At 66.8% G+C, this 56,004-nt stretch carries 57 protein-coding genes and 2 tRNA genes (2 of these 59 running past the window's edge); 18 read left to right on the top strand and 41 right to left on the bottom strand.

The window, feature by feature from the left end; translation table 11 throughout:
• Positions 1-663: the 5' portion of a MexX/AxyX family multidrug efflux RND transporter periplasmic adaptor subunit gene (locus tag B7P44_RS08385; RefSeq protein WP_084902760.1), read on the bottom strand. 558 nt of this gene lie to the left of the window's left edge; the window shows 663 of its 1,221 coding nt (coding positions 1-663); the start codon lies at positions 661-663; the stop codon falls past the left edge of the window.
• A gap of 149 nt (positions 664-812) precedes the next feature.
• On the opposite strand from B7P44_RS08385, the gene B7P44_RS08380 reads away from it, so the two are divergent.
• Positions 813-1,460 carry a TetR family transcriptional regulator gene (locus B7P44_RS08380; RefSeq protein ID WP_084902757.1) on the top strand — a complete coding sequence of 216 codons (648 nt, stop codon included), beginning with the start codon at positions 813-815 and terminating at the stop codon, positions 1,458-1,460.
• A 325-nt stretch (positions 1,461-1,785) separates the two neighbouring features.
• The gene (locus B7P44_RS08375; protein ID WP_084902755.1) at positions 1,786-3,030 is read left to right on the top strand and encodes a M23 family metallopeptidase; all 1,245 of its coding nucleotides are present in this window, start codon (positions 1,786-1,788) and stop codon (positions 3,028-3,030) included.
• Positions 3,031-3,055: 25 nt separating this feature from the next.
• Here B7P44_RS08375 and B7P44_RS08370 read toward each other — a convergent pair whose 3' ends face one another.
• From B7P44_RS08370 to B7P44_RS08265, 21 genes are all read right to left on the bottom strand, one after another.
• Positions 3,056-3,793, bottom strand: a complete 738-nt coding sequence (locus B7P44_RS08370) for an amino acid ABC transporter permease (protein WP_084902752.1) — start codon at positions 3,791-3,793, stop codon at positions 3,056-3,058.
• 16 nt (positions 3,794-3,809) lie between these two features.
• A complete protein-coding gene (locus B7P44_RS08365; protein WP_084902749.1) occupies positions 3,810-4,532 on the bottom strand; it encodes an amino acid ABC transporter permease in 723 nt (240 codons plus the stop codon).
• 124 nt (positions 4,533-4,656) lie between these two features.
• Positions 4,657-5,472, bottom strand: coding sequence for an ABC transporter substrate-binding protein (locus tag B7P44_RS08360; RefSeq protein ID WP_084906526.1), 816 nt, complete (start codon positions 5,470-5,472; stop codon positions 4,657-4,659).
• A 174-nt stretch (positions 5,473-5,646) separates the two neighbouring features.
• Positions 5,647-6,339 carry an alpha/beta hydrolase gene (locus tag B7P44_RS08355; RefSeq protein ID WP_084902747.1) on the bottom strand — a complete coding sequence of 231 codons (693 nt, stop codon included), beginning with the start codon at positions 6,337-6,339 and terminating at the stop codon, positions 5,647-5,649.
• A 318-nt stretch (positions 6,340-6,657) separates the two neighbouring features.
• Positions 6,658-8,136, bottom strand: a complete 1,479-nt coding sequence (locus tag B7P44_RS08350; RefSeq protein WP_084902744.1) for an agmatine deiminase family protein — start codon at positions 8,134-8,136, stop codon at positions 6,658-6,660.
• A gap of 171 nt (positions 8,137-8,307) precedes the next feature.
• Positions 8,308-9,417, bottom strand: a complete 1,110-nt coding sequence (locus B7P44_RS08345; protein ID WP_084902741.1) for an agmatine deiminase family protein — start codon at positions 9,415-9,417, stop codon at positions 8,308-8,310.
• A 294-nt stretch (positions 9,418-9,711) separates the two neighbouring features.
• Positions 9,712-11,016, bottom strand: a complete 1,305-nt coding sequence (locus B7P44_RS08340) for an MFS family transporter (RefSeq protein WP_084902738.1) — start codon at positions 11,014-11,016, stop codon at positions 9,712-9,714.
• A gap of 250 nt (positions 11,017-11,266) precedes the next feature.
• The gene (locus B7P44_RS08335) at positions 11,267-12,946 is read right to left on the bottom strand and encodes a SpoVR family protein (protein ID WP_084902736.1); all 1,680 of its coding nucleotides are present in this window, start codon (positions 12,944-12,946) and stop codon (positions 11,267-11,269) included.
• Positions 12,943-14,211, bottom strand: a complete 1,269-nt coding sequence (locus tag B7P44_RS08330; RefSeq protein ID WP_010092451.1) for a YeaH/YhbH family protein — start codon at positions 14,209-14,211, stop codon at positions 12,943-12,945. The genes B7P44_RS08335 and B7P44_RS08330 overlap by 4 nt, the downstream gene beginning before the upstream one ends.
• Positions 14,212-14,336: 125 nt before the next feature.
• Positions 14,337-16,259 (bottom strand): PrkA family serine protein kinase, encoded by a 1,923-nt coding sequence (locus B7P44_RS08325; protein ID WP_010092452.1) that lies wholly within the window; start codon positions 16,257-16,259, stop codon positions 14,337-14,339.
• A 489-nt stretch (positions 16,260-16,748) separates the two neighbouring features.
• The gene (locus tag B7P44_RS08315) at positions 16,749-18,488 is read right to left on the bottom strand and encodes a methyl-accepting chemotaxis protein (protein ID WP_084902733.1); all 1,740 of its coding nucleotides are present in this window, start codon (positions 18,486-18,488) and stop codon (positions 16,749-16,751) included.
• Positions 18,489-18,681: 193 nt separating this feature from the next.
• Complete coding sequence (rbsK, locus tag B7P44_RS08310; RefSeq protein ID WP_084902731.1) at positions 18,682-19,623, bottom strand: ribokinase; 942 nt, start codon at positions 19,621-19,623, stop codon at positions 18,682-18,684.
• Positions 19,620-20,651, bottom strand: a complete 1,032-nt coding sequence (locus B7P44_RS08305) for a LacI family DNA-binding transcriptional regulator (RefSeq protein WP_084902728.1) — start codon at positions 20,649-20,651, stop codon at positions 19,620-19,622. The genes rbsK and B7P44_RS08305 overlap by 4 nt, the downstream gene beginning before the upstream one ends.
• A 50-nt stretch (positions 20,652-20,701) precedes the next feature.
• On the bottom strand, positions 20,702-21,721 hold the full coding sequence (locus B7P44_RS08300) for an ABC transporter permease (RefSeq protein ID WP_084902725.1): 1,020 nt from the start codon (positions 21,719-21,721) through the stop codon (positions 20,702-20,704).
• A complete protein-coding gene (locus tag B7P44_RS08295) occupies positions 21,718-23,322 on the bottom strand; it encodes a sugar ABC transporter ATP-binding protein (protein ID WP_084906524.1) in 1,605 nt (534 codons plus the stop codon). Before B7P44_RS08295 ends, B7P44_RS08300 begins: the two co-directional genes overlap by 4 nt.
• Positions 23,323-23,466: 144 nt before the next feature.
• On the bottom strand, positions 23,467-24,417 hold the full coding sequence (locus tag B7P44_RS08290; RefSeq protein WP_084902724.1) for a sugar ABC transporter substrate-binding protein: 951 nt from the start codon (positions 24,415-24,417) through the stop codon (positions 23,467-23,469).
• A 339-nt stretch (positions 24,418-24,756) separates the two neighbouring features.
• Positions 24,757-25,683, bottom strand: coding sequence for a CysB family HTH-type transcriptional regulator (locus B7P44_RS08285; RefSeq protein WP_084902721.1), 927 nt, complete (start codon positions 25,681-25,683; stop codon positions 24,757-24,759).
• 83 nt (positions 25,684-25,766) lie between these two features.
• Positions 25,767-26,825: a sulfate/molybdate ABC transporter ATP-binding protein gene (locus B7P44_RS08280; protein WP_084902719.1), complete on the bottom strand. Its 1,059-nt coding sequence runs from the start codon at positions 26,823-26,825 to the stop codon at positions 25,767-25,769.
• Positions 26,826-26,838: 13 nt separating this feature from the next.
• Positions 26,839-27,786, bottom strand: coding sequence for a sulfate ABC transporter permease subunit CysW (gene cysW, locus B7P44_RS08275; protein WP_084902716.1), 948 nt, complete (start codon positions 27,784-27,786; stop codon positions 26,839-26,841).
• On the bottom strand, positions 27,783-28,670 hold the full coding sequence (gene cysT / locus B7P44_RS08270; protein WP_084902713.1) for a sulfate ABC transporter permease subunit CysT: 888 nt from the start codon (positions 28,668-28,670) through the stop codon (positions 27,783-27,785). Before cysT ends, cysW begins: the two co-directional genes overlap by 4 nt.
• Positions 28,671-28,760: 90 nt before the next feature.
• Positions 28,761-29,798, bottom strand: a complete 1,038-nt coding sequence (locus tag B7P44_RS08265) for a sulfate ABC transporter substrate-binding protein (protein ID WP_084906522.1) — start codon at positions 29,796-29,798, stop codon at positions 28,761-28,763.
• A 277-nt stretch (positions 29,799-30,075) separates the two neighbouring features.
• On the opposite strand from B7P44_RS08265, the gene lexA reads away from it, so the two are divergent.
• Genes lexA through B7P44_RS08245 form a run of 3 tightly spaced genes read left to right on the top strand, consistent with a single transcriptional unit; the run spans position 30,076 to position 31,789 of the window.
• The gene (gene lexA / locus B7P44_RS08255) at positions 30,076-30,723 is read left to right on the top strand and encodes a transcriptional repressor LexA (RefSeq protein ID WP_010092466.1); all 648 of its coding nucleotides are present in this window, start codon (positions 30,076-30,078) and stop codon (positions 30,721-30,723) included.
• A gap of 26 nt (positions 30,724-30,749) precedes the next feature.
• Positions 30,750-31,085 (top strand): hypothetical protein, encoded by a 336-nt coding sequence (locus B7P44_RS08250; RefSeq protein WP_084902711.1) that lies wholly within the window; start codon positions 30,750-30,752, stop codon positions 31,083-31,085.
• A 29-nt stretch (positions 31,086-31,114) separates the two neighbouring features.
• On the top strand, positions 31,115-31,789 hold the full coding sequence (locus B7P44_RS08245; protein ID WP_231716672.1) for a DUF2939 domain-containing protein: 675 nt from the start codon (positions 31,115-31,117) through the stop codon (positions 31,787-31,789).
• A gap of 82 nt (positions 31,790-31,871) precedes the next feature.
• Here the strand turns inward: B7P44_RS08245 and B7P44_RS08240 are convergent, their stop codons facing one another.
• A complete protein-coding gene (locus tag B7P44_RS08240) occupies positions 31,872-32,369 on the bottom strand; it encodes a universal stress protein (RefSeq protein ID WP_084902705.1) in 498 nt (165 codons plus the stop codon).
• 355 nt (positions 32,370-32,724) lie between these two features.
• On the opposite strand from B7P44_RS08240, the gene nodI reads away from it, so the two are divergent.
• Positions 32,725-33,639 carry a nodulation factor ABC transporter ATP-binding protein NodI gene (gene nodI / locus B7P44_RS08235; RefSeq protein WP_084902702.1) on the top strand — a complete coding sequence of 305 codons (915 nt, stop codon included), beginning with the start codon at positions 32,725-32,727 and terminating at the stop codon, positions 33,637-33,639.
• A gap of 6 nt (positions 33,640-33,645) precedes the next feature.
• The gene (locus B7P44_RS08230) at positions 33,646-34,479 is read left to right on the top strand and encodes an ABC transporter permease (RefSeq protein ID WP_084902700.1); all 834 of its coding nucleotides are present in this window, start codon (positions 33,646-33,648) and stop codon (positions 34,477-34,479) included.
• A gap of 81 nt (positions 34,480-34,560) precedes the next feature.
• On the opposite strand, the gene B7P44_RS08225 is transcribed toward B7P44_RS08230, so the two are convergent.
• The 4 genes from B7P44_RS08225 to B7P44_RS08210 form a co-directional block, all read right to left on the bottom strand.
• Positions 34,561-34,983, bottom strand: a complete 423-nt coding sequence (locus B7P44_RS08225; protein WP_084902698.1) for a hypothetical protein — start codon at positions 34,981-34,983, stop codon at positions 34,561-34,563.
• 163 nt (positions 34,984-35,146) lie between these two features.
• The gene (locus B7P44_RS08220; RefSeq protein WP_084902694.1) at positions 35,147-36,205 is read right to left on the bottom strand and encodes a permease; all 1,059 of its coding nucleotides are present in this window, start codon (positions 36,203-36,205) and stop codon (positions 35,147-35,149) included.
• A gap of 14 nt (positions 36,206-36,219) precedes the next feature.
• Positions 36,220-37,311 (bottom strand): tRNA 2-selenouridine(34) synthase MnmH, encoded by a 1,092-nt coding sequence (mnmH, locus tag B7P44_RS08215; protein WP_084902691.1) that lies wholly within the window; start codon positions 37,309-37,311, stop codon positions 36,220-36,222.
• A gap of 66 nt (positions 37,312-37,377) precedes the next feature.
• Complete coding sequence (locus B7P44_RS08210) at positions 37,378-38,331, bottom strand: LysR family transcriptional regulator (RefSeq protein WP_084902689.1); 954 nt, start codon at positions 38,329-38,331, stop codon at positions 37,378-37,380.
• 175 nt (positions 38,332-38,506) lie between these two features.
• Between B7P44_RS08210 and B7P44_RS08205 the strand changes: the two genes are divergently transcribed.
• Both B7P44_RS08205 and B7P44_RS08200 read left to right on the top strand, forming a co-directional pair.
• Positions 38,507-39,928: a M20 family metallopeptidase gene (locus B7P44_RS08205; RefSeq protein ID WP_084902686.1), complete on the top strand. Its 1,422-nt coding sequence runs from the start codon at positions 38,507-38,509 to the stop codon at positions 39,926-39,928.
• 67 nt (positions 39,929-39,995) lie between these two features.
• On the top strand, positions 39,996-41,282 hold the full coding sequence (locus tag B7P44_RS08200; protein ID WP_084902684.1) for an MFS transporter: 1,287 nt from the start codon (positions 39,996-39,998) through the stop codon (positions 41,280-41,282).
• A gap of 64 nt (positions 41,283-41,346) precedes the next feature.
• On the opposite strand, the gene B7P44_RS08195 is transcribed toward B7P44_RS08200, so the two are convergent.
• Together B7P44_RS08195 and B7P44_RS08190 are read right to left on the bottom strand one after the other, a co-directional pair.
• Positions 41,347-42,399 carry an NADP(H)-dependent aldo-keto reductase gene (locus B7P44_RS08195; RefSeq protein WP_084902682.1) on the bottom strand — a complete coding sequence of 351 codons (1,053 nt, stop codon included), beginning with the start codon at positions 42,397-42,399 and terminating at the stop codon, positions 41,347-41,349.
• A 130-nt stretch (positions 42,400-42,529) separates the two neighbouring features.
• Positions 42,530-42,964: a PaaI family thioesterase gene (locus B7P44_RS08190; RefSeq protein WP_084902680.1), complete on the bottom strand. Its 435-nt coding sequence runs from the start codon at positions 42,962-42,964 to the stop codon at positions 42,530-42,532.
• A 169-nt stretch (positions 42,965-43,133) separates the two neighbouring features.
• Between B7P44_RS08190 and B7P44_RS08185 the strand changes: the two genes are divergently transcribed.
• Positions 43,134-43,619 carry a winged helix-turn-helix transcriptional regulator gene (locus tag B7P44_RS08185; protein ID WP_084902679.1) on the top strand — a complete coding sequence of 162 codons (486 nt, stop codon included), beginning with the start codon at positions 43,134-43,136 and terminating at the stop codon, positions 43,617-43,619.
• 311 nt (positions 43,620-43,930) lie between these two features.
• A complete protein-coding gene (locus B7P44_RS08180) occupies positions 43,931-44,554 on the top strand; it encodes a phospholipase D family nuclease (RefSeq protein WP_321970435.1) in 624 nt (207 codons plus the stop codon).
• 138 nt (positions 44,555-44,692) lie between these two features.
• On the opposite strand, the gene B7P44_RS08175 is transcribed toward B7P44_RS08180, so the two are convergent.
• Complete coding sequence (locus B7P44_RS08175) at positions 44,693-44,920, bottom strand: hypothetical protein (RefSeq protein ID WP_084902674.1); 228 nt, start codon at positions 44,918-44,920, stop codon at positions 44,693-44,695.
• A 261-nt stretch (positions 44,921-45,181) separates the two neighbouring features.
• On the opposite strand from B7P44_RS08175, the gene B7P44_RS08170 reads away from it, so the two are divergent.
• Positions 45,182-46,153: a GGDEF domain-containing protein gene (locus tag B7P44_RS08170; protein ID WP_084902671.1), complete on the top strand. Its 972-nt coding sequence runs from the start codon at positions 45,182-45,184 to the stop codon at positions 46,151-46,153.
• A gap of 94 nt (positions 46,154-46,247) precedes the next feature.
• Here B7P44_RS08170 and B7P44_RS08165 read toward each other — a convergent pair whose 3' ends face one another.
• Both B7P44_RS08165 and B7P44_RS08160 read right to left on the bottom strand, forming a co-directional pair.
• A complete protein-coding gene (locus B7P44_RS08165) occupies positions 46,248-46,721 on the bottom strand; it encodes a VOC family protein (protein WP_084902669.1) in 474 nt (157 codons plus the stop codon).
• A gap of 224 nt (positions 46,722-46,945) precedes the next feature.
• Positions 46,946-47,359 (bottom strand): hypothetical protein, encoded by a 414-nt coding sequence (locus B7P44_RS08160; RefSeq protein ID WP_133118112.1) that lies wholly within the window; start codon positions 47,357-47,359, stop codon positions 46,946-46,948.
• Here B7P44_RS08160 and B7P44_RS08155 point away from each other — a divergent pair.
• The 3 genes from B7P44_RS08155 (at position 47,346) to B7P44_RS08145 (ending at position 49,068) form a co-directional block, all read left to right on the top strand.
• The gene (locus B7P44_RS08155) at positions 47,346-47,789 is read left to right on the top strand and encodes an XAC2610-related protein (protein WP_133118111.1); all 444 of its coding nucleotides are present in this window, start codon (positions 47,346-47,348) and stop codon (positions 47,787-47,789) included. The genes B7P44_RS08160 and B7P44_RS08155 overlap by 14 nt on opposite strands.
• A 143-nt stretch (positions 47,790-47,932) precedes the next feature.
• Positions 47,933-48,220 (top strand): DUF1330 domain-containing protein, encoded by a 288-nt coding sequence (locus B7P44_RS08150; RefSeq protein ID WP_084902662.1) that lies wholly within the window; start codon positions 47,933-47,935, stop codon positions 48,218-48,220.
• Between the two features lie 575 nt (positions 48,221-48,795).
• The gene (locus tag B7P44_RS08145) at positions 48,796-49,068 is read left to right on the top strand and encodes a hypothetical protein (protein ID WP_084902660.1); all 273 of its coding nucleotides are present in this window, start codon (positions 48,796-48,798) and stop codon (positions 49,066-49,068) included.
• A 151-nt stretch (positions 49,069-49,219) separates the two neighbouring features.
• On the opposite strand, the gene B7P44_RS08140 is transcribed toward B7P44_RS08145, so the two are convergent.
• Positions 49,220-49,296 (bottom strand) — tRNA-Met (locus B7P44_RS08140).
• A gap of 100 nt (positions 49,297-49,396) precedes the next feature.
• Positions 49,397-49,729, bottom strand: a complete 333-nt coding sequence (locus B7P44_RS08135) for a hypothetical protein (RefSeq protein WP_133118110.1) — start codon at positions 49,727-49,729, stop codon at positions 49,397-49,399.
• A gap of 425 nt (positions 49,730-50,154) precedes the next feature.
• Here B7P44_RS08135 and B7P44_RS08125 point away from each other — a divergent pair, with 425 nt between their 5' ends.
• A complete protein-coding gene (locus tag B7P44_RS08125; protein ID WP_157721051.1) occupies positions 50,155-51,156 on the top strand; it encodes a class I SAM-dependent methyltransferase in 1,002 nt (333 codons plus the stop codon).
• 199 nt (positions 51,157-51,355) lie between these two features.
• On the opposite strand, the gene B7P44_RS36205 is transcribed toward B7P44_RS08125, so the two are convergent.
• Positions 51,356-51,997 (bottom strand): glycosyltransferase, encoded by a 642-nt coding sequence (locus B7P44_RS36205; protein ID WP_133118109.1) that lies wholly within the window; start codon positions 51,995-51,997, stop codon positions 51,356-51,358.
• Between B7P44_RS36205 and B7P44_RS36200 the strand changes: the two genes are divergently transcribed.
• Both B7P44_RS36200 and B7P44_RS08115 read left to right on the top strand, forming a co-directional pair.
• Complete coding sequence (locus B7P44_RS36200) at positions 51,987-52,154, top strand: hypothetical protein (RefSeq protein WP_157721050.1); 168 nt, start codon at positions 51,987-51,989, stop codon at positions 52,152-52,154. The genes B7P44_RS36205 and B7P44_RS36200 overlap by 11 nt on opposite strands.
• 86 nt (positions 52,155-52,240) lie before the next feature.
• The gene (locus B7P44_RS08115) at positions 52,241-52,999 is read left to right on the top strand and encodes a site-specific integrase (RefSeq protein WP_133118108.1); all 759 of its coding nucleotides are present in this window, start codon (positions 52,241-52,243) and stop codon (positions 52,997-52,999) included.
• A gap of 84 nt (positions 53,000-53,083) precedes the next feature.
• Here the strand turns inward: B7P44_RS08115 and B7P44_RS08110 are convergent.
• From B7P44_RS08110 to B7P44_RS08085, 6 genes are all read right to left on the bottom strand, one after another.
• Positions 53,084-53,159, bottom strand: a tRNA-His gene (locus B7P44_RS08110).
• A 74-nt stretch (positions 53,160-53,233) separates the two neighbouring features.
• On the bottom strand, positions 53,234-54,253 hold the full coding sequence (gene dusA, locus B7P44_RS08105; RefSeq protein WP_088511425.1) for a tRNA dihydrouridine(20/20a) synthase DusA: 1,020 nt from the start codon (positions 54,251-54,253) through the stop codon (positions 53,234-53,236).
• A 71-nt stretch (positions 54,254-54,324) separates the two neighbouring features.
• Positions 54,325-54,579, bottom strand: coding sequence for a hypothetical protein (locus tag B7P44_RS08100; protein ID WP_084902648.1), 255 nt, complete (start codon positions 54,577-54,579; stop codon positions 54,325-54,327).
• 39 nt (positions 54,580-54,618) lie between these two features.
• Positions 54,619-54,816 carry a hypothetical protein gene (locus tag B7P44_RS08095; protein ID WP_084902646.1) on the bottom strand — a complete coding sequence of 66 codons (198 nt, stop codon included), beginning with the start codon at positions 54,814-54,816 and terminating at the stop codon, positions 54,619-54,621.
• Positions 54,817-54,955: 139 nt separating this feature from the next.
• Entirely contained in the window at positions 54,956-55,171 is a 216-nt protein-coding gene (locus B7P44_RS08090) for a TOBE domain-containing protein (protein WP_006400187.1), read from the bottom strand.
• 54 nt (positions 55,172-55,225) lie between these two features.
• A protein-coding gene (locus tag B7P44_RS08085; protein WP_084902643.1) for an ATP-binding cassette domain-containing protein crosses the window boundary here: on the bottom strand, positions 55,226-56,004 show its 3' portion. 178 nt of this gene lie beyond the right edge of the window; only the last 779 of its 957 coding nucleotides appear in the window; its start codon lies beyond the right edge, outside the window; the stop codon is at positions 55,226-55,228.

Below are 56,004 nucleotides of genomic sequence, written 5' to 3'. Positions count from 1 at the left end.
GTTCACGTAGATCGGATCGAGCTGCTCGACGGTCGTGAGCGGCGTCGCCTCGTTCTGGCCGACCAGCGCGCCTTCGGTGACGAGCGCGCGCCGCGCGCGGCCCGCGATCGGCGCGGTGACGGTCGCGTAGTCGAGCTGGAGCTGCGCGCGCGCGAGCTCGGCCTTCGCCGACGCGACCTCGGCCTTCGCCTGCGCGTCGGCGGCCACCGCCTCGGTGTGGTCGCGCTCGCTGACCGCGCGGTCGCGCACGAGATCGTCGTAGCGGCGGCGCTTGTCGGTCGCCGCGAGCGACGCGGCCTGCGCCTTCGCGAGCGTGCCCTGCGCCGCATCGCGCGCGGCCTTCAGCGGCGCGGGATCGATGCGGAACAGCACCGCGCCCTGCTTCACTTCCTGTCCTTCCTCGTAGGTGCGCGCGGTGACGATGCCCGCGACCCGCGCGCGCACTTCCGCCTGCCGATAGGCCTCGAGCCGGCCCGGCAGCTCGACGGAGAGCGGCATCGCGGTCGGCCGCACGGTCACCACCGTCGCGCGTTGCGCGGTCTCCGGCGCGGCGTCGCGCTCGCCCTTTCCGCATCCGGCGACGGCCAGCGCGGCCGCCAGCGCGAACGGCGCGAACGACACCAGCTGGCGGCGGCGCGTCAGGGAGCGATTGTTGTTCTTCATATGGACCTCGAATCGTGCGCCGCCAGTAAAATGCGGCGGCTCAGGGTGGCCGATTATAATCAGTCACGACTGATTAAATACACACTGCTTTAAATTTACCGCCACATTGTCTCAATAAAGCGACAGCAAAACGTAAGGAACTTCGCAACATGGCCCGCAAGACCCGGGAAGAATCTCTTGCCATCAAGCACCGGATCCTCGATGCCGCCGAGCTCGTGCTGCTCGAGAAAGGCGTCGCGCAAACCGCGATGGCGGACCTCGCGGAGGCCGCCGGCATGTCGCGGGGCGCCGTCTACGGCCACTACAAGAACAAGATGGAAGTGTGCATCGCGATGTGCGACCGCGCGTTCGCGCGCACGTCCGAAGGCTTCGAGGCCGGCGACGGGCAGCCCGCGCTCGACACGCTGCGGCGCGCGGCGTCGCACTACCTGGAGCAATGCGGCGAGCCGGGCTCGATGCAGCGCGTGCTCGTGATCCTGTATACGAAGTGCGAACAGAGCGACGAGAACGGCGCGCTGCTGCGGCGCCGCCTGCTGCTCGAGCTGCAGATGCTGCGGATCACGAAGGCGCTGCTGCGCCGCGCGGCCGCGGGCGGCGAAGTCGCCGCCGAGCTCGACGTGCATCTCGCGGCCGTCTACCTCGTGTCGCTGCTCGAAGGCGTGTTCGCGTCGATGATCTGGACCAACCGCCTGCGCGGCAATCTGTGGAAGGACGCCGAGGCGATCCTCGACGCCGGCTTCGACGCGTTGCGCACGTCCGCCGCGCTTCGGCGCTGCGCGCAAAAATTGCCGGAATGAGGTCCGGATGCGCAAAAAACACCGGAGTTATCCCAATTTTCCGCTCTGCGAAACAACATTCCCGACCCTGTTTTAAATTTTCTTCAATTTGCGGAACATCGGTAGACTGACGCTGTCATCTTTATTTAGCGTCTTCGTGATATCCGGGTCCTGACCCGGCAATCGCGCCGCCGTTCGAAGCGGGCTGCTCCCGCGCTGTTGGGTCGAACGGAAACGACACAGGCCCCTGACGGGGCCTGTTTTGTTGCACGCCCGCCATCCCCCCTCTGCCGGCGGTCCCAGCCCACACCCTTCCCTCGAACCGTTTTCCTGGATGTGGACACCCTTGGTCAAGTCTGCCGCAATCCCTGATTCTTCCGTGCCGCGACCCGCGCGCGCGTGGCAGCTCGTGCGCGCGATGCTGCCGGCCGCCGTGCTCGGCGCCCTCGCCACGCTCGGCCTCGCCGTCACGCTGCCGGCCGTCTCGCAATTGCCGGGCGACGTCGACACCGGCGCGGCCGCGACGCCGCTGCGCGTACTGTCGGACACCCCGTTTCCCACCGCGCAGCATTTCGTCACGAACGAGCTCGTCCAGACGATCGGCGAGCGCAACGCGCAGCCGGGCCTGTTCGCGCCGCTCAGCGCGCACCGCAACGACATGCTCGGCTATGCGAACCTGTTCACGCTCGCGCCGCCCGAGCCCGAGCACGGCCTGCGCGCCGGCGACATCGAGCTGACGCTGTCCGATACGCTGAACCGTCTCGACCTGCCGCCGGAAGTGCGGATCCAGCTCGGCGACCTCGTCAGCGGCAAGGTGCCGATGCGCGAAGGCGCGCATCGCGGCGACTACTACCGCCTCGCGTTCGACACGAACCAGGGCGCGCCCCGCCTCACCGCGCTCGAGCTGCGCGTCGCGGGCCGCACGTTCGGCGCGCTGTGGTTCAAGCCCCCGGGCGCCGCCAAGGGCGCGTACTACACGCTCGACGGCGCGCCGCTCGAGGCCGCCGCGTTCACGATGCCCGTCAAGTGGACCCGCATCAGCTCGTTCTTCGGCGAGCGCATCCATCCGCTGTCGCAGGCGATGTCGTTCCACACCGGCGTCGATCTCGCCGCACCGAGCGGCACGCGCGTCGAGGCGGCGGCCGACGGCACCGTGTCGTTCGTCGGCACCGATCCGGGCGGCTACGGCCGCTACGTGATCGTCGATCACGCCGACGGCTATTCGACCTATTACGCGCACCTGTCCGCGTTCGCGCACGGGCTGAAGGTCGGCGAGCGGGTCAGGCAGGGCGAGCGCATCGGGTCGGTCGGCATGACCGGCGCGGCGACGGGCCCGCACCTGCACTTCGAGGTGCGGGTCGCCGACCAGCCGGTCGACCCGCTCGTCACGCTTGCCGAAGCGCAGACGGGCCTGTCCGACATGCAGCGCACCGCGTTCCGCCAGGAGGCCGCCGAATGGCGCTTCCGCCTCGCGTCGATCAACACCGCGCCGTTCGCGTTCGCGCAGACCGATGGCCCGCTGTGGAGCGACTTCGCCAGCGACAAATCGACGCTGCGCGCGGTCTTCAACACGCACTACACCGCATCCTGACGCGCACGACGCCTGCTGGTCGGCCTCAACGCGTCGCGCCGCGCGCCGGCTGCGCGCGCTCAACAGTCGTGCCCGCGCTGCGCTCCGCGCGCGGACGACGCGACAGCAGCCAGCGCGCAGCGCCGTCGAGCGACGTGCACAGCACGAGATAGATCGCGGCGACGAACAGGAAGATCGGCGCCGGATACACCATCAGCCGGTTGTTCACCTGCGTCGCGACGAACGACAGCTCCGGCACGCCGACGATATACGCGAGCGACGTGTCCTTCACGAGCGACACCCACTGGTTCACGAACGACGGCGTCATGATCCGGATCGCCTGCGGCAGCAGCACGTAGCGCACCGTCTGCCCGCGCGTGAGGCCGAGCGACAACCCCGCCTGCCACTGCCCCGCGCCGGCCGCGACGATTCCCGCATGCACCGCGTGCGCGAGATACGCGCCGCCGATCAGCGCGAGCGCGCACACGACCGTCGCGAGCCCCGGCACGTCGGTGTGCAGCAGCATCGGCATCAGGAAATACGTCCAGAAGATCAGCATCAGCACCGGAATCGCGCGGAAAAAGCCGATGAACGCGAGCAGCAGCACGCGCGCCCAGCCGCGCGCGAGCGCCATCGCGACGCCGAGCGCGACGCCCAGCACTGCCGACGCGCACGCGGACGCGATCGCGAGCAGCAGCGACAGCGCGGCGCCGCCGAGCGGCCCGTCCGGGAATGCGCCGACCAGCAGGTACGGAAGATTGTTGGCGAACAGCGAGAATTCCATCGTCAATGCCCCGCGCCTAGCCGGCCGCGCCTAGCCGGTCGCGCCATTGCGCGGCCGCATACGCGACCGCCTCGATCGCGGCCGCGGCGGCGACGTACAGCACGGTCGCGACGCCGAACGCGGCGAAGGTCTTGAAGGTTTCGGTCTCGACCTGCCGCGACGCATACGACAGCTCGGCGACGCCGATCGCCATCGCCAGCGACGAGTTCTTCACGAGATTCATGGTCTGCCCGAACAGCGGCGGCAACGCGATGCGCACCGCCTGCGGCAGGATCACGTAGCGCAGCGCCTGCAGCGGCGTGAGCCCGAGCGCCGCGGCCGCGTCGCGCTGCGCGAGCGGCACGCCGCGCAGGCCGGCCTCGCATTCCTCCGCGACGAACGCGGCCGTATACGCGCTCAGCCCGACCCAGCCGGCGACGAACTCGAACGACGGCCACGCGAGCGTGAGCGGGCCCGCATGCCAGGCATGGCCCGCGTTCAGCCACGCGACCCAGGTGTCGGGCAGCAGCGACGCGACGCCGAAGTACCAGAACAGCAATTGCACGAGCAGCGGCGTGTTGCGGAACGTGACGACATAAGCCGCCACCGCGGCGCGCAGCGCCCGGTGACGTGTGTTGCGCAGGATCGACAGCGCAAGACCGCCGACGATCGCGGCGACGGCCGACGCGGCCGACAGGCCGAGCGTCAGCAGGAAGCCCTGCCAGAGCCAGGACAGGTATTTGGGAGCCAACCCGAGCATGCGTGTGGCGCGAACGCGTAGCGCCCGCGATCGGAAGTCAACGAAATGCGCCGCCATGCACGCGCCGGTCGTCCCGGCGGCGCATCGCGGCGCGCGTGTCGCGTCGTGGCGTGTCGCCGCGCGCTCAGGTCTTGTCGCCGATGTGGAAGATGCGCGTGAGCGGCGTCTTCGTCGCCGGCCCGAACCACGCGTCGTAGATCTGCGTCGCGCGTCCGCTCGCCTCGAGCCCCTTCAGCGTGTCGTTGACGAAGCCGAGCAGGCGCGTCTCGCCCTTCGGCACGCCGACGCCCATGTAGTCGTTCGAGATCGTGAACGCCGGGATCTCGTAGTTCTGCTTGTCCGGCACGTTCGCGAGCAGGCCGATCAGCTTCGGCCCGTCCTGCGTGATCGCCTGCACGTTGCCGGCGCGCAGCGCGGCGAACGCGAACGGCGTGTCGTCGTACGCGACGATCGTCGCCTTCGGATACTTGTCGCGCAGCGTGATCTCGTTGGTCGTGCCCTTGTCCGCGCCGACCCGCAGCCCGTTCAGCTGCTCGGCGGACTTCAGCACGCCCTTCTTCGCGAGGAACTGCTGGCCCGACGAGAAATACGGAATGCTGAAATCGACCTGCTTCGCGCGCTCGTCGGTGATCGTGAAGTTCGCGAGCACGAGGTCGACCTTGCCCGACGTCAGGAACGGAATGCGGTTCGCCGGGTTCGTCGGCTGCAGTTGCAGCTTCACGCCGAGCTTGTCGGCGAGCGCCTTCGCGTAGTCGACGTCGAGGCCGACGATGTGGTTGGTCTTCGCGTCGACGTAACCGAACGGCGGGTTGCTGTCGAAGGTTGCAACGCGCAGCACGCCGGCCTTCCTGATGTCGTCGAGACGGTCTGCGTGTGCGGCGGTGCCGGCGGCGACGAGCGCGGCACCGACGAGCCAGCTGGCGAGCGTGTGGAATTTCATGAGCACGACCTGATTGTTATGTGAGCCGCCGCGGATCGCGCGGCGGCCCGGTTCGAGGAAATTCACGGCGGGTGGTGCCGTGAAGCCGCTAACGTATCAGCGTGCTCGCTGCAGCCGAACCAAGAAATGGTGCTTTGCTCTGCGGATTTCGTGATGAAGGCGCCCGCCTGATCATCACGCGGCCAGCGTGCTTGCCGCCTCGTCGATCAACGCGGCCACCTCGACCGGCTTCGACGCGAGCGATGCATGGCTCGCCGCGAGCGTGACTACCTTGCGCGCGTGCATGCGCGCCGCCATCCGCTGCTGGTTCTCCGGCGCGATCATCCGGTCGTCGCTCGAGACCTGATACCACGACGGTTTCGACTTCCACGCGGGCGCGCTGACGGGCTGCGCGAAGGTGCTCGCGAGCGGCGCCTTCTGCGTGACGGCCATCACGAGCGCTTCGTCGGCCGTCAGGTCCTGGCAGAAACTCTCGTGGAACTTGTCGGGCTTGATCCACAGATAGCCGTCGCTGTCCGGCGCGAGATTCGGCGCGGCCGCCGGCAGGTGTTCCTGCGTGATCCCGCCGGGGCTTTCGCCCGCGTCCGGCGCGAACGCGGCGATGAACACGAGCCCCGCGACGTTCGGCAGGTCGCCGGCCTCGCTGATCACCGCGCCGCCGTACGAATGGCCGACCAGCAGCACCGGGCCCGGCTGCTGCGCGACCATCTTGCGGGTGCGTTGCGCATCGTCGGCGAGCGACGTCAGCGGCAGCTCGACCGCGTGCATCGACGCATGCCCGAGGCGCGCGAGTTCGACGATCACCTTCGCCCAGTGCGCGGCGCCGCCCCAGAAGCCGTGCACGAGCACGATCGTGGGTTTGCTCATCGTGGTTCTCCTTGACGTGACGTGCCATCGAATCGACATGCGCACGACGCGCCGACACGTCGAAGCGCGCCGCGCCGGTCAGGTCCGACGAAATTGCTTCGCACGGAACATGCAGGAACCAGCATAGGTCAGCGCGCCGCGCGCCACACAAAAAAACGCCCGCTGAAACCAGCGGGCGCGAATCCCAGTCAAGGAGGTGTCACACGAACTACGGGTTCAGATTAAGGAAAACGCGCGCCACGGGCAACGAAGCGATTTCGATATCGATATGACGCCACGACCGGCCCGCGGGCGGGCCGCGTCGAGCGCGCGACGGCGTCACGCCGGAACTTCCCGGGTCGCGCAGTGAATGCCGCCGCCGCCCGACGCGATGCCGAGAATATCCACCTGGACGATCGCCCGGCTCCCCGCATACGGCCGGATCGCGGCAACCGCGGCCGCATCGGACGCGTCGTGGTTGAACTTCGGCACGATGATCGCGCCGTTGCAGGTGTAGAAATTGACGTACCCGGCCGCGAAATTCGTCATCTGCCGCTCGGTCAGGCTCGTGCCGGCAGACGTGCCGAATTTGGCTGGCGGCACGAGCTCGACGAGCTGCAGCGGCCGGCCGTTCGCGTCGGTCTGCCCGACGAAGCGCTGCCGATGAACCTCCGTCAACGCCTGCTCGCCGGTCGTGTTCGCCGCGTCGTAGCAGTAGGCGACCACGCCCGGCGCGAGAAACCGCGCATAGAAATCGACGTGGCCGTTCGTGATGTCGGTCTCGGCGGCCGGTGTCGCGACGCCGCGCGGATAGGTCGCGGTGCCCGGCAGCCAGATGATCTTGCGCACGCCGAGCGTGCGCTGCAGTTCGGCGAGCACGGTGTCCCGGGCCGTCGGCAGCAGCGTCGCTTCGGCGATCGAGCCGTTCGGGATGTCGAAGAGCTGCGGATTCCGGTTCACGTGCAGCACGGCGGATTCCGTGAGGATTGCCGTCGCGTCGCCGTCGAATTCGATCGCGCCGCCTTCGAGCGTCAACGTGCTCCGGGTCAGGGTCGCGCCATGCGCCTGCGCCATCCGGTCCGCCACCCCGCTGTCGCGGACGAACGGCTGGAAGAACTTTCCCGCCTTCGACCGGTTGCTCGCGGCCGCGACCGCCGGCGGGATCCCCCCCTGGCCGACGCCCACGCCATCGGTGTTCGCGTTGCCCCAGCCGTTGAAATTGAAGCCGACGGCGCCCAGCGCATTGCCGTTCGCCGTGTCCCTGACGAACACGCAGCCCGTGTCGCGCACCCAGAAATCGTCGAAGCCGTCGGCCACCGAAACCAGGTTGATCCCGCCCGTGCCCACGGGGCGCGCCGCATAGCGCGCGTGCAGGTCGGGGTTCGCGGCGCTCGCGGTCGCGAGCAGCGCGCTCGCCGCGTCGAGATCGCCCGGCAGCACCAGCATGTTGACCGGTTCGAACGCGCCGATCGCCTTCGCGACATCCATCAGGTCCGCGCGAACCCGGTCGATGCCGGCATTCGTGCTCTGCGGCGTGACCGGTGTCCAGATGCCTTCCGCGCCGGACGCGAAGGCCATGTAGGTCAATGCATGCGGCGCATCCTCGGCCGGCAGCCGGTACGCGGCCTGCCGCGCCGACGGCTGCGTGCGCGGCGACGCCGCCGGGTCGGACGCCCCCTCTCCGCCGCACGCGGCCAGGCTGCCCAGCAGCGGCATGCCCAGCCAGGCGGCCGAAAGCCGGATGAATCCTCGGCGGCCCGTATCCGGCATGCGCCGGGCGCGCTCGCGCGCACTCGTCTTGCTGTCTTTCATCGTCATTCATTCACTCCATGTCGCGGCCGGTGCGCGTGCGCGCGCGCCGGTATTCGTCCATCGGGACGGATTCCGCGCTATTCATCAGTTGTCCGGATTGATATGCGGCCCGCAGCGCGCGTGCGGCCCGCAGCGCGCGTGCGGGCCGGCCAGGCAAGGGCCGGCCCGCGGCCGCGCTCAGGCCGGTTGCTGCTGGGTCGTGCAGTGGATGCCGCCCCCGCCCGCGGCGATGCCGTCGATGTCGAGCTGGATGACCTCCCGGCCCGGGAACAGGTCGACGAGCGTATCGCGCGTATTCCGGTCCGCCCGGCTGTCGCCGAATGCCGGCGCGATCACCGCGCGATTGCAGACGTAGAAGTTGATGTAGCCGGCCGCGAACTCCGCGTTCTCGTATTTGCGCCGCACGGTTTTCGGCCCCGGCAGCACCACGACCTTCAGCGCCCGCCCCTTCGCGTCGGTCGACTGCCGCAGGATCTCCAGATGCCGCCGTGTGACGGCGTGATCGTAGGACGACGGATCCGGGTCCAGCCCGGCAACCACGACGCCCGGGCTCGTGAAGCGCGCGTAGAAATCGGTATGCCCGTCGGTGATGTCCTTGCCCGCGATGCCCGGTAGCCAGATGATCTTCTTCAGCCCGAGCAGGCGGCTCAGCTCGGCCTCGCACTGCGCCTGGCTGACGCCCGGATTCCGGTTCGGGTTCAGCACGCAGCTGCGCGTGATGATCGCCGTCCCTTCGCCGTCCACCTCGATGCCGCCGCCTTCCAGCACCAGCCGCGTGTCGAGCAGCCGCGCGCCGGCGCGCTCGGTCACGAACGGCGCCACTTCCGCGTCCCGATCGTGTTCCTGCTTGTTGCCCCAGCCGTTGAAATTGAAGCTCACGCCGCCGAGCTGGCCTGACGCATGCTTCACGAACACGGGCCCGGTGTCGCGCATCCACAGATCGTCGACCGGATGCTGAACGAGCTCGACCGATGCACCGCACAGGCGCGACGCGATCGCGTAGTCCTGTTCCCGCACCAGCATCCTGACCGGTTCGTGCGCGGCGATCGCCTTCGCGACGGCCGCCAGGTTCTCGCGGACGACGGGCAGGAGCCGCGCGCCCCAGATGTCCTCGCTCGGACCGAACGCCATCCAGGTCGCCGCGTGCGGCGCGCCCTCGTCCGGCATGTGCCACGTCGCGCCTTGCGCGCGGGCCGCGCCGCTCCATGCGCTGCCCAGCGTGCCGGTAAGCAGCGCGGAGCCCGACGCGACCAGGCCGCGCTTCAGTATCTGACGTCGTGTCGTCATCGTATTGCTCTCCCTTGCATCGATTTCCGCCGGCCTCGCGACAGGCCCGTCATGGCCTCGCCGCCTTGAAGCCGGGATCGACGGCGATTTTGCGGGAGGTCAGGCTTGATTGATATTGATATTTTTTGCGTGAATCAATCAATTTTCCTCATACCTCGACGCAACATATTCCGTCCGTGAAATGGCTGACCGGTTCCGAAGCGGCGGCCCTGAAGCCATCTTGCATGCCCTAAAAAAAACGTCCCGCCAATTGGCGGGACGTCGATCATGATGCCGGAGCCGGTACGCAACCGATCACGGCTCGTGACGCAGGTACCCTTCCTTGCTCGGATCGCGCATCCGGTACGACACGATCAGCGAGATCGCGCACAGCGCGGTCACGTACCAGTAGAACGTCTCCTCGCTGCCGATCGACTTGAACCACAGCGCGACGTATTCGGCCGTGCCGCCGAACAGCGCGTTCGCGACCGCGTACGACAGGCCGACGCCCATCGCGCGCACTTCCGGCGGGAACATCTCGGCCTTGATGAGGCCGCTGATCGACGTGTAGAAGCTGACGATCGCGAGCGCGACCGTGATCAGCACGAACGCCGCGACAGGGCTCTGCACCTCCTTCAGCGCGTGCATCAGCGGCACCGTGGCGATCACCGAGCATGCGCCGAACAGGATCATCGACATGCGGCGGCCGATCCGGTCGGACAGCGCGCCGAACACCGGCTGCAGCAGCATGTAGACGAGCAGCGCGACCGTCATCACGTTGCTGGCGGTCTTCGCGTGCATGCCGGCCGTGTTCACGAGGTACTTCTGCATGTACGTCGTGAACGTGTAGAAGATCAGCGAGCCGCCCGCGGTGAAGCCGACCACCGTCAGGAATGCGCCCTTGTGCTGCCACACGCCGCGGATCGTGCCGGCGTCCTTCTTGTCGCGCGACTCGCTCGTCGACGTCTCGTCGAGCGACTTGCGCAGGTACAGCGAGATCAGCGCGGCGGCCGCGCCGACCACGAACGGGATGCGCCAGCCCCACGCCTTCAGCTCGGCGGCCGACAGCGTCTGCTGCAGGACCACGAGCACGAGCAGCGCGCACAGCTGGCCGCCGATCAGCGTCACGTACTGGAACGACGCGAAGAAGCCGCGCCGCCCCTTCAGCGCGACTTCACTCATGTAGGTCGCGCTCGTGCCGTACTCGCCGCCCACCGACAGCCCCTGGAACAGGCGCGCGACCAGCAGCAGCAGCGGCGCGAACGCGCCGATCTGCGCATAGGTCGGCAGCACCGCGATCACGAGCGAGCCGCCGCACATCATCAGCACCGAGATCATCATCGCGGCGCGGCGGCCGTGCCGGTCGGCGATGCGGCCGAACAGCCAGCCGCCGATCGGACGCATCAGGAAGCCGGCCGCGAACACGCCGGCGGTGTTCAGCAATTGCGTCGTCGTGTTGCCGCTCGGGAAGAACGCCGGCGCGAAGTACAGCGCGCAGAACGAGTAGATGTAGAAGTCGAACCACTCGACGAGGTTGCCCGACGAGGCGCCGACGATGGCGAACACACGCCGCCGGGTGTCGTGCGCGGACGGCACGGCTTGGTCGGTCTGGACGTCCATGGGTTGGTCTGTTCCTTTGTAGTGCTTTTGGGCGTGGCGGCCGCAGGACCGCCGCGTGCGGACACGCGTGGCACCGGTTCCGGTGCGATGCGCCACCGAATTTTAGCGAATTGTAAAGATAGGGACTGTCCGGGTTCGTCCGGATGTAGAAAATTTTTCTCCCGCTTCCCGGCCATCTCCCGCTCATCCAATGAAAACGCCAGCCCGCAGGCTGGCGCCGGATGCAAGGTTGCGGGCCGCCCGGGTGCGCTCAGAGGCGCACTTCGGGCGGCGTGTAGCGGCACTCGTAGCGCTTGCGCACGGTGCCCGCCTCGTCGACGCTTTCGAGGTACACGTCGAACTGCCACAGCCGCGCCATGTGCTTGAGCACCTCGTCGCTGTCGTTCGACAGGTGCCGGTTGTCGGTCATGAAGTGGCGCAGCGTGAGGCTGCGGTCGCCGCGCGTGTTGACCGACCACACCTGGATGTTCGGCTCGCGATGGTGGATGTCATATTGCCGCGACAGCGACTGCCGCACGTACTGGTAGCCGGAGTCATCGTGGATCGCCGACACCTCGAGCGAGTCGCGCATGTCGTCGTCGAGCACCGAGAACAGGCGCATCTCGCGGATCAGGTGCGGCGACAGGTACTGCGCGATGAAGCTCTCGTCCTTGAAGTTGCGCATCGCGTAGTGCATGGCCGGCAGCCACGGGCTGCCCGCAAGCTCGGGGAACCACTTGTAGTCCTCGTCCGTCGGCGATTCGCAGATCCGCCGGATGTCGCTCATCATCGAGAAGCCGAGCGCATACGGGTTGATCCCGCTGTAGTACGGCTTCGTGACGGGCGGCTGGTAGATCACGTTGCTGTGCGAATGCAGGAACTCCATCATGAAGCCGTCTTCCAGCTTGCCCTGGTTGTACAGCGTGTTGAGCAGCGTGTAATGCCAGAACGTCGCCCAGCCTTCGTTCATCACCTGCGTCTGCCGCTGCGGATAGAAGTACTGGCCGATCTTGCGCACGATGCGGATCACTTCCCGCTCCCACGGCTCGAGCAGCGGCGCGTTCTTCTCCGCGAAATACAGCAGGTTCTCCTGCGGCTCCGGCGGATAGCGCTCTTCCAGCTCCTCCGCCAGCTCGGGCTTCCGGTGCGGCAGCGTGCGCCACAGTTCGTTGATCTGTGACTGCAGGTACGCCTCGCGCTCACGGCGCAGCGCCGCCTCCTTCGACAGCGACGGCTTCTGCGGCCGCTTGTAGCGGTCGACGCCGTAGTTCATCAGCGCGTGGCACGAATCGAGCAGCTCCTCGACGCGGTCGAGGCCGTAGCGCTCCTCGCATTCCGCGACGTAGTTCTTCGCGTAGACGAGGTAGTCGATGATTGCGTGCGCATCGGTCCACAACCGGAACAGGTAGTTGCCCTTGAAGAACGAGTTGTGACCGTACGCCGCGTGCGCGATGACGAGCGCCTGCATCGTCATCGTGTTCTCTTCCATCAGGTATGCGATGCACGGATTCGAGTTGATGACGATCTCGTACGCGAGGCCCATCTGGCCGCGTCGGTAACTCTTCTCGGTCGACAGGAAGTGCTTGCCGAACGACCAATGCCGGTAGTTGACCGGCATCCCGACCGACGCGTACGCGTCCATCATCTGCTCGGCGCTGATCAGCTCGAGCTGGATCGGGTAGATGTCGAGCTCATACTGCTCGGCGACCTGCGCGATGTGCGTGTCGTATTCCTCGAGCAGTTCGAAGGTCCAGTCGGACGGGCACGGCAGCGGCTTGCGTTCGGCAACGTTCATACGCGCTTCCTTCTGCCCGGCACCGGGCAAGTCGGCGGACGGCGTCGATGGTTCGGCGTGGCCGCGTTGCTGCGTCGCGGCATGGCCTGCGGTGTCGTCGCCGGATCGACGCGGCTGGTAGCCGCGCGATTCGCTGTGCAGGTGGCGGCTCGTCATGACATTTCCACCTGCTTTTCGAACAATTCGCGAAACACCGGGTAAATATCGGCAGCCGATTCCACTTTTTTCATCGCGAGATGCGGTTGCGACTGCATCAGCTGCGCGTACTCCAGCCACAAGTTCTGCTCTTCCGGCGCGACCTGGATGTACGCGAAGTAACGCGTCTTCGTGAGGATATCCTCTTCCAGGATTTTGCGACACTTCGGTGAATCGTCGGTCCAGTTGTCGCCGTCGGACGCCTGCGCGCCGTAAATGTTCCATTCGGTCGGCGAGTAGCGCTCGTTCATCACCTTGCGCATCAGCTCGAGCGCGCTCGACACGACCGTGCCGCCGCTTTCGGTCGAATGGAAGAACGTATCCTCGTCGACTTCCTCCGCGCGCGTGTGGTGGCGGATGAACACCACCTCGATGCGCTCGTAGTTGCGCTTGAGGAACAGGTACAGCAGGATGAAGAAGCGCTTCGCGAGATCCTTGCGCTGCTCGTCCATCGAGCCGGACACGTCCATCAGGCAGAACATCACGGCCTGGCTCGACGGCTGCGGCTGCTTCACGCGATTGATGTAGCGCAGGTCGAACGGGTCGATGAACGGGATGCGCCAGATGCGGCCCTTCAGATGGTGGATCTGATCTTCCAGCGTCGCGATCTCCGCGCGGCGATCCTCGGTGTCGCGCTTCAGCGCTTCGAGCTGCGCCTCGAGCTCGTGCAGCTCGTTGACGAGCGGCGAGCCGAGCGCGATGCGGCGGCCGAGCGCGCTCCTGAGCGAACGCACGATGTCGATGTTGTTCGGCGTGCCTTCCGCCGCCCAGCCCGCGCGCACGTTCTTCCAGCTCGGCACCGTCAGCAGGTGCGTCTTCACGAGGCGCGGCAGCTCGAGATCGTCGAAGAAGTACTGCATGAACTCGTCGCGCGACAGCTCGAACACGAAGTCGTCCTGCCCCTCGCCCTCGTTGCTGGCCTGGCTGCCGCCGCCGCCCGCGCCGCCTTGCGGACGCGGGATCTTGTCGCCGCGCACGTAGTCCTCGTTGCCCGGATGCACGTACTCGCGGCGCCCGCCCGGACCGTGGCGGAACGTCGGTTCCGCGATGTCCTTGCGCGGAATCGTGATGCTCTGCGTGCTCTGGATGTCCTTGATGCTACGATCGCGCACCGCGTCCGACACGGCGCGACGAATGTAGTTCTTGACGCGACGCAGAAAGCGTTCGCGGTTGGCAATGCTCTTGTTCTTGCCGGCTAGCCTGCGGTCGATGATTTGATGAAGCACGCCCGGTCTCCCGCTCGTAAGTCGATATGCCGGGACGCTCGCCGCACATGCCGTCTCCCGTCACGCGGGCGGCGTCTCTGAAGTTGCCCGTGCGGCCAAGCCGCACGGGCGCTGCGCAACGCAGGTCATGACGACTTGCGCACACGCAGGTACCAGTCGCAAAGCAGCCGCACCTGCTTCGGCGTATAGCCCTTCGCGACCATCCGGTTCACAAAGTCCTCATGCTTGCGCTGCTCTTCCGCCGAGCCCTTCGCGTTGAACGAAATGACCGGCAGCAGCTCTTCCGTATTCGAGAACATCTTCTTCTCGATCACGACGCGCAACTTCTCGTAGCTCGTCCACACCGGGTTCTTGCCGGCGTTCGCGGCCCGCGCGCGCAACACGAAGTTCACGATCTCGTTGCGGAAATCCTTCGGATTGCTGATGCCCGCCGGCTTCTCGATCTTCTCCAGCTCCGCGTTCAGCGCGGCGCGATCGAAGCTCTCGCCGGTGTCGTGATCGCGGAATTCCTGATCCTGGATCCAGAAGTCCGCATACGTGACGTAGCGATCGAAGATGTTCTGCCCGTACTCCGAATACGATTCGAGGTAGGCCGTCTGGATCTCCTTGCCGATGAATTCCGCGTAGCGCGACGCGAGCACGTCCTTCACGAAGGACAGGTACTTCTGCTCGGTTTCCGGCGGGAACTGCTCGCGCTCGATCTGCTGCTCGAGCACGTACATCAGGTGCACCGGGTTCGCCGCCACTTCGCTCGAATCGAAGTTGAACACGCGCGACAGGATCTTGAACGCGAAGCGCGTCGACACGCCGGTCATGCCTTCGTCGACGCCCGCGTAGTCGCGATACTCCTGGTACGACTTCGCCTTCGGATCGGTGTCCTTCAGGTTCTCGCCGTCATACACCTGCATCTTCGAGAACAGGCTCGAGTTTTCCGGCTCGTGCAGGCGCGACAGCACCGAGAACTGCGACATCATTTTCAGCGTGCCCGGCGCGCACACGGCCTCGGCGAGCGACGAGTTGCGGATCAGCTTCTCGTAGATCTTGATCTCTTCCGACACGCGCAGGCAGTACGGCACCTTCACGACGAAGATCCGGTCGAGCAGCGCCTCGTTGTTGCGGTTGTTCTTGAACGCCTTCCACTCCGACTCGTTCGAGTGCGCGAGGATGATGCCGTCGAACGGAATCGCGCCGAACCCCTCGGTGCCCTTGAAGTTGCCTTCCTGCGTCGCGGTCAGCAGCGGGTGCAGCACCTTGATCGGCGCCTTGAACATTTCGACGAACTCGAGCAGGCCCTGGTTCGCGAGGCACAGGCCGCCGGAGTAGCTGTACGCGTCGGCGTCATCCTGTGCGTACTGCTCGAGCTTGCGGATGTCGACCTTGCCGACGAGCGACGAGATGTCCTGGTTGTTCTCGTCACCCGGTTCGGTCTTCGAAATCGCGATCTGCCGCAGGATCGACGGATAGCGGCGCACGACGCGGAACTGGCGGATGTCGCCGTTGTATTCGTGCAGGCGCTTCACCGCCCACGGGCTCAGGATGCTCTTCAGGTAGCGGCGAGGAATGCCGTACTGTTCCTCGAGAATCGGCCCGTCCTCGTCGTAGTCGAACAGCCCGAGCGGCGATTCGTTGACGGGCGAGCCCTTCAGCGAATAGAACGGCACGCGTTCCATCAGCTGCTTGAGACGCTCGGCGATCGACGACTTGCCGCCGCCCACCGGGCCGAGCAGATAGAGGATCTGCTTCTTCTCCTCGAGCCCTTGCGCAGCGTGGCGGAAATACGCGACCACCTGCTCGATCACCTCCTCCATTCCGTAGAACTCACGGAACGCGGGATAGACCTTGATGACCTTGTTCGCAAAGATCCGCGACAGGCGCGGCTCGTTGCGGGTATCGATGTGCTCAGGTTCCCCGATTGCAGCCAGCATGCGTTCGCCGGCCGTAGCATACGCGGATGGATCGTTTTTGCAGAGCGCGAGGTACTCTTCCAGCGAGAACTCTTCCTCTCGCGTTTTTTCGAAGCGGTTCGCGAAGCTGCTGTAAATATCCATGCTACCTCCCTCGCCTTTGTCTGAAGACGTGCCTGCCTTCATGTGACTGCGCAGAAGCAAGCGCGTTCGAATTCATCCTAAACCCTTTCTTATTTTTTTTCACGAACTCGTTGTATGAAGTTCGTCATCGACGACACATGACTTGGACAACGCAATTCGTCGCTCTACAATCGACCTCCCGAGCTGACGAAACTGCATCCGTCGCGTCTTGTCGAGCACCGGAACGTCTTGTGTGTTGGACGTGCCGGGCATCGCGAAATCCACACCGCCTCCCCTTCATCCCTATACGTTCGAGCATGCATTCCGGACGACACGCTCGACGCGCAGTTACAAATTATTTTTTCGCATGACCCTTACGGAGATACCCGTATGACGGTTGCGCACGTGCATGTCGCATCGGCTGCAGATGCAAAAACGCCCGCGCGAGGCGGGCGTTCGGGGGTCACGCAAATGGGGATAGATGCGCGATGCATGCAGTATTCCCGGGAATCAGAAGGTCTCCCAGTCGTCGTTGCCGGCAGCGACCGGCGCAGCTGCTGCGGAAGGCGCTGCAGCTGCGCGGCGGGCCGGCGGCGCGACTGCCGCGCGCGGCGCGGGCGCGTCGTGGCTCTCGCGCGCAACCGTCGCGGGCGCCGGCGTCACGCGACGCACCGCAGCCGGCTCGGCCGCATGACGCTGCGCCCCGCCATGGTCGAGCTGGAACACCGAGACCGTCTCGCGCAGCCTCGCGGCCTGTTCGTCGAGCGACTGCGCGGCAGCCGCCGCTTCCTCGACGAGCGCCGCGTTCTGCTGCGTCACTTCGTCCATCTGCGCGACCGCGCGCGCAACCTGGTCGATGCCGCCGCTCTGCTCCTCCGACGCGGCTGCAATCTCGCCCATGATGTCGGTCACGCGCTGCACCGCGCTGATCACTTCCGTCATCGTCTGCCCCGCTTCGTCGACGAGCGTCGAGCCGGAACGGATGCGCTCGACCGATGCGTCGATCAGCGTCTTGATCTCCTTGGCGGCCCCTGACGAACGCTGCGCGAGGCTGCGCACCTCGCCCGCGACCACCGCGAAACCGCGGCCTTCCTCGCCGGCCCGTGCGGCCTCGACGGCGGCATTCAGCGCAAGAATGTTGGTCTGGAACGCGATCCCTTCGATGATCGCGATGATGTCGGCGATCTTTGCAGAACTCTGGTTGATTTCGCCCATCGTGCCGACCACCTGCCCGACGACGACGTTGCCCTTGTTCGCGATTTCCGACGCGTTCGCGGCAAGCGCGCTCGCCTGGCGCGCATTGTCGGCGTTCTGCTTCACGGTGCCGGTCAGTTGCTCCATGCTCGACGCGGTTTCCTGCAGCGCCGAGGCCTGTTCCTCGGTGCGCGACGACAGGTCGATGTTGCCGGCCGCGATCTGCTTGGCCGCCGTCGCGATCGATTCGCTGCCGCCCCGCACCGTGCTGACGGTCTCGACGAGCCCGCGCTGCATCTTCCCGAGGCCCTCCAGCAACTGGCCCATTTCGTCGCGGCGCTTCACGACGATGCGGCGGCGCAGGTCGCCCGCGGAGATCGCGTCGAAATGCGCGAGTGCATCGGCGAGCGGTTGACCGATCGCGCGGCTCAGCGTCACGTACGACACCAGCGCGGCGATGAGCCCGGCCACGAGCGCGACGACCGACACGATCCGCAGCGTCTCGTAGGTCGATTCCGCCCGGTCGAACGCGCCCTGCGCGTCGGTGAACTGGAAATTGCGCAGCGCCTCGCCCGCTACCGAGAGTTCGTTGTAGCGCACCTGAAGCTGCTTCGCGCCGTCGGCGATCCGGTCATGATCGTTCGCCGCAATGACGCCGGCGAAGCTGTCGCACTCGCGCTGCAGCGCCTGGCGCTTCGCGGCGACGTCCTGCGCGAGCTTATCCTCCTCGGGGCCGCGCGGCAGCGCGAGGTACTTCTGCCACCACGCGTCGGACTGCGCGCGCATCGCGCGGCTGCGTTCGGTCGCCGCCGCCGCCTCCGGTGTGCCGGCGCCGAACGCGGCGCGATCGAGCGCGAGGCGCTCGCGCGCGGCGTATATCTCGGCGATCCCCACGTTGACCGCGCTCGGCATCTGGTTCGTGAAAATGTCGCGGTTCGAGTCGTTCGCGCGCGCCATGCCGAACAACCCCAGCCCGCCGATCAGGCACAGCAGCCCGGCCAGAAACGCGATCGTGAAACCGATACGCGCGCGGATCGTCAGGTCTTTGAACACCATCTTTCTTCCTGTCTTGCGTCGTCATTGACGGGCCGTGCCCGTCACCCAGAAGCGTTTGCTTCCCTCCATGCAATTACGACAACAATTCGCACGACTTGATGGTGTTTACCGTAACTTTCAGAACAATTTGTTGATTAATTTCAAATCAGGAAATAATTACCCGAAAACATCCCGGGATCATAAATCCGGGTAGTCAATCGGTAAGTTCGGCCAGGGTCGGAATCGACGGCTGTGCGCCTGCGCGCGTCACGGAGATTGCCGCCGCGCGTTGCGCGAAGCGGATCGCGGCGTCGACGTCTGCGCCGGCCGCGAGCCGCGCGGCGAAGCCGCCGATGAAAGTGTCGCCGGCGGCGGTCGTGTCGACCGCCTGCACCGCGGGCGCCGGATAGTGGCGCGCCGCGCCGTCCGCCGTCAGCGCGAGCACGCCGCGCGCGCCGAGCGTGACCAGCACGTTGCGCGCGCCGCCCGCCTGCAGCGCGCGCGCGGCGGCTTCGGCGTCGGCCGGGTCGCGGATCGGCAGGCCCGTCAGCGCCGCCGCCTCGACCTCGTTCGGAATCAGGTAATCGACGAGCGGCAGCCAGCCGGCCGGCAGCGGCGCGACCGCGGGCGCCGGGTTGAGCACGACCGTGCGGCCGAGCCCGCGCCCGGCGGAAAGCGCTGCGAAGACCGCGTCCGCCGGCGTCTCGAGCTGGCAGATCAGCACGTCGGCCGCGCCGATCGCCGCGTCGTGGCGCGCGACCGTCGCCGGCGTCACCTCGCCGTTGCCGCCGGCGACGATCACGATCGCGTTCTGGCTCGCGTCGTCGACGACGATCAGCGCGACGCCGGTCGACGCCGTCGCGCTCGTCGCGAGCCCCGCGCAGTCGATCCCCTCGGCTTCGAGGCCGGCGCGCAGCGCGGCGCCGTGCGCATCCGCGCCGACGCAGCCGATCATCGCGACCTGCGCGCCGAGCCGCGCGGCGGCGACCGCCTGGTTGCCGCCCTTGCCGCCCGCGGCCTGCGCGAACGCATGGCCGGCGAGCGTTTCGCCGGGCAGCGGCAGCCGCGGCGCACGCACGACGAGATCCATGTTGAGACTGCCGATGACCGTCACGCGCCCCGCTTGCGGCGCGCCGGAGGTGACGCGCGCCGTCATGCGCGGTTGCCGGCCGGCGCCGGTTCGCGGTAGACGGCGGTCGATTCGCGCAGCACGAGGCGCGGCGACACGACGCGCCGCCGGCTCGGCGCGGCGCTCGCCCCGCCGCTGATCCGTTCGATCAGCGTCTGCGCGGCCATCTCGCCAAGCGCGCGCACCGACTGGCCGACCGTCGACAAGGCCGGATACGTATAGCGGGAGAATTCGATGTCGTCGAAGCCGATGATCGAGCAGTCGTCCGGCACGCGCAGCCCGCGCTCGGCCGCCGCGCGCAGCGCGCCGACGCCCATCAGGTCGTTGCCGGCGAAGATCGCGCTCGGCCGCACCGATTCGAACAGCCGCGACGCCGCGTGATAGCCGCCGAGGCACGAGAAGTCGCTTTCCGCGATCGCGCCCGGCACGATGTCGATGCTGCGCTCGGCCATCGCGCGGATGAAGCCGTGCACGCGCATCGCGCTGACGGCCGTGTCCGTCGGCCCGGTGATGCAGCCGATCTTTGCGTGCCCCAGCTCCAGCAGGTGGCGGGTCGCCAGATACGCGCCGCGTTCGTGGTCGATCTGCACGAGATCCGCGGCGAGCCCCTCGATGTTGCGGTCGACGACCACGAGCGGCGCATGCGCGTCGGCGAGCGACTGCGCGAGCACCGCATCCTCGCCGGCCGATGCGACGATCAGCCCGTCGATGCGCTTTTCCTGCAGTACGCGCAGGTAGTTGCGTTGCTTGATCGGATCGTCGTCCGAGTTGCAGAAGAACACGCAGTAGCCATTGGCGGCGCACTGGTCCTCGATGCCGCGCGCGAGCTCGGCAAAATACGGATTCGTGCTGTTCGGCACGACGAGCCCGATGGTCGCCGTCGCGCGCGCCTTCAGCGAGCGCGCGACCGCCGACGGCACGTAATTCAGCTCGCGGATCGCCCCTTCGACTTTCGCGCGCACGTCCGCGGACACCGGCCGCGAATTGTTTACCACGTGCGACACGGTCGTAAACGATACGCCCGCCATGGCCGCTACATCCTTGATCGTCGCCATTTCCCGTTTCTCTCTGGTCCGTTCTCTGTTGTTCTTGCCGTGCGCGGTTCCTACCGGGCGCGCGCGCGCCGGCTGCGGTAAGTGTCGAGCACGACAGCCACCACGATCACCGCCCCGGTGATGATCCGCTTCGTCGGCTCGTTCGCGCCGATCTGCGCGAGCCCGGCGGCCAGCACGGAGATGATCAATACGCCGAAGAACGTGCTGATCACCGAGCCGCGCCCGCCCATCAGGCTCGTGCCGCCGATCACGACGGCCGCGATCACCTGCAGCTCGAGCCCGCTGCCCGCGTTCGGGTCCGCCGCTTCGAGCCGCGAGATCTGGAACAGCGACGCGAGCCCGGCAAGCGCGCCCATCAGCGCGAATACGAGGATTTTATACGGCCGAGGGTTTACCCCGGCAAGTCGGACCGCCTCCTCGTTCGTGCCGATGCCGACGAGATAGCGGCCGAACACGGTGCGCGTCAGCACGAACTGCGCGACGATCATCACCGCGACGGCAATCAGGAACGCCGGCGAAATGCCGAGCGCGAGCGGGTTCGACAGGAAGTCGAACGCGTCGCCGATGTAAGCGGTGCGCGAATTCGTCAGCTGGTACGCGAGCCCGCGCGCGGCCTCGAGCACGCCGAGCGACACGATGAACGACGGAATCCGCCAGCCGACCGTGACCGCGCCCGTCAGCGTGCCCGTCGCGGTCGCGGCCGCGATGCCGATCAGCGCGGCGGGCAGCGGCCCCCACTGCCACTTGAGCGCGGCGACGCTGACCATCGACGCGGCGAGCGCGAGCACCGAGCCGACCGACAGGTCGATCCCGGCGATGATCAGCACGAAGGTCATGCCGACCGACATCACGACGAGATCGGGAATCTGGTTCGCGATCGTGCTGAACGTATCGTAGGTCAGGAAATGCGAGCTCAGCGTCGAGAACAGCGCGATCATCGCGGCGAGCGCGCCGGCGAGCCCGAGGTAGTTCGACAGGCCGAGCCGGGTGCCGGACAGCATGCGCGCGCGGCGCCCCATGACGGGCTGCTGCGGGTTGGCGTCGGTCGGGGTAACGGGGGGCTGGGTCATTGCGAAGGTCCTGTCGTCGAAGCGCCGGGCGCGGCTCCCTTCGCCGCTCCGGCTGCCGGATGGCGCGCGGCCTCGTCGCGGCCGAAGCCGGCGAACGCCGCGGCCAGCAGCGCATCCTGGGTCCAGTTGCCGCGCTCGAACACGGCGGTCATGCGGCCGGCCGACATCACGCCGATCCGGTCGCAGATGAGCATCAGCTCGCGCAGGTCGCTCGACACGACGACGAGCGCGCGCCCTTCTCGCGCGAGCGCGCCCATCAGCGTGTAGATCTCGAATTTGGCGCCGACGTCGATGCCGCGCGTCGGCTCGTCGAACAGCAGCACGCCCATGTCGCGCGCGAGCCAGCGGCCGATCACGACCTTCTGCTGGTTGCCGCCCGACAATTCGCCGACCGGCTGCGACGCGCCGTGCGTGCGGATGCGCAGCGCGTCGATCTGGCGCTCGGCGAGCGCCGTCTCGCGCGTCGCGTCGACGACGCCCGCGCGCGCGAGCCGGTCGAGCTGGCCGAGCGACACGTTCGCCGTCACCGATTGCGACAGCAGCAGGCCCTCGCCCTTGCGGTCCTCGGTGATCAGCGCGATGCCGTGCCGCACCGCGTCGACCGGCGAGCGGATCTCGGCCGGCTCGAGCGGCTGGCCGACCGCGATCATGCCCGAGTCCGGCGTGTCGGCGCCGTAGATCAGCCGCAGCAGCTCCGTGCGCCCGGCGCCGATCAGGCCCGAGATGCCGAAGATCTCGCCCGCGCGCACCTCGAGCGACACGTCCTGCACGGCCGGCATGCGCGTCATGCCCGACACGACGAGCCGCGGCGCGCCGAAGTGGCGCGCACCGAGGTCGATGTGCTCGCCGACCTCGCGCCCGACCATCAGCGTGACGAGGCGCTCGGTCGTCGTCGCGGCCATGTCGCCGACATGCACGAGCCGTCCGTCGCGCAGCACCGCGACCCGCTCGGCCACCCGCGCCAGCTCCTCGAGCCGGTGCGAGATGTAGACGATCGCGACGCCGCGCGCCTTGAGCCGGTCGATCTGCTCGAACAGCAGCTCGACCTCGCGCGCGGTCAGCATCGCGGTCGGCTCGTCGAGGATCAGCACGCGGCAGTCGCCGATCAGGTTGCGCGCGATCTCGACCATCTGCTGGTGGCCGATCCCGAGCGCGCCGACGGGCGTGTCCGGATCGACGTCGTCGAGCCCGACCTGCGCCATCGCGGCGCGCGCGTCGTCGCGCAGCCGCTGGCGGTCGATGATGCCGAAGCGGCGCGGCAGCCGGTTCAGGAACAGGTTTTCCGCGACCGACAGCGTCGGCAGCAGGTTCAGCTCCTGCATCACCATCCGCACGCCGAGTGTTTCGGCGTCCTTGCGGCTCGCGGGCGCATACGCGCGCCCGTCGAGCTGCAGCGTGCCGGCCGTCGGCGCGACGAGCCCGCCGACGATCTTCGACAGCGTGCTCTTGCCGGCGCCGTTCTCGCCCGTGAGTGCCAGCGCCTCGCCGGACGCAAGCGTCAGCGAGACGTCCGCGAGCACCGGCTCGGCATAGGTCTTGCCAATGCCGGAGACGGCCAGCACGGGGATGGCAGAACGGGAGGGTTGGAAGGTCGATTCCATCGCGATCCTGGTTGCGGCCGCGCGCAGCGGACGGCGCGCGGGATTGACGCTCACAAGTGGCACGCAGTGGCCGTGATCGCGCTCACACCGGATAACGGCCGCCGCGCCGGATTCTTGAGGGCGGCGGCCGTCAGCCGGGCAGCGTCACTTCGTCACGAGATCCACCGGCGTCTCGACCACGCCGGACATGTCGGCCTGCTTGCGATGCTCGGCGATCGCCTTGAGCGCCGTGTCGATGCCGAACACCGCCTGCTTCGCCGCGTACTGGTCGGCGGTCGCGAGCACGCGGCCGTCCTTCAGCATCGGCTTGATCGCGTTGATGTTGTCGTAGCCGACCACGCTGACCTTGCCCTGCTTGCCGGCCGCGCGCACGGCGGACACCGCGCCGATCGCCATGTTGTCGTTGCCGCACAGCAGCGCCTTCAGGTTCGGGTACTCGTTGAGCATCGCGGACGCGACCGCATTGCCCTTGTCGATCTCCCACTCGCCCGACTGCACCGACACGACCTTCATCCCGCCCGCCTTCATCGCGTCCTGGAAGCCGGCCGTGCGCTGCTGCGCGTTGGTCGTCGTCGACACGCCCTCGACGATCCCGACCTGGTCGCCCGCCTTCAGCTTCTTCGCGAGGAGGTCGCCGATCTTGCGCGCGCCCTTGCGGTTGTCGGGGCCGACGAACGGCACGTTCAGGCGCTTGGCCTTCAGCACGTCCGGATCGAGCCGGTTGTCGATGTTGACGACGATGATGCCGGCGTCGACCGCCTTCTTCACGACCGGCACCAGCGCCTTCGAATCGGCCGGCGCGAGCACGATCGCGTCGACCTTCGACACGATCATCTGCTCGACGATGCGGATCTGGCTCGCGGTGTCGGTTTCATCCTTGATGCCGTTGGTGACGAGGTCGAACTGGGCCGCGTTGTGCTTCTGGTATTCCTTTGCGCCGTTTTCCATCGTCAGGAAGAACTCGTTGGCGAGCGACTTCATCACGAGCGCGACTTTCGGCTTGCCGGCCGTCTCCGCATGGGCGAACGGCGCGGCAGCGAGCGCGACCGCCGCCACGGCGGCGGTCAGGAAGCGACGGCGAAAGCGGACATTCATACACATCTCCTGGCGTTAGGCCCCGTGGGGCTATCTGTTGTTTTAATGCGAGCAAACGTTTGCGCCGCACTAGCCGGACTATGGCCATCGAAGCTGTCGGTACCACGGAATGGGTGCGAGGCAGAGGGCCGACTGCCGGAGCGCGTGCGGTGCGTTCACGCGCAACCGCCGGCAGGCCGCCGGCGGAGTGAGAGGTATGCTGGACCGTTTCTTGTCCGCGCGCAACCCGTCTGATCAATATTTAAGGGTTTATTCGGAGCGCGCGGTCGCCGGCGCGAGAACGTGCGTTCCGGCGACGGCGGAACGGGACGCCGCGCGGGCGTCCCGAACAGCAGCGAGTCAGACCGCTTCGCGCAGTTGGCTGGCGATCTCGGCCTCGGTCAGATGCGGCGCGAACATCTCGATCAGCCGGTATGCATACGCGCGCAGGAACGCGCCCTTGCGCAGGCCGACCCGCGTCGTGCTCGCCTCGAACAGGTGCTGCGTGTCGAGCGCGACGAGCCCCGTGTCGCGCTGCGGGTCGTACGCCATCGCCGCGACGACGCCGATGCCCATCCCCAGTTCGACGTAGGTCTTGATCACGTCCGCGTCGATCGCGGTCAGCACGACGTCCGGCACCGCGCCCGCCTGTGCGAACGCCTGGTCGATATGCGAGCGGCCGGTGAAATCCTGGTCGTAGGTGATGATCGGATACTCGGCGATGTCGTCGAGCGACAGGTTCTCGCGGCCGACGAGCGGATGGCCCTTCGGCACGACCACCGTGTGATGCCACGAATAGCACGGAAACGTGACGATGTCCGGATAGCGGTCGAGCGCCTCGGTCGAAATGCCGAGATCCGCCTCGCCGTTCAGGATCATCTGCGCGATCTGCTGCGGGCTGCCCTGGCGCAGCGCGAGATGCACTTTCGGAAATACTTCGGTGAACTGCCTGACCACCTTCGGCAGCGCATAGCGCGCCTGCGTGTGGGTGGTCGCGACGACCAGGTGGCCACTGTCCTGGTCGGCGAACTGGCGCGCGACGCGGCGCAGGTTCTCCGCGTCGAGCAGCATCCGTTCGATCAGCTGGTGCACCGCCTTGCCGGGCTCGGTGAGCCCGGTCAGCCGCTTGCCGCGCCGGATGAAGATGTCGACGCCCAGCTCGTCCTCGAGATCCTTGATCTGCTTCGATACGCCCGACTGCGACGTGTACAGCACGTTCGCGACTTCGGTCAGGTTCATGTTCTGGCGCACGGCCTCGCGCACGAAGCGCAGTTGCTGAAAGTTCATGGGTATGCCTCTTAGGCTGTCTTTTCTTTAGTCGTTGAATCGAAACGAATCGAAACGGTTACCGCCCCTGCCCGGCGCGCGCGTCAGCGCACCGGAAACACCCGCACCGCGCGCGGCACGGCCGTCGCGCCGTCGCCCACCCGCAGCGCGAGCGCCTGCCATGCGTCGCGATCGAGCTCCGCCTCGAGCGCGCCGCCCGCGCGCGCCTCCAGCTCGACGCGCACCGAGCCGCCGAGCGGCACGACGCGGCGCACGTCCACCGCGATGCCGTCCCGCTGCCCGTCCCCGGCCGGCCGCAGCTGCAGGTCGTGCGGGCGCACGTACGCATGCGCCGGCCCGGCGAAATCGGCATCGACCTCGATCGGAGCGGCGGCGCCTTCCGCGACGAAGCCGCGATCGGCGACCGTGCCCGCGAGCCGGTTCGCCGCGCCGAGGAATTCGTAGACGAAGGCGCTCTGCGGATGATCGTAGACGCCCTGCGGGCTGCCGACCTGCTCGACGCGGCCGTGGTTCAGCACGACGATGCGGTCCGCGACTTCCAGCGCCTCCTCCTGGTCGTGCGTGACGAAGATCGTCGAGATGTGCAGGTCGTCGTGCAGGCGCCGCAGCCAGCCGCGCAGCTCCTTGCGGACTTTCGCGTCGAGCGCGCCGAACGGCTCGTCGAGCAGCAGCACCTTCGGCTCGACCGCGAGCGCGCGGGCGAGCGCGATGCGCTGCCGCTGGCCGCCCGACAGCTCCGAAGGATAGCGCTGCGCGAGCCAGTCGAGCTGCACGAGCTTCAGCAGCTCGTGCACCTTGTCGCGGATCACGGCCTCCGACGGCCGCTCGCGGCGCGGCTTCACGCGCAGCCCGAACGCGACGTTCTCGAACACGGTCATGTGGCGGAACAGCGCGTAGTGCTGGAACACGAAGCCGACCTGCCGCTCGCGCGCGCCGACCGACGCGACGTCCAGGCCCTGCAGCACGACCTGCCCCGCGTCCGCGTGCTCGAGGCCCGCGATCACGCGCAGCAGCGTGGTCTTGCCGCAGCCGGACGGCCCGAGCAACGCGACCAGCTCGCCCGCCGGAAAGTCGAGCGATACGTTGTCGAGCGCCGTGAAATCGCCGAAGCGCTTGTGCAGATGACTGACGGTGATACCCATTCTGGTTGCCTCTTTACGAATTCGACGAAGTGACGGCGGGGCCGGCATGCGCGGGAACCGCGTCGCGCGCGCCGGCCAGGTCGGCCGCGAGATGGCGCTCCGCGAGCAGCTTCAGCGCGAGCGTGACGAGCGCGAGCAGCGCGAGCACCGACGCCACCGCGAATGCAGCCGCGAAGTTGTACTCGTTGTACAGGATCTCGACGTGCAGCGGCATCGTGTCGGTCTGCCCGCGGATGTGGCCGGACACGACCGACACCGCGCCGAACTCGCCCATCGCGCGCGCGTTGCACAGGATCACGCCGTACAGCAGGCCCCACTTCACGTTCGGCAGCGTCACGCGGCGGAAGATCTGCCAGCCCGACGCGCCGAGCACGCGCGCGGCCTCCTCCTCGTCGCTGCCCTGCGCCTGCATCAGCGGGATCAGCTCGCGCGCGACGAACGGGAACGTGACGAAGATCGTCGCGAGCACGATGCCCGGCACCGCGAAGATGATCTGCACGTCGTGCGCCTGCAGCCACGGCCCGAGCCAGCCCTGCGCACCGAACAGCAGCACGTAGATGAGGCCCGAGATCACCGGCGACACCGAGAACGGCAGGTCGATCAGCGTCGTCAGCAGCGCCTTGCCGCGGAACTCGAACTTCGCGATCGCCCACGACGCGCACACGCCGAACACGAGGTTGAGCGGCACGGCGATCACGGCGACGGTCAACGTCAGCTTGATCGCCGACCACGCGTCCGGATCGGCGAGCGACTCGAGGTAGAAGCCGACGCCCTTTCTCAGCGCCTCGAAGAACACGGCCGCGAGCGGCACGACGAGGAAGAACGCGAGAAACGCGAGCGCGATGCCCGTGAGCAGCCAGCGCACGGCGCGCGGCTCGCTGACCGGGTCGAGCCGCTTCGCGGCGCGCGCCTGCGCGGCGGCGCTCGGGGTGTTCAGCACGGCGGTGGCCTCGTGGCTCATTGCTGACCTCCTGCAACGGCGACGGCCGCGGGCGCCGGGCCGCTCGCGCCCTTGCCCGTGCGTCGCTGCAGATACCACTGCAGCGTGTTGATCAGCAGCAGCATCACGAACGACACGACGAGCATCACGACCGCGAGCGCGGTCGCGCCCGCGTAGTCGTACTGCTCGAGCTTCGTGATGATCAGCAGCGACGTGATCTCGGACTTCATCGGCACGTTGCCGGCGATGAAGATCACCGAGCCGTATTCGCCGAGCGCGCGCGCGAACGCGAGCGCGAAACCGGTCAGGAGCGCCGGCAGCACGGCCGGCAGCACGACGCGGCGGAACATCAGCCAGCGCGACGCGCCGAGGCACGCGGCGGCCTCCTCCTGCTCGCGCTCGAAATCCTCGAGCACCGGCTGCACGGTGCGCACGACGAACGGCAGCCCGATGAAGGTCAGCGCGACCAGCACGCCGAGCGGCGTGAACGCGATCTTGACGCCGAGCGGCGCGAGGTACTGGCCGACCCAGCCGTTGGTCGCGTAGACGGCGGCGAGCGAAATGCCGGCCACCGACGTCGGCAGCGCGAACGGCAGGTCGACGATCGCGTCGACCACGCGCTTGAACGGGAACGTGTAGCGCACGAGCACCCAAGCGACGAGGAAGCCGAACACCGCGTTGATCAGCGCGCCGCCCAGCGCCGCCGAGAACGTCAGCCGGTACGACGCGAGCACGCGCGGCGACGCGACGGCCGCGATGAACTGGTCCCACGAGAGCGTCGCGGTCTTCAGGAACGTGGCGGCAAGCGGAATCAGCACCACGAGGCTCAAATAGGCCACCGTGATGCCGAGCGTCACGCCGAAGCCGGGCAGCGCGCTCGGCTTGCGAAAGGTGTACGTCGTCATCGGATGCTCTTGCTGGGTCGAATCACATGGGTCCGGCGCGAACGCCGGGGGTGCGGCGCGCTGCTGTCGCGCGCCGCTGTCGTTATGTCGTTACTGCGGCTTGTAGATCGAATCGAACACGCCGCCGTCGGCGAAATGCGTCTTCTGCGCATTCGTCCAGCCGCCGAACGTGTCGTCGACCGTGTACAGCTTCAGCTTCGGGAACTGCTTCGTCAGCTCCGCCGGCACGTTCTTCGAGCGCGGCCGGTAGTAGTTGCGCGCCGCGATCTCCTGGCCCTGCGGGCTGTACAGGTAGTTCAGGTACGCCTCGGCGAGCTTGCGCGTGCCCTTCTTGTCGACCACCTTGTCGACGATCGCGACCGGCGGCTCTGCCAGGATGCTCACCGACGGCACGACGATCTCGAACTTGTCGGTGCCGAATTCCTTGATCGACAGGAACGCCTCGTTCTCCCACGCGATCAGCACGTCGCCGATGCCTCGCTGCACGAAGCTCGTCGTCGCGCCTCGCGCGCCCGAGTCGAGCACGCCCGCGTTCCTGTAGAGCTTCGTGACGAAATCCTTCGCGCTCTGCTCGTTGCCACCCGGCTTGTGCACCGCATACGCCCAAGCGGCGAGATAGTTCCAGCGCGCGCCGCCGGAGGTCTTCGGGTTCGGCGTGACGATCGACACGCCCGGCTTCGTCAGGTCGTCCCAGTCCTTGATGCCCTTCGGATTGCCCTTGCGCACGAGGAACACGATCGTCGACGTGTACGGCGACGCATTGTCGGGCAGGCGCTTCTGCCAGTCCTTGTTGACGAGCCCCTTGTTCGCGAGCGCGTCGATGTCGTACGCGAGCGCGAGCGTCACGACGTCCGCCTGCAGCCCGTCGAGCACCGAACGCGCCTGCGCGCCCGAGCCGCCGTGCGACTGCTTGAAGTTGACGGTCTCGCCCGTCTTCGCCTTCCATTCCTTGCCGAACGCCTGGTTGAAGTCCTGATACAGCTCGCGCGTCGGATCGTACGACACGTTCAGGAAAGTCGTGTCGGCGTGCGCATGCGCGGCGACGCCCAGCGCCGCGGCCGCGCCCAGCGCGAAGGTTGCGATCAAGCGGCGCGCCCCGCGCACCAGTCCCGTATTGCGCTTCACCATCCGTGCTTCTCCCGTGTTGTCGGTCATGTTGTCGGTATTGCGAGATGCGAGCCAGTCTATCGAACGGGTTACATGATTAAAAATAATCGTTCCTTATTTTTTAATATTAAAAAGTGCTAACGCAGACGAAATCGACGGTTGCAGCGGACGAACCGGCGTCCGGACGTCGCCGGATGGCGCCGGAATCGACGCGATCGCGACGAACCTCAGGTAACACTTGAAATTCTCGGAGTACTGTATAAAAATACAGCTCACTGTCTATCCATACAGTTAAGCCATGACCAAACTCACCGCCCGCCAGCAGCAAGTGTTCGACTTGATCCGCCGCGCGATCGAGCGCTCCGGCTTCCCGCCCACCCGCGCCGAGATCGCGGCCGAACTGGGCTTCAGTTCGCCGAATGCGGCCGAGGAGCACCTGCGCGCACTGGCGCGCAAGGGTGTGATCGAGCTGGCCGCCGGCGCGTCGCGCGGCATCCGCCTGCTCGGCGGCGACGACGCGCCGCACCAGTTCACGCTGCCGCACGCGGCCCTGATGCAGCTGTCGCTGCCGCTCGTCGGCCGGGTCGCGGCAGGTAGCCCGATCCTCGCGCAGGAGCACATCTCGCAGCATTTCGCGTGCGATCCCGCGCTGTTCTCCAGCAAACCGGATTACCTGCTGAAGGTCCGCGGCCTGTCGATGCGCGACGCCGGCATCCTCGACGGCGACCTGCTCGCCGTGCAGAAGCGCACGGAAGCGAAGGACGGCCAGATCATCGTCGCGCGCCTGGGCGACGACGTCACCGTCAAGCGCCTGAAGCGCCGGCCCGGCGGCCTCGAGCTGATCGCGGAGAACCCTGATTACGAAAACATCTTCGTCAAGGCCGGCAGCGCGGAATTCGCGCTGGAAGGCATCGCCGTCGGGCTGATTCGCTCGGGCGAATTCTGACCATCCGTCTCGTTCAGGAGAACACCATGGAACGCCTTGCCCGCCTGCTGCCTTTCCGTCAATTCGGTCGCCTGCGTCACCTGCGCGGCCGCACGCCGTGCGCGCCGCTGACCGTCGCGGCGCCCACCGGTCAAGAAGAAGCAGTCGAACGGCAGGCGTCGCTGCTGCCATCGGCGCTGCCTGCGTTCGCGCGGGTATCGCTGAATGCCGGCCTGAATCACGCGGAACCGGCGCGCCGTGCGCCGGTGCGCGTCTACCATGGTTCGTCGCGCCTGATCATGGTCGGGACGATCGACGCGGTATGCCGGATGATCGATCACTGCATCGCCGAGGAACGTTCGATCGCGCAAGGCAGTCTCTGATTGCGGAACGTTCCCGCACCGGAGGCATCGTGAATCACGCACCGGGCCGCCCCAGGCGGCTCAAACCCCTGTTGATCGTCGGGCTGGCCGCCGTCGTCATCGCGGCGATCGGCTATGCGTATGCGTCACCCTACGTCGCGCTCGGCCGCCTGAAGTCGGCGATCGATGCGCGCGATGCGCAGGCGGTCAGCGAGTATGTGGATTTCCCGTCGCTGCGCATCAGTCTGAAGCAGCAGGTCACCGACGAGTTGATGCGCCGGATCGACGCCAAACGGCAGAGCAATCCGTTCGCCGTGATCGGTGCGTTGATTGGTTCAGCGTTGATCGGACCGCTGGTCGACGCCTACGCAACCCCGGAAGGCGTCGCGGCGCTGATGAGCGGATTGCCGCCGCAGGGCAACCCGGGCGAGCGGCCGCCCGAGTGGTCGGCACAGCCGCACGCCCAATTGGCTGGCAGCGCCGCGCCGGCGAACGGGCCAACCGCGGCCGCCGGCAGCGCGCCCATCGCGCCGCCCGCACCGGCATCAGCCGCTTCGACGCAGGCCAGCGCGCCGAGGCAGCAGCAAACGAGCGCCGGCTATCGGAACATCGATGAATTCGTCGTGACGTACCAGCGCAGCGCGGATGGGACGCGCTACGCGGCGATGTTCCATCGCATCGGGCTGTTTTCGTGGAGGCTGTCCGCAATCGACCTGCACGGCTGAACCGGCAGCATGCCGGCACCGCGCGCGACCGACGGACGGCCGACGCACAGCACAAGCCGGCGCCGGTCGGACGACAAGACCGTCATCTTGCGGTGGTCGCAGCCGCCTCGCGTTCGCGAGCGATTTCGGCCTTCTGCTCTTCCGCGGACGAGCACGCAACCAGGATGCTGCAGTTCACGCGATCGAGCAGTTGCGTATTGCCCGAGCCCATCCACCATCTCGACAGCCCGCTGCGGCAGCGGTGCCCGACCACGATCAGGTCGACCTTCAGCTCCGCGGCGAGGTTGGCGATCTCGTCGATCGGGTAGCCGAACGCAAAATGCCCTTCCGCCTGCAATCCGCGTTCGCGCAACCAGTCCACGCCTTCCTGCAGGATTTCGCGCGCCGTTTCCTCGAAGCGGCCGCACGCGACATCGGTCAACAACCCGGCGCTTTGCGCAATGCTCGAACGCATGTCGACGACGGACAGCAGGTGCGTCTCGGCCTGGAGGTCCAGCGCGAGATTGGCGCCGCAACGCAATGCCTTGCGTCCCTCGAGCGTGCCGTCGTAACACAGCAGAATCTTGTTGTAGCTAGCCATGAGTCCTCCCATTCAACACAACGAACCCTACGCATTCATCATGGTGCGCCGCAAATCGGGACGCAAGGGATGGAAAACGCTGATTCGCCCCGTGGGGCCGATACGCGATGATGCGGTGCATGATCGGGAGGCGCAGGCATCGCGCCGTGCGCGCTCGCCCTGAAGACGTGCAGGCAATGCACTAGAATGGCCCGATCGTGCCGCCCGTTCGCGTCACGCGCGGGCCGCACACCGACATCGCGCTTTCCCGTCATGCCCGTGTGACCGTCAACCGGCGCCTCGGTTCGCGCGCCGGCTTCGGTGCGCACGGTCGCCGGACGCGTCCGCCACGCTGCATCCAACGACAACATTGCCCATGTCCGTCGCACCGATCGAGTTCCAGAACGTCGAAAAACGCTACGGTGACAAGCTCGTCGTCAACAGCCTGTCCTTTCGCGTCCACGCCGGCGAATGCTACGGCCTGCTCGGGCCGAACGGCGCCGGCAAGACCACGACGCTGAAGATGCTGCTCGGCGTCACGTATCCGGACGCCGGGGCGATCTCGCTGTGCGGCGAACCGGTTCCATCGCGCGCGCGCCGTGCGCGACAGCGGGTCGGTGTCGTTCCGCAGTTCGACAATCTCGACCCGGATTTCACGGTTCGCGAGAATTTGCTGGTGTTCAGCCGCTATTTCGGCGTGTCGGCGCACGACGCCCGCGCGCTGGTGCCGTCGCTGCTCGCGTTCGCGAAGCTCGAGAACAAGGCGGACGCGAAGGTCAGCGAGCTGTCGGGCGGCATGAAGCGGCGGCTGACGCTCGCGCGCGCGCTCGTCAACGACCCCGACGTGCTGGTGCTCGACGAGCCGACGACCGGCCTCGACCCGCAGGCGCGGCACCTGATGTGGGAGCGGCTGCGTTCGCTGCTCGCGCACGGCAAGACGATCCTGATCACCACGCATTTCATGGAAGAGGCCGAGCGCCTGTGCGACCGCCTGTGCGTGATCGAGGAAGGCCGCAAGATCGCCGAAGGCGCGCCGCATGCGCTGATCGAATCGGAAATCGGCTGCGACGTGATCGAGATCTACGGCGCCGACCCGGCCGCGCTGCGCGACGAGCTGGCAGCCTTCGCGGAGCGCACCGAGATCAGCGGCGAGACGCTGTTCTGCTACGTGAGCGACCCCGATCCGCTCAATGCGCGGCTCAAGGGCCGCGCCGGATTGCGCTATCTGCATCGCCCCGCCAATCTGGAAGACGTGTTCCTGCGGCTGACCGGCCGCGAGATGCAGGACTGACCGCTCATGGACGTACGCAACTATTCCGCCTCCGCCACGCCCGCGCCGCCGCGCGAATCGCGCTTTGCGATCGCGATGCCCGCAAACGCGACCAACTGGGTCGCCGTGTGGCGCCGCAACTACCTCGTGTGGCGCAAGCTCGCGGTCGCGTCGATGATCGGCAATCTCGCGGATCCGATGATCTACCTGTTCGGGCTCGGTTTCGGGCTGGGGCTGATGGTCGGCCACGTCGACGGCGTGTCGTACATCGCGTTCCTCGCGGCGGGCACGGTCGGATCGAGCGTGATGATGTCCGCGAGCTTCGAGTCGATGTATTCGGGCTTCTCGCGGATGCACGTGCAGCGCACCTGGGAGGCGATCATGCACACGCCGCTCGTGCTCGGCGACATCGTGCTCGGCGAGATCGTCTGGGCGGCCAGCAAGGCGATGCTGTCGGGTTCCGCGATCATGATCGTCGCAGGCCTGCTCGGCTATGCGAGCTTTCCGTCGATGCTCGCCGCGCTGCCGGTGATCGCGCTCGCCGGCCTGGCGTTCGCGAGCGCCGCGATGGTCGTCACCGCGCTCGCGCCGTCATACGATTTCTTCATGTTTTATCAGACGCTCGTGCTGACGCCGATGCTGCTGCTGTCCGGCGTGTTCTTCCCGCTCACGCAGTTGCCGGAGATTGCGCAGCACGCGGCGCATGCGCTGCCGCTCGCGCACGCGGTCGAACTGATCCGGCCCGCGATGCTCGGCCGGCCCGCGTCACACGTCGGCCTGCACGTCGCAGTGCTGGCCGCCTATGCGCTCGGCAGCTTCCTGCTGTCCGCGCGGCTGTTCCGGCGGCGGATGATGCGCTGACCGCGCGACGTCGCGCACGCACGGGGCGCGTCCGGCCCCGCTGCAACGGCGCTTGCACGTCGTGCGCGACGGCGACTGACGTCACTCGTCTTCGTCGCTCCACGGAATCTCGACGTCGGTCAGGAACGCGACGGTCGCGAGCGGGCCGCCCTCGTGACGCCCGAGCTTGCCGTCCGCGCGATGCCATTCGACCCGGAACTGCGTGCCCGGATCGTCGGCCACCAGATAGACCGAGCGCAGCTCTTCCGGCTCCGCATCCTCGACGGGACCGTCGAACGACACGAGCATCTTCTGCGGCCACAGGCCATTCATCGGATCGTAGATGCGCTCGCCCTGCGGAATGTCGACGCTGGCCTCGACGCCGATCGTCGCGGACGCCTCGACGATCATCGCGCCGAGCGCCGACAGCACGGCGGTCGCGCGCGCCGAATTGGCCTGGCGAATCGCGAGATCGCCGCGCGTCAGCGCCTTTTCGAGTCGAGGATGAATCTTGGGTTGGGTCATGCGATTTCCTGATTGCGTCTTGTGAATGGCGCCGCCCGCGCGAAGCGGCGGCGCCGGATGAATAGGATGACGATACGGGCCGGCGCGCGCAATCCCGGACGACGCGTTCGCCCCCGCGCGGCCTGCGGTGCGCCCTGGCCAGGCGCTCCCGCGTGGCGCGCCGTCAGAACCCCAGCGCGATCGCGAGCAGCCCGCTCGCGATGCCGAACGCGACGACGAGCGCCGTGACGATCGCGAGCGTGGCCGGCCGGAACGAGCGCGCGAGCATCGCGAGCGATGGCACGCTGATCGGCGGCAGCGTCATCAGCAGCGCGGCGGCCGGGCCGACGCCCATGCCGAGCGACAGCATCGCCTGGATGATCGGCACCTCGCCTGCCGTCGGAATCACGAACAGCGCGCCCGCGACCGCGAACGCGACGATCCAGCCGAGATGGTTGCCGATGTCCGGGCTGATATGCGGGAACAGCCATGCACGCGCGGCGCCGAGCAGCAGCACGAGCACGAGGTATTCGGGCACGAGCCGCGTGGTCATCCGCGCAAGGATCTTCATCCAGCGCGCGAACGCGTTGCCCGCCGCGGCCTGTTCGGCCACCAGCGCAGCGAGCCGCGTGTCGTCGATGCTGCGGTCCTCCGGGCGCGCGATCCGGTTCAGCAGATAGCCGATCCCGAACACCATCGCGATGCCGAGCACGAGCCGCAGCGCGCTCCAGTGCCAGCCGAGCACGAAGCCCATGAACACCAGCGCGGCCGGGTTCAGCACCGTGTTGCCGAGCCAGAACGCGACCGCGCCGCCCGGCGACGCGTGCCGCTCGCGCAGGCCCGCGACGACGGGCGCCGCGCAGCAGGTGCACATCATGCCAGGCAGCGACAGCAGGCCGCCCGCGGCGACGCTGCCGAAGCCCGTCCTGCCGAGCACGCGCGCGACCCAGTGCGCGGGCAGCAGCGCCTGCACCGCCGAGCCGAGCAGCAGGCCGAGCACCATCGCCTGCCAGATCGCCTTGCCATATGCCCACGCGTAGTCGAGCGCAGCCTTCAGCGACGGTTCGGGCGGCGCCGACGCCGCGCCCATCAGGATCGACTGGCCGATCGAATGATGCTCGGCCGCCAGGAAGGCCTTGTTGTAGTACGGAAACCATTTCACGTAGAACAGGCCCGCGACCGCGATCAGCAGGAAAGTCATCCAGCCGAGCGCCGGATTCGGTTGAGTGCGTGTGGTTGTCATGTTCTGGTCTGAAGTTATGTCGTGGAGGCGATGCCGGCGGCCGTCGCCGGCAACCCGGCCTGGGCGAGCTGCGCGAGCAGCGCGTTCGCCTGTTCGCTCGCATCGGCCGCATTCGGCCGGAAATGGAACGTCAGCGCGCGGCTCGGCTTGCCGAAATGCTCGCGGAAGGTCCGCGCATAGGCCGGATCGTAATGCCGGTCGATCAGTTCGCCAAACAATTCGGCGCGCGCCTGCGCATCGATCAGCCCGCCCCAGCGGTCGACGTCGTCGCGGCTGTGCAGGCCGATCAGCCGCCGCAGCTGCGCCTTGAACGCGTCCGGCTCGTCGAACAGATGGGCGTAATCGTCGAGCAGGAACGCGATGCGCTCGTCGCGCGCCGCGTCGACCTGCACCCACGGCCCCGCGTGAAACGCCTGCAGCAGCGCGAGCGGCAGCTGCACGAGCCCGATCTTGCGGCTTTCCGATTCAACGAACACCGGCCAGGCCGGATCGAAGCGCTCCAGCGCCCCGACGAGCCGCGAGTCGAACGCCTTCTGCGACGGCTGCGGCACGCCCGGCAGCGCGCCGAGCAGCGAGCCGCGATGGCACGCAAGCGCCTCGAGGTCGAGCGTCTGCGCGCCCACGCCGCGCAGCGCCTGCAGCAGGCGCGTCTTGCCGCAGCCGGTGTGGCCGACGAGCGCGATGTAGCGGAACCGGGTCGGCAGCGTGTCGAGCGTCGCGCACACCGAGCGACGATACGCCTTGTAGCCGCCGTCGAGCTGGCGCGCCTGCCAGCCGATCAGGTTGAACCAGGCGGTCATCGACCCCGAACGCTTGCCGCCGCGCCAGCAGTAGATCAGCGGACGCCAGTTGCGCGGCCGGTCGGCGAAGGTCGTATCGAGGTGGCGTGCGATGTTGCGCGCGACCATCGCCGCGCCGACGCGCGTCGCCTCGTACGGCGACACCTGGCGGTACATCGTGCCGACGAGCACGCGCTCCTCGTTGCTGAGCACGGGCGCGTTGAGCGCGCCGGGGATGTGGTCCTCGGCAAACTCGAGCGGCGTGCGCACGTCGATGATCTCGTCGAACTCGCCGGCGCGATCGAGGGTGACAATCAGGTTCTTCAATTTGGCGTCAAGCGGCCCGGCCCCGGCATGGGGGGCCGCAGCGGTGCGGATAGGTGGATCGAGGGATTATCTCACGCGGCGGCTTCGCGGGCGTCGCACCGGGGACGGCGCGGCGCGCGTCGCCGTGATCGCGTCGACCAGATGATCGCGAAACGCGCGCACCGACGCCGGCAGGTCGCGCCCCGCCATCGTCTGGATCTGGATGCTCCGCTCGCCCAGTTGAGGATCCGTCAGCGGGATGACGACGAAGCCGTCCGCGTCGCAGCGGTCGCGCACCGACAGCAGGCCGGCGAACATCACCGCGCCCGTATGTTGCGCGTAGCGGTACATCACCGCCGTGTTGTTGCTCGTCAGCTCGGGCTCGAGCAGCAGCCCGTCGAGCGCGCACGCGATGTCGATCAGCTGGCGCACGGTGGTGCCCGCCTCGGGCAGCACGTGCGGATGGCGCGCGACGTCGGCAAGCGACACCGCTTCGCGCGCCGCGAGCGGGTGGTCGCGTCGCACCAGCGCGTAGATCGGCGCCCGTTCGGTGTGCTCGACGCGCACGCCCTTCTCCGGCGCGAGGCTGAACGTCAGCGCGAGATCCGCATCGCCGTCGCGCACGCGCCGTGTCGCATCGGCCGGCGACACGACCCACAGAGAGAAGTCGACGCCCGGGTGACGCGCCTTGAAGCTCGCAAGCACGCCCGGCAGGAAATCGATCGCGAAGCCTTCCGTGCACGCAATCTTCAGCAGGCTGCCGTGCAGCGCGTCGAGGCCGCCGATCTCCTTCATCACGTGTTCCGCCTCGAGCAGGCTGCGCTGCGCGAAGCTCAGGAGCCGCTCGCCCGCCTCCGACAGCGCCATCCCGCGCGGACGGCGCTCGAACAGCGGCGCGCCCAGCTCGCTCTCGAGCTTCGCGATCTGCCGGCTGACCGCGGACACGGCGACGTGCAGCCGCGCGGCGGCGTCGCTGAGCGAGCCGGTGCGCGCCACTTCGACGAAATACCGCAGCGCGAGGCCATGCAGGAACGCCGCCATCGTTCGGTCTCCCGAGGCCGTTGCCGGCCGTTCTGCCTTGCCTTTTCGGCAAAGAAAGGTTCGAAATTCGATGATTGTGACAAAAAAAACGGCTTCCTAGAATCGATCGCACTTCGGGTCACCTGCGCGCGACCCGCCGCCCGACCGCTTTGCATCGGACCAGAGGAGACCCGCCTTGAGCCGTACCGCCGCCATCCAGCACGCGCTGAACCAGTTCGAATCCGGCGCGTTCCTCGCCACCCTGAGCCGCCGCATCGGGCTGCGCACCGAAAGCCAGGAAAGCGGCTCCGCCGCCGCGCTGCGCACGTACCTGACCGACGAGATCGCGCCCGAGGCCGAACGCCTAGGCTTCGCCACCCGCATCGCCGACAACCCCGTCGACGGCGGCGGGCCGTTCCTGCTCGCGTCGCGACACGAGGACGACGCGCTGCCGACCGTGCTGATCTACGGCCACGGCGACGTCGTGCGCGGCTACGACGCGCAATGGCGCGCGCCGCTGTCGCCGTGGTCGCTAACCGTCGACGGCGACCGCTGGTACGGCCGCGGCAGCGCCGACAACAAGGGCCAGCATTCGATCAACCTCGCCGCACTCGCGAGCGTGCTGGCCGCGCGCGGCGGCCGGCTCGGCTTCAATGCCAAGCTGCTGATCGAGATGGGCGAGGAAACCGGCTCGCCCGGCCTCGACGCGCTGTGCCGCCGCGAACGCGCCGCGCTCGCCGCCGACGTGCTGATCGCGTCCGACGGGCCGCGCATCGCCGCCGAGCGACCGACGGTCTTCCTCGGCTCGCGCGGCGCGGTCAACTTCACGTTGAGCCTGCGCGCCCGCGACGGCGCGCATCATTCGGGCAACTGGGGCGGGCTGCTGCGCAATCCGGCGATCGTGCTCGCGCATGCGCTCGCGAGCCTCGTCGATGCGCGCGGCGCGATCCGCGTCGACGGCCTGCGCCCGCCGCCGATCCCCGCCGCGGTGCGCGACGCGCTCGCCGATCTCGCCGTTGGCGGCGGCCCCGGCGATCCGGCGCTCGACGCCAACTGGGGCGAACCGGGCCTCAGCCCCGCCGAACGCGTGTTCGGCTGGAATACGCTCGAGATCCTCGCGTTCAAGGCCGGCAACCCCGAGCATCCGGTCAACGCGATCCCGCCTGCCGCGTATGCGCACTGCCAGCTGCGCTTCGTCATCGGCACCGACTGGAAAGCGCTGCACGCGCACCTGCGCGCGCACCTCGACGCGCACGGCTTCGCCGACGTCGAGGTCGACGTCGAGCGCGGCGCGCCCGCGACGCGCCTGCCGCCCGACGATCCGTGGGTACGCTGGGCGGTCGCGTCGCTCGCGCGCACGACCGGCAAGAAGCCGGCGATCCTGCCGAACCTCGGCGGCACGTTGCCGAACGAAGTGTTTGCCGACACGCTCGGCCTGCCGACGCTATGGGTGCCGCACTCGTATCCGGCATGCGCGCAGCATGCGCCTGACGAGCACCTGCTGGGCAGCGTCGTGCGTGAAGGACTCCAGATGATGGCCGGGCTGTTCTGGGATCTCGGCGACGCCGCCCCGCCCGTTCGCCGCCACACGCCCGATATCGCCGGCGCCGGCGTTTGACGCGCCGCCGCCGCGAAGCCGCAACGCCTCGCCTGTCGTCCAACCCTTCAACGGACACGCTCACACGATGAACACCACCACCCTCGCCACGCAGGAAGCCGTTCATCCCGGCGCCGCGAAAATGCGCCGCATCATCCTTGCGGCGTCGATCGGCAACGCGCTCGAATGGTTCGACCTGATCGTCTACGGCTTCTTCGCGGTGACGATCGCGAAGCTGTTCTTCCCCGCGACGAGCGAGGCAACGTCGCTGCTGCTCACGCTCGGCACGTTCGGGCTGTCGTACCTGATCCGACCGATCGGCGGCTTCGTGCTCGGCGCGTACGCGGACCGCGCCGGGCGCAAGGCGTCGCTGCTGCTGTCGATCGCGATGATGATGGGAGGCACGCTGCTGATCGCGACGATGCCGACCTACGCGTCGATCGGCCTTCTCGCGCCGCTCGGGATCATGTTGTCAAGGCTGATGCAGGGCTTCTCCGCAGGCGGCGAATTCGCGAGTTCGACCGCGTTCCTCGTCGAACACGCGCCGCAGCGGCGCGGCTTCATGTCGAGCTGGCAGTTCGCGAGCCAGGGTCTCGCGACGCTGCTCGCATCGGGTTTCGGCGCGCTGCTGACGAGCACGCTGACGCCCGCGCAGCTCGAGAGCTGGGGCTGGCGCGTGCCGTTCCTGTTCGGGCTCGCGATCGGGCCGGTCGGGCTATACATCCGCCGCTACGTCGACGAAGGCGTCGAGTTCACGACGCAAGCACGTTCGGAGGCGCCCGTGCGCGAGCTGTTCGCCGGCCAGAAGATGCGCGTCCTGCTCGCGATCGGCGTGCTCGTGATCTCGACCGCGGTGAACTACATGGTGCTGTACATGCCGACCTACGCGATCAAGCAGCTCGGCCTGACCGCGTCGACCGGCTTCGCGGCGACGCTCGCCACCGGCTTCATCCTCACGCTCTTCACGCCGCTCGTCGGCCACTGGTCCGATCGCGCCGGGCGGATCCGCGTGATGACGGCCGCGGCGCTGCTGATGCTCGTCACGGTCTGGCCGACGTTCGCGTGGCTCACGCGCCATGCGTCGTTCGCGACGATGCTCGCCGCGCTGATCTGGATCGGCGTGCTGAAGGCGATGTACTGCGGCGCGCTACCCGCGTTGATGGCGGAACTGTTCCCGGCGCAGACGCGCGCGACCGGGCTCGCGGTCAGCTACAACACGGGTGTCACGCTGTTCGGCGGCTTCGCGCCGTTCGTGATCACGTGGCTCATCAGCGCGACCGGCAACCGCCTGTCGCCGGCGCTCTACCTGATGGGCTGCGCGTTGCTGAGCCTCGCGGCGCTGTTCGTCGCGCGCACGCGCCTGCGGATGCGCTGACCGGCATACCCTCCACGCGTTCACGGCTCCCGCGGCGACGCATGCCGCGCGGGCCGTCCGTCGTTTACGGCGCGGGGTTCGGCTGCCGTTCGTGCAGCGCGTCGATCTCCGCGAGAATCTCGTCGGACAGCTTGACGTCGACGCTGCCGATGTTCTCCTTCAGCTGCTCGAGCGATGTCGCACCGATAAGGTTGCTGGTCAGGAACGGTCGGCTGTTGACGAACGCCAGCGCGAGCTGCGCCGGCGACAAGCCGTGCCGCTTCGCGAGCGCGACATAGCGCGACGTCGCCTCGACCGCCTGCGGCTTGCTGTAGCGCTGGAAGCGCTCGAACAGCGTGATGCGCGCGCCGGCTGGGCGGGCGCCGTTCTCGTATTTGCCGGACAGCCAGCCGAACGCGAGCGGCGAATACGCGAGCAGGCCGACGCCTTCGCGATGCGTGAATTCCGACAGGCCGTTCTCGAAGGTCCGGTTCAGCAGGCTGTACGGGTTCTGGATGCTGGCGATGCGCGGCAGCCCGAGCTTCTCGGCCGCGCGCAGGAATTGCGCGACGCCCCACGGCGTCTCGTTCGACACGCCGATCGCGCGCACCTTGCCCGCCTTCACGAAATCCGCGAGCACCGCGAGCGTCTCCTCGATCGGCACCGTATAGGCGTCGTCGATCCACGGATACGCGGGACGGCCAAACGTCGTCGTGCTGCGGTCCGGCCAGTGGAGCTGGTAGAGATCGACGTAATCCGTCTGCAGGCGCTTGAGGCTGCCGTCGAGCGCCTCGGTCAGGTTCTTGCGGTCGAACTGGTTGCCCTCGCCGCGGATATGACGCGGATTGTGCGGCTGCCGGGCCGGGCCGGCGATCTTCGTCGCGAGCACGATCCTGTCGCGCAGCGCGCGATGCTGCGCGAGCCACGTGCCGATGTACTGCTCGGTGCGCCCCTGCGTTTCAGGTTTCGGCGGCACCGGATACATTTCCGCGGCGTCGACCAGCGTGACGCCCTGCCCAATCGCGTAGTCGAGCTGCGCGTGCGCGTCGCGCTCCGTGTTCTGCTCGCCCCACGTCATCGTGCCGAGACCGATCAGGCTGACTTCGATGCCCGAATCGCCAAGTGTGCGGTATTCCATGCTGTTCCTGTCACGTCGGTGGAAAGCAGGAACGCTATCACAATGAAATGCTCCCTTCAGAAGGGCCGCCCGGCGGCTTACAACCGGCCTGCGGCGGCGGGTTTCGGTTGCCGCTTCGGCTTCGGCGTCACTACGGGCGCTGAATGAAGCAGGTCGCCGACGCGTGCGCGACGATCTTGTCATCCGGCGTCTTCAGCGTGCCTTCGGCGACGCCGAGCGAGCGCGACAGGTGAATCACGCGGCCTTCCGCGATCAGGTCGACGTCGCGCGGCACCGGCCGCAGCATCTTCACGTGCAGGTCGACGGTTCCGTAGCCGACGCCCGCGTCGAGCATCGAATGCACCGCGCAGCCGGTGACCGAATCGAGCACCGTCGCCGCGAAGCCGCCGTGCACGCCGCCGAGGGGGTTCAGGTGCCGACCGTCCGCGCGCGCCGCCATCTTGATGTAGCCGAGCTCGACCTCGAGCGGCCGCATCGGCATGGTCTCGGAAATCGACGCGAGCGGCACGTCGCCCGTCACAGCGGCACGCAACAGCTCGATACCGGACATCGAAAGCGGGTTCATCAGTTCGTCTCCTGATTGAAAGCGCGTCGCCGCGCGAGTAAGTTCCAAATTGGAACCGATTATTCATCGCGTGAACCTGGCTGTCAACGCGGGTACCGCCCGATCCTTCCGAGGGGCAGTTCTATAATCGAACCCGCCAATTCGCTGAACCGACTGACGAGACTCGACGATGAAATGGGATGACATCGGCACGCTGAACTGTTCGGTCGCCCGCACGCTCGCCGTGCTCGGCGACCGCTGGACCATGCTGATCCTGCGCAACGCCTTCCTCGGCTGCCGCCGCTTCGATGCGTTCCAGGCCCAGCTCGGACTGACCCGCCACGTACTCGCCGAGCGTCTCGCGCGCCTCGTCGACGACGGCGTGCTCGTCAAGCGCGCGTACCAGGAGCGTCCGCCGCGCTTCGAATACCGGCTGACCGAGAAAGGCCGCGACCTGTACCCTGCGCTGCTCGCGCTGATGGCCTGGGGCGACCGCTGGAAGGACGACGGCAACGGGCCGCCGCTGCAGTTGCGCCACCGCACCTGCGGTCATCTGATGCATGCGGTTCCGGTGTGCTCGGCCTGCGGCGAGCCGCTCGACCCGCGCGACGTGCAGCCCGAAGCCGGCCCCGGTTGGGTGGCGCCGCCGCACACAACGGAAGCGTCCGGCGAATGATGCGCCGCGCCGGCGGCGGCAAGCCCGTGCGCCACGCGCCGCTTGCAGGCATGCAATCGGCTGCCGCCTCGCACGCGGTTGCGCTGGCATGCGACGTGCCGGTCTGCTTCGGCGCAAACCGGTCGCACTGACTCGCGACGCACGCCGACGCACCGGCCGCACGTACCGCACCGCCACGCCGCACTCGCACACGCCGGCACGCACCTGCTTGCGCACGATCGCACGCAATCCGCACGGACACAGACGTGGCCGCGACCGCGCGTCTGCGTTACACTCACCGCCCTTTGTCTCAAAATCCTCCGTTGTCCACGATGTTGTCGCGAAATCGCCTTGCCGCCGTTTGCGTTGCCTCTTCCTTGCTCGTCATGCCGTACGCGGCATTCGGAAAAACGCAGACCGAGTCGCTGCTGCAACAGGCGATCGATTTCGTGTCGCGCCTGTTGCCGGCTCCAACGCACGAGGCGCCGGCCAGCCAGGTCGTCGAATCGGCGTTCTCGCCCGACGCCGGCGCCGAAGCGCTCGTGCTGAAGGCGATCGGCGCCGCACGCAGCTCGATCCGGGTCGCGGCCTACTCGTTCACGTCGCCTCCCGTCACGCGTGCACTGCTCGCCGCGAAGCGACGCGGCGTCAACGTGGCGGTCGTCGTCGACGACAAGGGCAATCGCGCGAAAAGCAGCAAGCAGGCGCTGAACCTGCTCGTCAACGCGGGCATCCCGACGCGCACGATCGATGTGTACGCGATCCATCACGACAAGTACCTCGTGATCGACGCCGAACACGTCGAGACCGGATCGTTCAACTACAGCGCGTCGGCGGCGTCACGCAATTCCGAGAACGTCATCGTCGTGTGGAACAACCCGCAACTGGCGTCACGCTATCTCGCGCACTGGCAAAGCCGCTTCGACCAGGCCACGCCGTATCGCTCCGCATACTGACGGCGCCGGCGCGTGACGCACGCGTCCACCGTCGACGCGGCGCCGCGCGTCGACATGCACGGCACGGATCGATGATCGGCGACTGGCGAACGTTGCTCAACCCTGCCGAACGGCCAACGACGCGCCGCGCCGATGCGGTCAACGGATCTCGCCCGATCGCCCGGCCACGACGCTGACCCGCGCCTCCAGCGCGCAGTTGCTCCTGCGCGCATGCGCGTCGCTGGCCGCAGGCGTGGCCGCGGCGGCAACGCTCATCGACGATGCACCGCGAAGGCACGCCTCGTCGGCAGCGAGGTAGTTCTGGACCATCGGATAGATGATGTAGAGCGCAAAAGCGAGATACCCGGCGTACAGGAAGCGGACCATATTGCGTTTTCTTGAACAATAACTTCGCTCTGTTTACGGCACTGCAACGAACGACTTTAGGCGGGCGGCGACGCGCACACGCGGGACATCGCCGTGCAGCACAGTGCGCCGCGCCTTGGCGGCGCGCCGCGGAATGCGCGATACTCTCCCGCATGAAACCGGCGGGCGCGCGACGGCACCGGCCGCTCCGGGCCGCATCGTACCCCTGACCGGCACACAACCGACACCCGGTCTTCGTCGCCGGGACACGGGACAAGGCCCATGCAAATCGCACCCAAACCGCCCGACGAAGCGGCTCGCCTCGCCACGCTGCATTCGCTCGACATCCTCGACACAGCGCCGGAAGAACGTTTCGACCGTGTCACCCGCCTCGCGCGACGACTGTTCGACGTACCGATCGCACTCGTCAGTCTCGTCGACGAAAACCGCCAGTGGTTCAAGAGCCGCATCGGCCTCGACGCCGCCGAAACGCCTCGCGACGTGTCGTTCTGCGCGCACGCGCTGCTCGCGCGCGACGCGCTGGTGATCCCCGATGCCCGTCTCGACGAGCGCTTTCACGACAACCCGCTCGTCACCGGCACGCCGGGCATCCGCTTCTATGCTGGTCAACCGTTGCGCGCGCCGAACGGCGCACGGATCGGCACGCTGTGCCTGATCGACACCCAGCCCCGCTCGCTCGCCCCCGACGAACTGTCGCTGCTCGAGGACCTCGCCCACATGACCGAACGCGAGATCGCCGCGCTGCATCTCGCGACCACCGATGAGCTCACGCAACTGACCAACCGGCGCGGCTTCGAGACGCTCGCCCGGCACGTGCTGACGCTGTGCGCGCGGCTCGACCGGCACGCGGCGCTGCTGTTCTTCGACCTGAACGAGTTCAAGTCGATCAACGACCGCTTCGGCCACGCCGAAGGCGACCGCGCGCTCAAGGCATTCGCGGACACGCTGACGGGAACGCTGCGCGACAGCGACGTGATCGCGCGCCTCGGCGGCGACGAATTCGTCGTCCTGCTGAGCGCGACTGACGCAGCCGACGCCGACGAAGCCGTCAGGCGCGTGTCGCGCGCGCTGGCGGCACGCAACGACGCGGACGCGCGCGGCTATGCGATCCGGTTCAGCACCGGCCGTGTCGAGTACGATCCCGCGCGCCACCACACGGTATCCGACCTGCTCGCGTCGGCGGACCGCCACATGTACGAAGACAAGCAGCGCGGCAAGGCGGCGCGCGCCTGACCGGCGCACGTCGCGCACCCCGCACGACCTGCCGGCGCGCGCGCCGCGATGCGCACCGGCCGCGGCGCGCGCATGCCCGGCTGGCCGAAACCGCTCAGCCTCCGCATCCGGGCGCGCTGGCCATTGCGTCGCGGATCTGCTCCGGCGTCAGGTCGCGCTGATGCGTCGCGAGCGACCAGCGATGCCCGAACGGATCCTCGACCTGGCCATAGCGGTCGCCCCAGAACATGTCGGCCGGCGGCATCGTGACCTTCGCGCCGGCCGCCGCGGCCTGCGCGATCGCCGCATCGACGTCCGGCACGAACAGATGCAGGCAGACGGCCGTTCCTTTCAATGCCTTCGGTCCGAGCGCGCCGTGCTCGGGCATTTCGTCGACGAGCATCAGCGACGAATCGCCGATGGTCAGGCAGGCGTGAATCAGCTTGCCGTTCGGGGCCGGCAGGCGCACCCGCTCGACGGCGTTGAACGCCTGCTTGTAGAACTCGATCGCATCGGCGGCGCCGGCGCAGATCAGGTGCGGCGTAAGCGTGCGCATCCCTTCCGGGATCGGTTTGACGGACGTGGACATGAGCGGGCTCCTTGAGTCGGTTGTCGGATCGGAAAACGGAACGCGGCGCGCGATGCGCACGCCTCCGACCTTACGACGGGCGAGCAGGCACGGAATCGACAGACCGGGCCGAAAATTTTTTTGGGTGCGGTGGCGATGCGATCCGCCGACGGTTTCGCCTGCCCGCACCGGTCCGGTCGGCGCCATATTTCCGGCCGGCGTCGAGGGCGAGCGAAGCGCGTGCTTCATCGCCCCACCGCGTCCGGAGAGAGACGGACGGGGGGCCGCACGGCCTGACCGAAGGCGAAACGCAATACGGCGTGCGCACGACGCCGCATGCGTGCCTGAAATCGCTGCAGCCGACCAACGCGCGTATCGACGTACGCGCACTGAAAAACGCCTATCGACAGCGGATCGACGAACTGCAGGACTTGCCGGATTTCCCCGAAGCCGTGAAAAACGGGGGCGGCAGCCGGTTCCGGCTCGACGATGTCTCCACGCAGTTCGACTTCAACGTGCGGATGTACGCCGATTGCCTGACGCCGAAGGACACGGAGAGCGAGACCTGCCATACGCCCGGACAAATATCCGTCTACCGGAAAGGCGCGGCAGACGATCGACATGCCGATCATCTTCGCGACGCTGATGGCATCCGGCAAGCCGCTCGCCAATTCCGCCCGGCCTTACGACGATCAGGGAGTCATCAACGTCGGCGACTTCAACTTCGACGGTCACGACGATTTCGACGTCCAGACCTGCAACGAGGGCAACTATGGCGGGCCGAGTTACGACGTCTACGTGTTCGATCCGAAAAGCGGCAAGTTCATCCCCAACGATGTGCTGAGCGAGCTGACGCGGTCGTCGCTCGGTTTCTTCGACGTCGACGCCAGGCACAAGCGACTCCGTACGCTCGGCAAGAGCGGATGCTGCTGTCACGAGACGACCGTCTATCGCGTCGAACGGAATCGGCCAGTCCCGGTGGAACGGCATAGCGAGGACGGAATGCGCGGCGACGGCAGGATGGCGATCACCGACGAGCGCCTGGTCAACGGAAAGTGGCAGCGGAAGGTGCGTTATCTGTCGCACTAAGGGCCGGTCGCGCGGGGCGCGAGCGACAACTTCGGCTGCGGTGTACGATCGATGCCGCGCTCGCGTTGCGCGTCGCGCAACAGCAGCCAATCCGACGGCCCGGGATCGTCGGGCCATTTCCGAACCGCATAAGGAGTGTAATTTTGGCGACCTATATCGTCTTCACCCTTGAAAGCACGCAGGACCAGCAAGAACTCGACATCTACCAGAGCAAGGTCGGCGCAACGCTCGCCGGCCATCCGCTGAAGGTGCTCGCTGCGTACGGCGATCAGGAGACGCTCGAGGGCGAAGGCCCGGAAGGCGTCGTGATCGTCGAGTTTCCGTCGAAGGCGGCGGCGCACGCATGGTACGACGGCCCCGAATACCAGGCGGTCGTCCAGCATCGCTTCAAGGGTGGACGCTATCGCGCGGTGCTGGTCGAGGGCACGTGAGCGAAGCGGCTGCCGAAGCACCGCCCGTCTTCGCATTCGCGCGAAAAAAATCCCCACGGGCCTTGAAACCGTGGGGATGTGAAAAACCGTTGAGAGACACGGTGTCCGACCGAGGGTCTTGAAGCATTCGGGTAAGGTCAGACGCGTTGAAGTTTACTGGCCCGGGGATGGCAGCCGGACGCACATTTTCGCTTGCGTCGAACCATCACAGTTCGCATGGCCGGAATCCGGTCGGTTGCGGATGCATAGCGAAAAAGGTCCCCGTGGCGTCTGAGTCCACGGGGACGTCAACAACCCGCGGAGAGACTCGCGGTGTCTGGACAGCACGCTCAGGCACGAGGGTAAATCCAGACGCCGCGGAGTTTAGATGTGCCGTCGATCCGAATGAAGACACAGATGCGGCCGGTTCGCAGCGTTACAGGTCGTTGGATGCATCGGGAAGCGTTGCATCGTCCCAGGATTCTTCGGCGCTTCGCGTCACGACGTTCATCTGGTCGGCACGCCAACGAGGCGAACCTTCGCTATGCGAGAATTGAGGCCTCTGACCACTTCAACCCACACACGACAGGTTTCGCATGACCACGCACATCACCATCGAATTCACCGAACACGCGGCGGAAGCAGTCGGCGATCAAACCAGCACCAGCTTTTCCTACGACCAGGGTGCACATCTTCCGCAACCGGGCGATTTCGTCGAACTCGAGAATTTGAATCAGACGTTTCTTGTCATTGGCCGGGTGTTTTCGCTCAAGACCAACACGAGCGCCGTCAAACTCGTTCTCGACCTGCCTCCCGCCGATGATCAGCAGGGGTTCGATCCGGAGTCTTGGGGGAAGTCGGGCGAGTAACGCCGGTAATCGGATCGGCGATGCGTGACGTTCAGGCGTGACGGCTGGATGGCCATCGCCTTGATCGGATATCGGGTCTCGGTACATTCGAGATTCGAGGATGCGCTCAATGCAAAAAGCCCGCTTGCTTTCGCATAGCGGGCTTCGATGTTGGTTGCGGGGATAGGATTTGAACCTATGACCTTCGGGTTATGAGCCCGACGAGCTGCCAGACTGCTCCACCCCGCGACCAAGATTGTAAGCGAACGCGTCCGCCGATGCAAACAGAAAGCCCGCTCAAAGGCGGGCTTCATTTTCTTTCGGCGCACCGCTCCTCCACCGGAGAGAGTCACGCACTTAAGCGGTATCGGTCATTTGCGAGAACACTACAGTTTTCGCGGCTTACCAGCGACCAAGAGGCAGAAGTCTCCAGCAGCTTGCCAAGGACCGCGAGCGCATCGGCGATCGTGCCGATTTCCGTCGAGTGAGCCTGGTTCATGACTCGCGCGACCTTCTGCGGCCGCATCTCCATACGCCGCGCGAGTTCAGTTGGCGACACTCCCTGAGCCAGTATGTCGTTCATCGGGCAGGCGTGGGCGCGCACCAAAGCCGACGACCACACCACCGCCATGGTCACGTCCGGCTCTAGCAGCACTCGCCCCATCGCGAAGCTATTGCACAAGCGATTTCCGGTCGCATGCATCTGGCGGCGCGACGAGCACGAGTCCCTAGAACTTCGGGACCACAGAAACATCAAGGTCCGCAGCGGCAGCCCCCACAACACCCACAAGCGTCTTCCTCGGTACATTAGCCATCGAGCAACGCCCTCTTCCCCTGTACTTGATCAGGCAGTACGCTTGCAGCCCGATGTAACCGAGCGTCGTCAGCGCGGTGTACCGGTTGATGTCGTGGCTCGTGAGTCAAAACCAGAAATTGCAGCCCACCGCCGGCATAGCCTTCATCGCGCTCGCAACGACTTCGTCCTTCATCGAGCCCCCGTTATGAAAAAGCCGCCCGAAGGCGGTATATGAGCCAAGCGATCTCGTCTATGCGGTGCACCTTGCTACAATGTCCGCCCTATCGCTATCGACTCGTTTGAGCAACTACATGATTACGCGCGACGACGTTATATCTGCCTATTCACTCCTTCTTGGCCGGCAGCCCGAGAGTGATGGTGCCATCTCGTCATGGCTTGACTCGTGCAGCAGCACTGACGAGCTTGTTGTGGGAATTGTGGGTTCTGAAGAATTCTCGAAGCGAGCAACGTCCATTGCACGCAAGCGAACGATGGACAATTTCGGAAGGTCAGATGCCCTTTCATCGTCCAAGATCAAGGCAGAGCCAAACCTGGTCCGGTGGCTTCGAGATCTCGATTCGATTTCCGGCTGGCTTTCGCCCGGTACGGCTTTCATGTCTGCAGGTCTTGCACAGATACAAGCCGAACATGGGTACCGCGGCAACATCGTGGAGATTGGCGTCTACCACGGCAAGTACCTGACCGGACTTGCGACAACACTCCTCGATGGAGAGAAGGCAATTGCCATCGACGTATTCGACGATCAATCGAAAAATGCTGATCTCGTCGGGTACGACGAGGTTGGCTCATCTGGAATTCACGACCTGACGCAACAAGCCTTCCTCGATAACGCGAAGCGTTACTGCCCGAATGCAGACATCGCAGTTATTCAGCGATCATCGCTCGAAGTCAGACCGGAAGACATTCTCAGCCACGGCGACAAAGTGAGATTCTTCTCGATCGACGGAGGCCATACCCTAGACGTTTTGCTCAACGACTTACATCTCGCGGTGGCGACGCTGGCGCCACACGGGATTATTTCCATTGACGATATTCTCAATCCTCAATGGCCAGGCATCATCACTGGTGTCGTTCGCTTCTTTGACGGCGAGACCAACTTGCGACCAGTCGCATTCGTCTCCAACAAATTGCTTTGCGCATTCGAACCATTTGCCAACTTCTATCGAAAGGCGCTCCTCGACATCGCTCCGCAGGCAATTCAAAGACGCGACGTAGAATTTTCAAACTACACCGCGGATCAATACCAAGACGGCGACGAGTACGATCGCTTCCTGGCCAGCATCAACGGTTGAACGTAACTTTGATTCGGGTGGGACCTCGGCATCGGATCCGAGGCCACTCTGTATCGCATGACATGTGTCTGGCAGCGATGGCATCGCCGGACCGACTGTTCAACCCGGCCGGATCGCAGGCGAACATCCAACTCGGCGAACAGAACTGAGCCACCGATCTGGGGCCGTGGACAATCACTTAATTGTGATCTCATGGAGGTCATCGAAACACTGCCCCCATGTTTGTTGCTTGAACTTCACCGAAATCCGAGATTGCAAAATCATGCAATCGCTCAGGACTCTCGATAAGCGACCTCATGACCTCGAATGCTTGTCTGGGTTCGTAGGGATCGAACCGAAGCTCTTCGAACGGAATGATTTCCGGAAGTCTCGCTGTATTGGATGTGGCGCAGACCTTTCCGTAATGGAAAATCTCGCACGCCGGCAAGCCCCATCTTTCGTAAATCGCAGGGAACGCAGCGAACAGACAGTTGTCGATCAGAGACGTCAGCTCATCGTTTTCGACGCCATGATGGATCTCAGCGAGATCCTTCGCTAGCGGATCGTGTTTAAGCAGGTATTCAACATCTCCAGTCAGCCCCTCCCGATCGACTATGATCACATCGGACACGATTCGCCGATATGTTGCGTAAGAAACCGTCACGCGTAGTTGAGGAGAATGTGATTCTTCCGAATCTCCATCGTGCCGATCGACAACACATACGGTCGCCCCATGACCGAAGCGTTTCGCCTCTACCCGCACACCGGCGCGCGGAAGATATCGTTCTCGTACAAGTACCCGGACGGTCACTCCGAAACTCTCGCGAGCGCGGCGCACGGCAAAGCGACGCGTGATCGACATTCAGAAAGGCACGATCATCGCCGACTCGGTCGGCCAGGCAATCGAGCGGTTCCGTGATGAGGTCGGCGCTAACCATTTCCGCGATCCGTCGAGCGATGGCAAAAGACCGTGCGCGATTCCGCCTACGATCGCCTGCCCCGATTCTTCGGGCACATAGCGCCGCAGCGACTCGCAACCATCCACGGCTACCAGTTCCTCGACGCGCGCGCGAAGACCAGCGCGCCGATCGGCGCCAACAAGGACATGGCGCTGATGTCGACGATGTGCAATTACTGGATCCGATGGGGGCTTATCAAGGCGAATCCGTTCGGTGGGACGAGGCAGAACAAGGCGGATCGCGACGTCCGCGCGATCGAGCACCACCAGGTCCTGCGCTTCGACCTCTGGGCGCTGCGTCAGGACCAGGCATACCGCACGATGGGTGTCGCCGCGATGTTCTGCTACCTCACTGGGTTCCGCGCTGCCGAGGTGCGCCCGCACGACATGTCCGGACTGACGGACGCCGGCGTGCGCGTCATCGGTTCAAAGCGAAAGAAAGGTGAGGCGCAAACCGTCAAGCTCCGACACTGGTCGCCACGGCTGCGCGCCGTCGTCGAGCGCGCGAAACGCGGCCGGAAGGTCGAGAGTCTGTTCCTCTTCCCGAACCGGAAGGGGCTGATGTACTCGAAGAGCGGATGGGCATCGGTGTGGCAGGACGCGATGTACGCCTTCATCGGCGAGTACGACGCAGAGATCGCGAAGGAATTCGAGGTCAAGAAGATGCGCGAGGCGGCGCAGCGCATCGCGAACCGAATCAATCGGCCGGTCAAAGGCGGGATGGAGCTGATGCTCACGAAGCACGCCGACTACTTCTCGCTGCAGGACATTCGCCCCGCGGCGATTACGACGAAGCTCGAGAATCGATCAGCCGATGCATACGATTTCGCGGCGCACTCGAACCCGAGCACAACGCATCGGCACTACGATAGACGGAAGGTAAAGGCCACGAGCGCGACAGAGTGAATTCCGAAATTCGAGTTCCCGTTCCGAAATTCACATCACGGAAAGCAAAACAGGCACCGAAGTGCCTGTTTTGCTTGAGAATTCTGGGGTGGCTGATGGGACTCGAACCCACGACGACAGGAATCACAATCCTGGACTCTACCAACTGAGCTACAGCCACCACTGATACTGCTTGCCTCTTCGCTGCGCCGCTTGGTGATCAGCAGCAGAGAAATGAGATTATATGGGGTCTCTTTAATCTTGCCAAGCGTTTTTTTCAAAAATTTCTTCGGCAGCGAAAAGATGCGCACGCGCCTCGTCGAACACGGCCAGATCGCCGCGTGCGAGCTGCTTGTTGTCCGACAGCACGCGCCGCCAGCCGCGCGCCCCCGCAACGCCGCGATACAGCCCGAGCGCATGGCGCACGACCGCGCCGAGGTAGGTGCCGCGCTTCAGCTCCGCCGCGCAGTATTCGATCAACCGCGCCTCCGCTTCCTCGCGCGTCGGCGCTGCGTCGCTCGCGCCATAGAACCGCGCATCGACGCCCGCCAGCACATAAGGATTGTGATACGCCTCGCGGCCGAGCATCACGCCGTCGACGTGCTCGAGATGCTGCGCAACCTCGTCGAGCGTCTTGATACCGCCGTTGATCACGATCTCCAGCGACGGGAAGTCACGCTTCAGCCGATATGCATAGTCGTACTTGAGCGGCGGAATCTCGCGATTTTCCTTCGGCGACAGCCCTTTCAGGATCGCGTTGCGCGCATGCACGACGAACACCTCGCAGCCCGCTTCGGCAACCGTGCCGACGAAATCCCGCACGAATTCATATTCCTCGACCGCATCGACGCCGATCCGGTGCTTGACGGTCACCGGCACCGACACGGCATCGCGCATCGCCTTCACGCAATCCGCGACGAGCTGCGGCTCGTTCATCAGGCACGCGCCGAACGCGCCGCGCTGCACGCGTTCCGACGGGCACCCGCAGTTCAGGTTGATTTCGTCATAGCCCCATTGCTCGCCGAGCTTCGCGGCGCGCGCGAGATCGTCCCGCTCGCTGCCGCCGAGCTGCAGCGCGACCGGCGATTCGCTCGGCGTGAACGCGAGGTGGCGCTGCGCGTCGCCGAACAGCAGCGCGCCAGTCGTGATCATTTCCGTATAGAGCCACGTATGGCGCGTGAGCGTACGGTGGAACGACCGGCAATGACGATCGGTCCAGTCGAGCATAGGCGCCACGGAAACGCGGCGAGGAGGAAGCGAAGACGAAACGGGCATGGAATTCGGGCAACGAGCGGCGCGGAAGCAACCCGCCATTTTACCGCAACCGGCGCCCTGCCTGCCCGGCGCTATGCGCCCGCATCGCCGGCCAGCTCCGTATCGACCGCGCGCCGCGCCTCGTCCAGCACGCGTTCGATCACCCGGCGCTCGGTCAGCAGCAGCCCGTCGACCTTCACGAGCCGCCAGTCGATCCGCACCGCGTCGCCTTGCAGCACGCGATAGTGCACGTGCTCGCCGTCCCAGACCTGCTCGGTCTTCACTTCGATCTCGAAGCCGCGGTACGGCTCGCCGTAGTCGCCGAGATCACTGCCTCTCAGTTCCATCGCGCGCTCCGTCGACGCTCGCGGCCCCGCGCGGGCCGCTCAGTCATATTCATCAGACAAGATGGCCTTGCCGTCGGCGGTGAGATCGACCCGGTCGGCGGCCGCCTGATAGATCAGCCCTTCGTTCAGCAGCACGTAAACGATGTCGCTGAATGTTGCCGGCACCGGCCGGCTGTCGCCGAACTGGTCGATCCATTTCAGCGCCTCGATGGCTTCGGGAGAAAGGATGGGAATCATGCGCTGCCTCCGCGTCGGTGTCGTTCCATCCTAGCACTTCGCCCGGACGGCGAACACCGATGCAATCACGCAGCGAGCAGCGCAAGACGCCGCGACGAGCGGTAGCGCCCGCCGACGGCGTCCACGCCGACAGCCCCGCTCAAAGCCGCGCGATCGACACCTCGGTGGACTTCACGAGCGCGACGACTTCGGCGCCGACCTTCAGTTCGAGTTCGTCGACCGAGCGGGTCGTGATCACCGACGTGACGATGCCGAACGGCGTTTCGACGTCGACCTCGGACACCACGGGCCCGCGAATGATCTCCTTCACCTTGCCTTTGAACTGGTTGCGCACGTTGATTGCTGTAATGCTCATCGGTTGATCGCTCCGAAGAAAAAGTCTCATGGCGGGCGGACGGCGCCGCCCCGGTTAGACGGCCCAGCGAATCCGCGCAGCCGGCCGGACGCCCTGCGCGTCGCGGGCAGGTGGCGCGGTCGCGCCCGCAAGCACGCGCCGCAGCACGCGATCCTCGAGCGTCGCGAACGCGGCCGACGCGCGCTCGCGCGGCCGGTCGAGCGGCACCGGCTGGTCGAGCGCGACACGCCCTTGTTCGATCAGTAGGATCCGGTCGCCGAGCGCGACGGCTTCCTGCACGTCGTGCGTGACGAGCAGCGCGGTAAACCGGTGCTCGCGCCACAGGCGCTCGATCAGCGCATGCATCTCGATGCGGGTCAGCGCATCGAGCGCGCCGAGCGGCTCGTCGAGCAGCAGCAGTTGCGGCCGATGCACGAGCGCTCGCGCGAGCGCGACGCGCTGCCGCTGACCGCCCGACAGCTGCGCGGGCCAGTCATCGGCGCGCTCGAGCAGGCCCACTTCGTCGAGCACCGCGCGCGCGTCGTCGCGGGCGCCGCGCCCGAGTCCGAGCATCACGTTCTGCAGCACGGTCTTCCACGGCAGCAGGCGCGCGTCCTGATACATGATCCGCGTGTCGAGCACGCCGCCGCCTTCGCCGCGCGCCGTCAGCACGCCGGTGCTCGGCTGCTCCAGACCCGCGACGAGCCGCAGCAGCGTCGACTTGCCGCAGCCGCTGCGGCCGACGATCGCGACGAAGCTGCCGCGCGCGATGCCGAGATCGACGTCGTCGAGGACGGTGCGCGCGCCGAAACGCTTGCCGACACCGCTCAGCGTGACCACATCGTCCGCCGCGG

This window comes from Burkholderia ubonensis subsp. mesacidophila (genome assembly GCF_002097715.1).
In the GTDB taxonomy this organism is placed as follows: domain Bacteria; phylum Pseudomonadota; class Gammaproteobacteria; order Burkholderiales; family Burkholderiaceae; genus Burkholderia; species Burkholderia mesacidophila.
This window is presented reverse-complemented; position numbering and strand designations above follow the sequence as displayed.

Bases quoted from the DNA above. Each gene is read 5' to 3' on its own strand.
- cysT (WP_084902713.1), bottom strand. From the start codon at position 28,670: ATGACGACGTACACCTTTCGCAAGCCGAGCGCGCTGCCCGGCTTCGGC.
- nodI (WP_084902702.1), top strand. From the start codon at position 32,725: ATGTCCGTCGCACCGATCGAGTTCCAGAACGTCGAAAAACGCTACGGT.
- B7P44_RS08325 (WP_010092452.1), bottom strand. From the start codon at position 16,259: ATGGATATTTACAGCAGCTTCGCGAACCGCTTCGAAAAAACGCGAGAG.
- B7P44_RS08180 (WP_321970435.1), top strand. From the start codon at position 43,931: ATGTTGTCGCGAAATCGCCTTGCCGCCGTTTGCGTTGCCTCTTCCTTG.
- rbsK (WP_084902731.1), bottom strand. From the start codon at position 19,623: ATGACGGCGCGCGTCACCTCCGGCGCGCCGCAAGCGGGGCGCGTGACG.
- B7P44_RS08115 (WP_133118108.1), top strand. From the start codon at position 52,241: ATGGCGCTGATGTCGACGATGTGCAATTACTGGATCCGATGGGGGCTT.
- B7P44_RS08300 (WP_084902725.1), bottom strand. From the start codon at position 21,721: ATGACCCAGCCCCCCGTTACCCCGACCGACGCCAACCCGCAGCAGCCC.
- B7P44_RS08380 (WP_084902757.1), top strand. From the start codon at position 813: ATGGCCCGCAAGACCCGGGAAGAATCTCTTGCCATCAAGCACCGGATC.
- B7P44_RS08340 (WP_084902738.1), bottom strand. From the start codon at position 11,016: ATGGACGTCCAGACCGACCAAGCCGTGCCGTCCGCGCACGACACCCGG.
- B7P44_RS08250 (WP_084902711.1), top strand. From the start codon at position 30,750: ATGGAACGCCTTGCCCGCCTGCTGCCTTTCCGTCAATTCGGTCGCCTG.
- B7P44_RS08265 (WP_084906522.1), bottom strand. From the start codon at position 29,798: ATGGTGAAGCGCAATACGGGACTGGTGCGCGGGGCGCGCCGCTTGATC.
- B7P44_RS08170 (WP_084902671.1), top strand. From the start codon at position 45,182: ATGCAAATCGCACCCAAACCGCCCGACGAAGCGGCTCGCCTCGCCACG.
- B7P44_RS08155 (WP_133118111.1), top strand. From the start codon at position 47,346: ATGGCATCCGGCAAGCCGCTCGCCAATTCCGCCCGGCCTTACGACGAT.
- B7P44_RS08285 (WP_084902721.1), bottom strand. From the start codon at position 25,683: ATGAACTTTCAGCAACTGCGCTTCGTGCGCGAGGCCGTGCGCCAGAAC.
- B7P44_RS08185 (WP_084902679.1), top strand. From the start codon at position 43,134: ATGAAATGGGATGACATCGGCACGCTGAACTGTTCGGTCGCCCGCACG.
- B7P44_RS36205 (WP_133118109.1), bottom strand. From the start codon at position 51,997: ATGTCGATCACGCGTCGCTTTGCCGTGCGCCGCGCTCGCGAGAGTTTC.
- B7P44_RS08355 (WP_084902747.1), bottom strand. From the start codon at position 6,339: ATGAGCAAACCCACGATCGTGCTCGTGCACGGCTTCTGGGGCGGCGCC.
- B7P44_RS08345 (WP_084902741.1), bottom strand. From the start codon at position 9,417: ATGACGACACGACGTCAGATACTGAAGCGCGGCCTGGTCGCGTCGGGC.
- B7P44_RS08145 (WP_084902660.1), top strand. From the start codon at position 48,796: ATGACCACGCACATCACCATCGAATTCACCGAACACGCGGCGGAAGCA.
- B7P44_RS08290 (WP_084902724.1), bottom strand. From the start codon at position 24,417: ATGAATGTCCGCTTTCGCCGTCGCTTCCTGACCGCCGCCGTGGCGGCG.
- B7P44_RS08335 (WP_084902736.1), bottom strand. From the start codon at position 12,946: ATGACGAGCCGCCACCTGCACAGCGAATCGCGCGGCTACCAGCCGCGT.
- B7P44_RS08175 (WP_084902674.1), bottom strand. From the start codon at position 44,920: ATGGTCCGCTTCCTGTACGCCGGGTATCTCGCTTTTGCGCTCTACATC.
- B7P44_RS08165 (WP_084902669.1), bottom strand. From the start codon at position 46,721: ATGTCCACGTCCGTCAAACCGATCCCGGAAGGGATGCGCACGCTTACG.
- B7P44_RS08370 (WP_084902752.1), bottom strand. From the start codon at position 3,793: ATGGAATTCTCGCTGTTCGCCAACAATCTTCCGTACCTGCTGGTCGGC.
- B7P44_RS08210 (WP_084902689.1), bottom strand. From the start codon at position 38,331: ATGGCGGCGTTCCTGCATGGCCTCGCGCTGCGGTATTTCGTCGAAGTG.
- B7P44_RS08200 (WP_084902684.1), top strand. From the start codon at position 39,996: ATGAACACCACCACCCTCGCCACGCAGGAAGCCGTTCATCCCGGCGCC.
- cysW (WP_084902716.1), bottom strand. From the start codon at position 27,786: ATGAGCCACGAGGCCACCGCCGTGCTGAACACCCCGAGCGCCGCCGCG.
- B7P44_RS08220 (WP_084902694.1), bottom strand. From the start codon at position 36,205: ATGACAACCACACGCACTCAACCGAATCCGGCGCTCGGCTGGATGACT.
- B7P44_RS08090 (WP_006400187.1), bottom strand. From the start codon at position 55,171: ATGAGCATTACAGCAATCAACGTGCGCAACCAGTTCAAAGGCAAGGTG.
- lexA (WP_010092466.1), top strand. From the start codon at position 30,076: ATGACCAAACTCACCGCCCGCCAGCAGCAAGTGTTCGACTTGATCCGC.
- B7P44_RS08240 (WP_084902705.1), bottom strand. From the start codon at position 32,369: ATGGCTAGCTACAACAAGATTCTGCTGTGTTACGACGGCACGCTCGAG.
- dusA (WP_088511425.1), bottom strand. From the start codon at position 54,253: ATGCCCGTTTCGTCTTCGCTTCCTCCTCGCCGCGTTTCCGTGGCGCCT.
- B7P44_RS08225 (WP_084902698.1), bottom strand. From the start codon at position 34,983: ATGACCCAACCCAAGATTCATCCTCGACTCGAAAAGGCGCTGACGCGC.
- B7P44_RS08125 (WP_157721051.1), top strand. From the start codon at position 50,155: ATGATTACGCGCGACGACGTTATATCTGCCTATTCACTCCTTCTTGGC.
- B7P44_RS08100 (WP_084902648.1), bottom strand. From the start codon at position 54,579: ATGGAACTGAGAGGCAGTGATCTCGGCGACTACGGCGAGCCGTACCGC.
- B7P44_RS08295 (WP_084906524.1), bottom strand. From the start codon at position 23,322: ATGGAATCGACCTTCCAACCCTCCCGTTCTGCCATCCCCGTGCTGGCC.
- B7P44_RS08230 (WP_084902700.1), top strand. From the start codon at position 33,646: ATGGACGTACGCAACTATTCCGCCTCCGCCACGCCCGCGCCGCCGCGC.
- B7P44_RS08360 (WP_084906526.1), bottom strand. From the start codon at position 5,472: ATGAAATTCCACACGCTCGCCAGCTGGCTCGTCGGTGCCGCGCTCGTC.
- B7P44_RS08315 (WP_084902733.1), bottom strand. From the start codon at position 18,488: ATGGTGTTCAAAGACCTGACGATCCGCGCGCGTATCGGTTTCACGATC.
- B7P44_RS08305 (WP_084902728.1), bottom strand. From the start codon at position 20,651: ATGGCGACGATCAAGGATGTAGCGGCCATGGCGGGCGTATCGTTTACG.
- B7P44_RS08280 (WP_084902719.1), bottom strand. From the start codon at position 26,825: ATGGGTATCACCGTCAGTCATCTGCACAAGCGCTTCGGCGATTTCACG.
- B7P44_RS08365 (WP_084902749.1), bottom strand. From the start codon at position 4,532: ATGCTCGGGTTGGCTCCCAAATACCTGTCCTGGCTCTGGCAGGGCTTC.
- B7P44_RS08350 (WP_084902744.1), bottom strand. From the start codon at position 8,136: ATGACGATGAAAGACAGCAAGACGAGTGCGCGCGAGCGCGCCCGGCGC.
- B7P44_RS08190 (WP_084902680.1), bottom strand. From the start codon at position 42,964: ATGAACCCGCTTTCGATGTCCGGTATCGAGCTGTTGCGTGCCGCTGTG.
- B7P44_RS08195 (WP_084902682.1), bottom strand. From the start codon at position 42,399: ATGGAATACCGCACACTTGGCGATTCGGGCATCGAAGTCAGCCTGATC.
- B7P44_RS08095 (WP_084902646.1), bottom strand. From the start codon at position 54,816: ATGATTCCCATCCTTTCTCCCGAAGCCATCGAGGCGCTGAAATGGATC.